At 68.9% G+C, this 56842-nt stretch carries 48 protein-coding genes and 2 pseudogenes (2 of these 50 running past the window's edge); 22 read left to right on the top strand and 28 right to left on the bottom strand.

The window, feature by feature from the left end; all coding sequences use genetic code 11:
• Positions 1 to 532: the 5' portion of an SDR family oxidoreductase gene (locus A9310_RS15360; protein ID WP_065631345.1), read on the bottom strand. It extends 266 nt beyond the left edge of the window; 532 of the gene's 798 nt are visible here — the first part of the coding sequence; it begins with the start codon at positions 530 to 532; its stop codon lies off the left edge, out of view.
• 199 nt (positions 533 to 731) lie between these two features.
• Between A9310_RS15360 and A9310_RS15355 the strand changes: the two genes are divergently transcribed.
• Positions 732 to 1274 (top strand): dihydrofolate reductase family protein, encoded by a 543-nt coding sequence (locus tag A9310_RS15355; protein WP_065631344.1) that lies wholly within the window; start codon positions 732 to 734, stop codon positions 1272 to 1274.
• A gap of 166 nt (positions 1275 to 1440) precedes the next feature.
• Here A9310_RS15355 and A9310_RS15350 read toward each other — a convergent pair whose 3' ends face one another.
• From A9310_RS15350 to A9310_RS15325, 6 genes are all read right to left on the bottom strand, one after another.
• Positions 1441 to 2745, bottom strand: coding sequence for a hypothetical protein (locus A9310_RS15350; RefSeq protein WP_065631343.1), 1305 nt, complete (start codon positions 2743 to 2745; stop codon positions 1441 to 1443).
• A gap of 87 nt (positions 2746 to 2832) precedes the next feature.
• Positions 2833 to 3630 carry a hypothetical protein gene (locus A9310_RS15345; RefSeq protein WP_065631342.1) on the bottom strand — a complete coding sequence of 266 codons (798 nt, stop codon included), beginning with the start codon at positions 3628 to 3630 and terminating at the stop codon, positions 2833 to 2835.
• 143 nt (positions 3631 to 3773) lie between these two features.
• A complete protein-coding gene (locus tag A9310_RS15340; RefSeq protein ID WP_065631395.1) occupies positions 3774 to 4943 on the bottom strand; it encodes a hypothetical protein in 1170 nt (389 codons plus the stop codon).
• A gap of 285 nt (positions 4944 to 5228) precedes the next feature.
• The gene (locus tag A9310_RS15335) at positions 5229 to 5690 is read right to left on the bottom strand and encodes an ATP-binding protein (RefSeq protein WP_065631341.1); all 462 of its coding nucleotides are present in this window, start codon (positions 5688 to 5690) and stop codon (positions 5229 to 5231) included.
• Between the two features lie 6 nt (positions 5691 to 5696).
• Positions 5697 to 6128, bottom strand: a complete 432-nt coding sequence (locus A9310_RS15330; RefSeq protein ID WP_065631340.1) for an STAS domain-containing protein — start codon at positions 6126 to 6128, stop codon at positions 5697 to 5699.
• 147 nt (positions 6129 to 6275) lie between these two features.
• Entirely contained in the window at positions 6276 to 7475 is a 1200-nt protein-coding gene (locus tag A9310_RS15325; protein WP_065631339.1) for a lipase family protein, read from the bottom strand.
• 137 nt (positions 7476 to 7612) lie between these two features.
• On the opposite strand from A9310_RS15325, the gene A9310_RS15320 reads away from it, so the two are divergent.
• Entirely contained in the window at positions 7613 to 8263 is a 651-nt protein-coding gene (locus A9310_RS15320) for a hypothetical protein (protein WP_065631338.1), read from the top strand.
• Between the two features lie 30 nt (positions 8264 to 8293).
• Here the strand turns inward: A9310_RS15320 and A9310_RS15315 are convergent, their stop codons facing one another.
• From A9310_RS15315 to A9310_RS15300, 4 genes are all read right to left on the bottom strand, one after another.
• Entirely contained in the window at positions 8294 to 9814 is a 1521-nt protein-coding gene (locus A9310_RS15315) for an acyl-CoA synthetase (RefSeq protein ID WP_065631337.1), read from the bottom strand.
• Positions 9815 to 9883: 69 nt separating this feature from the next.
• Positions 9884 to 10516, bottom strand: a complete 633-nt coding sequence (locus tag A9310_RS15310) for an LGFP repeat-containing protein (protein WP_065631336.1) — start codon at positions 10514 to 10516, stop codon at positions 9884 to 9886.
• A gap of 71 nt (positions 10517 to 10587) precedes the next feature.
• The gene (locus tag A9310_RS15305) at positions 10588 to 12363 is read right to left on the bottom strand and encodes a DUF6777 domain-containing protein (protein ID WP_065631335.1); all 1776 of its coding nucleotides are present in this window, start codon (positions 12361 to 12363) and stop codon (positions 10588 to 10590) included.
• A gap of 203 nt (positions 12364 to 12566) precedes the next feature.
• Positions 12567 to 14045 carry an NAD(P)/FAD-dependent oxidoreductase gene (locus A9310_RS15300; protein WP_065631334.1) on the bottom strand — a complete coding sequence of 493 codons (1479 nt, stop codon included), beginning with the start codon at positions 14043 to 14045 and terminating at the stop codon, positions 12567 to 12569.
• A 131-nt stretch (positions 14046 to 14176) separates the two neighbouring features.
• Between A9310_RS15300 and A9310_RS15295 the strand changes: the two genes are divergently transcribed.
• Entirely contained in the window at positions 14177 to 16417 is a 2241-nt protein-coding gene (locus A9310_RS15295; RefSeq protein ID WP_065631333.1) for a molybdopterin-dependent oxidoreductase, read from the top strand.
• 231 nt (positions 16418 to 16648) lie between these two features.
• Here A9310_RS15295 and A9310_RS15290 read toward each other — a convergent pair whose 3' ends face one another.
• Positions 16649 to 17314: a fasciclin domain-containing protein gene (locus A9310_RS15290; RefSeq protein WP_171011559.1), complete on the bottom strand. Its 666-nt coding sequence runs from the start codon at positions 17312 to 17314 to the stop codon at positions 16649 to 16651.
• Between the two features lie 136 nt (positions 17315 to 17450).
• The gene (locus A9310_RS15285; protein ID WP_065631332.1) at positions 17451 to 18032 is read right to left on the bottom strand and encodes a DinB family protein; all 582 of its coding nucleotides are present in this window, start codon (positions 18030 to 18032) and stop codon (positions 17451 to 17453) included.
• Positions 18033 to 18279: 247 nt separating this feature from the next.
• On the opposite strand from A9310_RS15285, the gene A9310_RS15280 reads away from it, so the two are divergent.
• A complete protein-coding gene (locus A9310_RS15280; RefSeq protein ID WP_065631331.1) occupies positions 18280 to 18915 on the top strand; it encodes a pyridoxamine 5'-phosphate oxidase family protein in 636 nt (211 codons plus the stop codon).
• A 211-nt stretch (positions 18916 to 19126) separates the two neighbouring features.
• Here A9310_RS15280 and A9310_RS15275 read toward each other — a convergent pair whose 3' ends face one another.
• On the bottom strand, positions 19127 to 20704 hold the full coding sequence (locus tag A9310_RS15275) for an AMP-binding protein (RefSeq protein WP_065631330.1): 1578 nt from the start codon (positions 20702 to 20704) through the stop codon (positions 19127 to 19129).
• A gap of 95 nt (positions 20705 to 20799) precedes the next feature.
• On the opposite strand from A9310_RS15275, the gene A9310_RS15270 reads away from it, so the two are divergent.
• Together A9310_RS15270 and A9310_RS15265 are read left to right on the top strand one after the other, a co-directional pair.
• Positions 20800 to 21603, top strand: coding sequence for a LuxR C-terminal-related transcriptional regulator (locus tag A9310_RS15270; protein ID WP_065631329.1), 804 nt, complete (start codon positions 20800 to 20802; stop codon positions 21601 to 21603).
• Between the two features lie 65 nt (positions 21604 to 21668).
• Positions 21669 to 22556 carry a DUF5995 family protein gene (locus tag A9310_RS15265; protein ID WP_065631328.1) on the top strand — a complete coding sequence of 296 codons (888 nt, stop codon included), beginning with the start codon at positions 21669 to 21671 and terminating at the stop codon, positions 22554 to 22556.
• A 240-nt stretch (positions 22557 to 22796) separates the two neighbouring features.
• Here A9310_RS15265 and A9310_RS15260 read toward each other — a convergent pair whose 3' ends face one another.
• A complete protein-coding gene (locus tag A9310_RS15260) occupies positions 22797 to 23072 on the bottom strand; it encodes a Rho termination factor N-terminal domain-containing protein (protein WP_065631327.1) in 276 nt (91 codons plus the stop codon).
• A 330-nt stretch (positions 23073 to 23402) separates the two neighbouring features.
• Here A9310_RS15260 and A9310_RS15255 point away from each other — a divergent pair, with 330 nt between their 5' ends.
• Positions 23403 to 24491, top strand: coding sequence for an S-(hydroxymethyl)mycothiol dehydrogenase (locus tag A9310_RS15255; protein ID WP_065631326.1), 1089 nt, complete (start codon positions 23403 to 23405; stop codon positions 24489 to 24491).
• Positions 24488 to 25120, top strand: a complete 633-nt coding sequence (locus tag A9310_RS15250; protein WP_058253400.1) for an MBL fold metallo-hydrolase — start codon at positions 24488 to 24490, stop codon at positions 25118 to 25120. The genes A9310_RS15255 and A9310_RS15250 overlap by 4 nt, the downstream gene beginning before the upstream one ends.
• 60 nt (positions 25121 to 25180) lie before the next feature.
• Here A9310_RS15250 and A9310_RS15245 read toward each other — a convergent pair whose 3' ends face one another.
• On the bottom strand, positions 25181 to 25621 hold the full coding sequence (locus tag A9310_RS15245) for a MarR family winged helix-turn-helix transcriptional regulator (RefSeq protein WP_065631393.1): 441 nt from the start codon (positions 25619 to 25621) through the stop codon (positions 25181 to 25183).
• A 219-nt stretch (positions 25622 to 25840) separates the two neighbouring features.
• On the opposite strand from A9310_RS15245, the gene A9310_RS15240 reads away from it, so the two are divergent.
• The 3 genes from A9310_RS15240 to A9310_RS15230 all read left to right on the top strand — a co-directional run bounded on the left by A9310_RS15240 (position 25841) and on the right by A9310_RS15230 (position 29386).
• Positions 25841 to 26320, top strand: a complete 480-nt coding sequence (locus A9310_RS15240; RefSeq protein WP_139104632.1) for a hypothetical protein — start codon at positions 25841 to 25843, stop codon at positions 26318 to 26320.
• A gap of 108 nt (positions 26321 to 26428) precedes the next feature.
• A complete protein-coding gene (locus A9310_RS15235; protein WP_065631324.1) occupies positions 26429 to 27796 on the top strand; it encodes an MFS transporter in 1368 nt (455 codons plus the stop codon).
• A 72-nt stretch (positions 27797 to 27868) separates the two neighbouring features.
• Complete coding sequence (locus tag A9310_RS15230; RefSeq protein ID WP_065631323.1) at positions 27869 to 29386, top strand: ATP-dependent DNA ligase; 1518 nt, start codon at positions 27869 to 27871, stop codon at positions 29384 to 29386.
• A gap of 81 nt (positions 29387 to 29467) precedes the next feature.
• Here the strand turns inward: A9310_RS15230 and A9310_RS15225 are convergent, their stop codons facing one another.
• The gene (locus A9310_RS15225) at positions 29468 to 30334 is read right to left on the bottom strand and encodes an anti-sigma factor (RefSeq protein WP_065631322.1); all 867 of its coding nucleotides are present in this window, start codon (positions 30332 to 30334) and stop codon (positions 29468 to 29470) included.
• Positions 30335 to 30700: 366 nt separating this feature from the next.
• Positions 30701 to 31108: a YccF domain-containing protein gene (locus tag A9310_RS15220; protein WP_065631321.1), complete on the bottom strand. Its 408-nt coding sequence runs from the start codon at positions 31106 to 31108 to the stop codon at positions 30701 to 30703.
• 92 nt (positions 31109 to 31200) lie between these two features.
• Between A9310_RS15220 and A9310_RS15215 the strand changes: the two genes are divergently transcribed.
• Complete coding sequence (locus A9310_RS15215; RefSeq protein WP_231742593.1) at positions 31201 to 31455, top strand: hypothetical protein; 255 nt, start codon at positions 31201 to 31203, stop codon at positions 31453 to 31455.
• Between the two features lie 314 nt (positions 31456 to 31769).
• On the opposite strand, the gene A9310_RS15210 is transcribed toward A9310_RS15215, so the two are convergent.
• A complete protein-coding gene (locus tag A9310_RS15210; RefSeq protein WP_065631392.1) occupies positions 31770 to 32333 on the bottom strand; it encodes a maleylpyruvate isomerase family mycothiol-dependent enzyme in 564 nt (187 codons plus the stop codon).
• A gap of 37 nt (positions 32334 to 32370) precedes the next feature.
• Between A9310_RS15210 and A9310_RS15205 the strand changes: the two genes are divergently transcribed.
• The 4 genes from A9310_RS15205 to A9310_RS15190 all read left to right on the top strand — a co-directional run bounded on the left by A9310_RS15205 (position 32371) and on the right by A9310_RS15190 (position 36740).
• Positions 32371 to 33198 carry an AraC family transcriptional regulator gene (locus tag A9310_RS15205; RefSeq protein ID WP_065631319.1) on the top strand — a complete coding sequence of 276 codons (828 nt, stop codon included), beginning with the start codon at positions 32371 to 32373 and terminating at the stop codon, positions 33196 to 33198.
• A 123-nt stretch (positions 33199 to 33321) separates the two neighbouring features.
• Entirely contained in the window at positions 33322 to 34614 is a 1293-nt protein-coding gene (locus tag A9310_RS15200; protein ID WP_065631318.1) for a GAF domain-containing protein, read from the top strand.
• A 157-nt stretch (positions 34615 to 34771) separates the two neighbouring features.
• Positions 34772 to 36295 carry an aldehyde dehydrogenase family protein gene (locus A9310_RS15195; RefSeq protein ID WP_004021499.1) on the top strand — a complete coding sequence of 508 codons (1524 nt, stop codon included), beginning with the start codon at positions 34772 to 34774 and terminating at the stop codon, positions 36293 to 36295.
• 19 nt (positions 36296 to 36314) lie between these two features.
• A complete protein-coding gene (locus A9310_RS15190; protein WP_065631317.1) occupies positions 36315 to 36740 on the top strand; it encodes a DUF779 domain-containing protein in 426 nt (141 codons plus the stop codon).
• 77 nt (positions 36741 to 36817) lie between these two features.
• On the opposite strand, the gene A9310_RS15185 is transcribed toward A9310_RS15190, so the two are convergent.
• A complete protein-coding gene (locus tag A9310_RS15185) occupies positions 36818 to 37282 on the bottom strand; it encodes a hypothetical protein (RefSeq protein ID WP_065631316.1) in 465 nt (154 codons plus the stop codon).
• Between the two features lie 220 nt (positions 37283 to 37502).
• On the opposite strand from A9310_RS15185, the gene A9310_RS15180 reads away from it, so the two are divergent.
• Positions 37503 to 38045: a hypothetical protein gene (locus A9310_RS15180; RefSeq protein ID WP_065631315.1), complete on the top strand. Its 543-nt coding sequence runs from the start codon at positions 37503 to 37505 to the stop codon at positions 38043 to 38045.
• Here A9310_RS15180 and A9310_RS15175 read toward each other — a convergent pair.
• The 3 genes from A9310_RS15175 to A9310_RS15165 all read right to left on the bottom strand — a co-directional run bounded on the left by A9310_RS15175 (position 38026) and on the right by A9310_RS15165 (position 45058).
• Positions 38026 to 39531, bottom strand: coding sequence for a dynamin family protein (locus tag A9310_RS15175; RefSeq protein ID WP_065631314.1), 1506 nt, complete (start codon positions 39529 to 39531; stop codon positions 38026 to 38028). The genes A9310_RS15180 and A9310_RS15175 overlap by 20 nt on opposite strands.
• On the bottom strand, positions 39528 to 41540 hold the full coding sequence (locus A9310_RS15170) for a dynamin family protein (protein WP_139104631.1): 2013 nt from the start codon (positions 41538 to 41540) through the stop codon (positions 39528 to 39530). The genes A9310_RS15175 and A9310_RS15170 overlap by 4 nt, the downstream gene beginning before the upstream one ends.
• 188 nt (positions 41541 to 41728) lie before the next feature.
• Positions 41729 to 45058, bottom strand: a complete 3330-nt coding sequence (locus A9310_RS15165; protein ID WP_065631391.1) for an IniB N-terminal domain-containing protein — start codon at positions 45056 to 45058, stop codon at positions 41729 to 41731.
• A 351-nt stretch (positions 45059 to 45409) separates the two neighbouring features.
• Between A9310_RS15165 and A9310_RS15160 the strand changes: the two genes are divergently transcribed.
• From A9310_RS15160 to A9310_RS15140, 5 genes and pseudogenes are all read left to right on the top strand, one after another.
• A complete protein-coding gene (locus A9310_RS15160; RefSeq protein ID WP_065631390.1) occupies positions 45410 to 47161 on the top strand; it encodes an Hsp70 family protein in 1752 nt (583 codons plus the stop codon).
• A 35-nt stretch (positions 47162 to 47196) separates the two neighbouring features.
• Entirely contained in the window at positions 47197 to 49689 is a 2493-nt protein-coding gene (locus A9310_RS15155; protein WP_065631312.1) for a helix-turn-helix transcriptional regulator, read from the top strand.
• A gap of 321 nt (positions 49690 to 50010) precedes the next feature.
• A pseudogene (locus A9310_RS26605) lies at positions 50011 to 50667 on the top strand (enoyl-CoA hydratase/isomerase family protein).
• Positions 50664 to 51422, top strand: a complete 759-nt coding sequence (locus tag A9310_RS15145) for an SDR family oxidoreductase (protein ID WP_065631311.1) — start codon at positions 50664 to 50666, stop codon at positions 51420 to 51422. The pseudogene A9310_RS26605 and the gene A9310_RS15145 overlap by 4 nt, the downstream one beginning before the upstream one ends.
• A 312-nt stretch (positions 51423 to 51734) precedes the next feature.
• Positions 51735 to 52412, top strand: a complete 678-nt coding sequence (locus A9310_RS15140; protein WP_065631310.1) for a hypothetical protein — start codon at positions 51735 to 51737, stop codon at positions 52410 to 52412.
• Between the two features lie 89 nt (positions 52413 to 52501).
• Here A9310_RS15140 and arr read toward each other — a convergent pair whose 3' ends face one another.
• From arr to A9310_RS15115, 5 genes and pseudogenes are all read right to left on the bottom strand, one after another.
• Positions 52502 to 52957 carry an NAD(+)--rifampin ADP-ribosyltransferase gene (gene arr / locus A9310_RS15135; protein WP_254661271.1) on the bottom strand — a complete coding sequence of 152 codons (456 nt, stop codon included), beginning with the start codon at positions 52955 to 52957 and terminating at the stop codon, positions 52502 to 52504.
• A 255-nt stretch (positions 52958 to 53212) separates the two neighbouring features.
• Positions 53213 to 54529 (bottom strand): IS256 family transposase, encoded by a 1317-nt coding sequence (locus A9310_RS15130; RefSeq protein ID WP_014928678.1) that lies wholly within the window; start codon positions 54527 to 54529, stop codon positions 53213 to 53215.
• Positions 54495 to 55022, bottom strand: a complete 528-nt coding sequence (locus A9310_RS15125) for a hypothetical protein (RefSeq protein WP_083207391.1) — start codon at positions 55020 to 55022, stop codon at positions 54495 to 54497. The genes A9310_RS15130 and A9310_RS15125 overlap by 35 nt, the downstream gene beginning before the upstream one ends.
• A gap of 152 nt (positions 55023 to 55174) precedes the next feature.
• A pseudogene (locus A9310_RS15120) lies at positions 55175 to 56506 on the bottom strand (sensor histidine kinase).
• Positions 56490 to 56842: the 3' portion of a response regulator transcription factor gene (locus A9310_RS15115; RefSeq protein WP_065631308.1), read on the bottom strand. The gene runs 286 nt beyond the window's last position; the window shows 353 of its 639 coding nt (coding positions 287-639); the start codon falls outside the window, past its right edge — the gene reads right to left on this strand; the stop codon is at positions 56490 to 56492. Before A9310_RS15115 ends, A9310_RS15120 begins: the two are co-directional and overlap by 17 nt.

The following is a 56842-nucleotide window of genomic DNA, read 5'->3' as shown; positions in this document are numbered from 1 at the left end:
GGCAACTGACGCGGACCCCGTCGTCGCCGTGGGTGATGTTGAGCCATTCCGCGAAGCCGACCGCGGCATGTTTGGTGACCGAGTACGGCGCGTTGCCGATCTGGGTGAGCAGACCCGCGGCCGACGCCGTGCTGACGAAGTAACCGCTGCCTCGTTCCACCCAGCCCGGGATCAGGCGTCGAGCCGCCCGGATGTGGGCGCGGAGGTTGACGTCGAAGGCGAGATCCCACACGTCCTCCTCGGTGTCGACACCGCGGCCCAGTCCGACCCCGGCGTTGGCGAAGTAGAGGTCGACCGGACCGAAGGTGTTCTCCGCCAAGCGGACCGCGGCATCAATGTGGCCGTCGGACGAGGCATCGCCGGCGAGCGCGGCCGCCGAATCGCCCAGCTCCTCGGCGACGGCCCGGGCACCGGACTCGTCAAGATCCGTGACGACGACCCGCGCGCCCGCATCGACCAGGGCATGCGCGATGGCCGCGCCGATACCTCCACCGCCACCCGTGACGATGGCAACCTTGCCTGCGACGTCCATGGATCTCCTTCGATCGCCGATGTGTGGGTCCAGAGTTACCAGACGGAGGGCGAAATCCCGCTCCCTGAGGTGCGAGGAGCGTAAGCGACGAGCCTCGAAGGGTCCCGACAGAAGTCACGAGACTCTCGACGCCGATGACTTTCCCGCCGCCCCACGGTCTGACATCGTGACGTTCACCGAAGTGACGAGAGGCAGCGCAATGGGAAAGATCCACGTCCACGAGTTCATCACCCTCGACGGCAGCTACGAGGATCCGAGTTTCACGATGCCGTACGGTTTCCCCGACGCGCTCGGCGAGACGCTCAGTTCGTTCATGAACGACTGCACCGGAATCCTGCTCGGACGCAACACCTTCGAGATGTTCGGCCCGGCATGGTCGGACCGGTCCGTCGACGACGATCCCGGCGCCCCGTTCTTCAACGACACCACCAAGTACGTGGTGTCCTCGACCCTCGACGAAGCGACCGGGTGGCAGAACTCCCAGGTCATCGGGGCCTACGACGCCGACCGGATCCGCGACCTCAAGAAGGACCGTGACCTCTACATCAGCGGCAGCGGCACCCTCGTGCGAGCGCTGCTGCGCGACAAGCTGATCGACGAGTTGCACCTGCTGGTCTATCCGGTGGTCCTCGGCAACGGTGCCCGGCTGTTCGACGGTCTGGCCGACCTGCCGCTCACGCTCGTCGGCACCGACGTGTTCGACAACGGCGTCGTGCACCTGTCGTACGGTCCCACTGATTGAGAACCCCGCCTGGGCCGAGACCAGTTACTCCGCTGCCGAGTGACGTCGCATGCGATATCGATCCGTCGGCGCGACTTCGATCGAAGTCGCGCGGCCTGATTGACGTCGCATGCGACTTCAGTTGGGGGGTGGCGCGGCAGTCGGAAATCCTCCGCCCGCCCCGGGATCACGCCCCCGGCGAGGGACCGGGTGACGACCCGCCGGCGAGGTCCATCGCGGTGAGGAGCAACCGGGCGACGCGGGCGTAGGCCTGGTGTTCGGCCTCGCACAGGGCGATCTCCTCGTCGCCGAGTTCAGCCTTTCGGGCAGTCGTGAGGTTGTCCATCCACTCACGCATCTCGGCGGCGCAGATGTCGAAGAACTCGTGGACCCGCTCACGGTCCTGACGGCACATCGCCAGCACGGTCGTCGGGGAGAGCTTGTTGTCGAGCTTCTGGTTGACCCGGAGGAGCCCCTGCAGCGCCACGGGAAGGCGGTCGCCGCGACGGCGGTGCTCCAGTTTGGGGCCGCTCTCGAGGCGTCGGATCATCTCCCCACGTGCCGACCGGGCGAAGTCGTCCCAGCGTCGAAGTGCGGCATCGAGATTGGCGGGACTGAAGACCGCGACGTCGATGCTGCGCTGGGCGAAGACGAGCCCGTTGCGTACGACCAGCGCGACTTCGGGCCACCGCGGCGAGAACTCGGCGACGACCATCCCGAGCAGTGAGGGTGCGGGCACCGACGAGCTGAGGATGGTCACGATCTCGAGGGAGCGGGCGTCTCGGGTCGGCCGTAGCAGTGAGGTACCCGTCGACCGCAGGAAGATGGCCTTGCGTGGGCTCACCACGGCGGGACGTCCGGCCGCGCTCATCGCGGCGCGGGCCAGTTCCACGAGATGGTCTTTCGACTGCGGCACCACCCCGCCCTCGACGGGGGCGTCGAGGAAACGGGCCGGGGCGGTGAAGCGCAGGGTGTCGGCGTCCGTGCTGCCGGCTCGATCCGAGTCGGTCGGCCGGCCGGCGTCGGTCTCGTCGGCGTCGTCGGTGTCGAGACCGTCAGCCGGGGAGTGGTGTCGGGCGAAGGACGGGTCGCCGATGCTCACGAACGACGGGTGGATGACACCCCACACCTCGCGCAACGCCCGCACGGCGGCGCCGGCGAGGTCGCCGGACCGACCGGCATCGGCTTCGAAGCAGAAGGCGCTGCGACCCTCGAGCCGGCACCAGCCACGATCGACGATGTAGGTGGCCTGGCGCATCCACCGGTCCTTGTCGGTCCAGGTGAGGTCCCCCGCCGAGATGGTGCAGCGCAGGCGGTCCGCCGACTCGGGACTCCCGGCCACCGCGAAGGTCATCCGTCGTCGCCATCCTCCGGCGGCCGCCTCGACGATCGACAGCGTCTGACCCGGCAGGAGACGTGGCACCCGAACCGCGAGAGTGTCGGCGAAGTCCCGCCAGGCCGCCTCGAGGTCGGCGTCGAAATCGGGGGACATGCAGGCTCCTCGTGGGCGGGACGTACGCGGACCGGATCCGAATAGTACGACGCCGCGCAGACACCCGTGGCGACACCCGCAACAGAACTACAGGGGGGCGGAGTGCTCGACCGTCTCGTCGTAGACCGGGTCCCACGGGAGATCGTGGTCGGCGTAGTCGGTGCTCGTCAGCGCCACGTGGGGTACCGGTTCCCCGGTGAGCGATTTCCACGTGATCGAGTTGACGATGCGGACCGCGGCGGCGTCGAACATCGTCGGATGCCAGGTGTCCGCGGACTCCAGCGGACCCATCACGCGCGGCGCGGGGAGCCGGGGATGCGCACCGGACTGCCCGGCTCGCGACATGTCGCAGAGCACACAGGTCCCCGACGCCGACGGCAGATGACGGCGGCGTCTGGCCCACGCTTCGGCGCGCATCGGGATGACCGTCAATTGCACGAGCGTCCCGGCGGCGCTTCCGACGGCGTGCGTCGACGGTGCGACGAACTGACGGTTGTCGCCGGCAAGGCTCCGATACGAGGCGAGGGACGGTTGCGTGGGCACCTCGAGGTAGTCGCCGGCGTCGAAGTCCGGCACGCCCGTGAACGCACTACCGCTGACGACGTTGACACCGTCGACGCCGATCATCACCAGGAACGGGTGCAGGTGCGGCGAGGAGAAGTCGAGCCAGGTGGCCTCCGACTGCCACATCGGGATGGTCGCGTGCGCGTCGCCGTCGGGTGAACCCTGAGCGAGGCGGAGGGCGCCATGGCCGCCGACCGCGCCGGGCCGTCCGACCGGGTCCGGGGTGCGCAGAGCCCGCTGAAACGTGACGTGCAACCGCGCGTCGCGACCCAGTTCGGGAAAGGTGATCGTGAGTGCGCCGCGATCCGTGGTGATGGCCATGTGAGGGCTCCGATCGATGACTGGAACCGCTGAGGGTTGCCTAACCGATTGAACGCCTCATCTGGCCGCGGTGCGATGCTCCGCGTCGAAAATCGTCCGCGCAGACTACGTGCAGAGGTGTTGCCGGTACCGATTTGCCTGAGTCACTTGGCCGGTGAGCTGCGATCCGCGGCGTCGTCGTCGGACAGCACGACGACGCGCAGCGCCGCCCGCAGGTTGTGCGTGGTCGCCTTCCAGGCTTCGGCTTCATGGCGGCACGCGTCGGCCTCGGCCGGGTCCGACGCGGCGGCCGCGTCGACCGCCGACCGCCGCCAGGTGAGGTGCTGCTCCTCGCTGGTGTTGATGTACGAGAGGATGTCGGCCTGGCTGTACCGGCAGATCTTGGCGACCTCGCGGGCGGACAGCGAGCGGCCGTCGGGGTCGAGTTCGAGCAGTGTCTGCAGAGCGTCGGGGAAACGGCCGTCGTTCCTCGCGGTCAGTGGTGCGTCCTCACCGACCTTGGCGATGACCGACGGGGCGCAGTCGGCCAGGAACGTGAACCACTCGGCCAGCGCCGAGCTCAGGTTGTGCGGATGGAATACGGCGCACTCGACGGTCAGCGTCGCGAAGACCTCGTCCTCGAGGAGATGCACACGTACCGCCGACCCCATGGTCGGCTGGGCGGCGACGATGTCGGCGGCGCGCCGGCGGTCGGTGATGTCACCGGCGAGGCGCGCGAAGAACTCGAAGCGGGGTGCGTCGCTGCGCGGACTCAGCCACGACGAGACGGGCTTGGTGGGCAGGGCGATGTCGCCGTCGGCGTCGGTCTGGATACGGCAGCCGGTGAGGTCCTCGAGCGAGCCGACGAGCAAGGCCCGCAGATGGTCGGCGTCGAACGGCTGGACCGCGACCTCGATCTGGGGTTCGGGGCGCGCGGCAGGCGAATGGTCCAGGAACGCGGGGTGCACGACCTCCCAGACCTGCCGGAGCGTCAGCACCGTCGTGTGCGCGAGCTGATCGACGCGGCGCCGCCCGACTTCGAAGATGTGGGTTCCGTTGCGCAGACGTCGCCACCCGAGGGCGGCGAGGAGGTCGAGATGCTCGGCGAAGTACTCCGGCGTGGGATGCAGGTCGGTGTCCTCGATGGTGCAGCGCAGCCGGCGCGAACCGGTGACCGAGAATCGCATCGCCCCGTGCGGACCCTCCGGGATGGCGGGGTCCTGCTGGATCGTGAGGGTCTCGCCCGGCTCGAGATGCGACAGACGATCTCCGACGTGCAACGCGAACGTGCGCCACGCGTCGTCGATGTTCGAGTCCACGGTGAAGTCGGTCATCTCGACTCCCTTCCTCGTGCGCTGACGTGCATGCGCATTGTGCAGCGATGCCAGGATCGGGAGCACGCTCCACCGAGCTGTTCGACGGCCGGCCCCGAACCCGCCTTCGGACTTCAGGTTATGTGACTCGGCCGACAGACTTGGTCACTTGAACAGACCCGTCGACGAAGCCTTGCCCGAACCGTACCCCTAGGTCGGCGGCCCGGCTGACTCAGGCATCGGTTGTTAACCGACAAGAAGTACTTGTGTCCCCAGCCCGGGGGACACCCGTCTCACGGGCGGTTCTCAGACGCTCTGTCGTTGACGCCAGCTCAGGGTCACCGAGGTCCCGTGCGGTCCGCTGGTGACGTCGGATGCGTCGCAGAGTGCCGAGATCAGGGCGAGTCCGCGACCGCGGTACGGCGACGACGACGCATCTGTCTTCCACTGCCCCGTGTCGGTGACGATGACCTCCAGGGAATCGTCGCGCGTCTTCCGCGCCCGGACATCGATGGCACCGGGCCGGGTGCCGGGCGATGGGGTGGCGTAGGCGTGCTCGGCCGCGTTGGCGACCGCCTCGTAGACCGCGAGGACGATGTCGCTGCGTCGCTCGGCGTCCACGCTGATCGTCGCGTCCAGCCACTGCGCGAACTGTTGCCGGAAGCGGTAGGCGGACTCGGGAGAGGCCGTGACCGAAAATGCGAGACCGGTCGCGTCCGTCCCGTCCGAGTCGCCGGGGTCTCGGTGAGCCGATGAGATCCGAACCATCTGTGACTAACCAGCCGGACGGTCGGCCAGCCCCTCTGTGGTGGTCATGGCCGTGATCGCATGGTTCAGCGTCGGGTAGAGCACCATCGTCTGGTCGAGGCCCATGATGGTGAGGGGGCGGGCGGTCGCCGGTCCGGCGGCCACGACTCCGAACATGCCGGTGGGTGCGATGGCCTCGTGTGCCGCGACGAGCGCCGCCATCCCGGCGGAGGCCAGGAACTCGGTGGTTGTCAGGTCGATGATCAGACCGTCGGGTTGTCCGCTCAGCGCCTGCGACACGGCGTCGGACAATTGCGGGGCGGTGAGCACGTCGATGCTGCCCTCCACGGTCAGGATCACCAGTTGCTCATGTGCTGCGGACACCACCGACATCAGCGCGCGTCCGGCACTCAGGCCACTGTCGTCGACGATCACAGCATCAGGATTCTCTGCCTGCATCGGGTGGCCCTCTCTACGGGGGACGGCGGCAGCCCGACTTGCGGCCCCGTCCCGGGAGATGTACGACGGCAGCTGCTCAACCGGTGATCCCATCGTGCCACGGCATGACGCCACGCCGGTACCGGGGTGCGCGAACGCCCTCGGCGGTTACTTTCCGAAGAGCCGGCCGAGGAAGGGGATGGTGTCGGCTTGCGACCGGACCAGCGTGCCGCTGTGGTCGCTCGGATAGGTCCGGAAGGTCACCGGCTGGCGGTTGGCGGTCAGCGTCGCCGCATAGGCCGCGGTGGTGGGATACGGCACGTCGGTGTCGAACAGGCCGTGGCCCATGAAAAATGGCTTGTCGAAACCCTTTTCGGGCATGCCCAGGTAATTCGCCAGGGTCGCGGAGAATCTCGGCAGACTGGTCAGCGGGGCGGTGAAGTAGTCGCCGAGCGAGACGCCCCGGAGCTGCTCCTCGAACTCGCCGACGCAGCGGGTCTCGGCGAGGGCCACATACTTCCGGCCGGTCGGCGTGGGGATGCGATCGATGCCGAGCTCGGGGTGTGCGTATCGGAGTCCGGCGAGGATGTAGCTGAGGTAAGCGGTCAGCGCCGGGGTGATCGCCACCGGCGGGACACCCGGACCCGCGATCTGGACCAGTCGTTCGATGTAGGCCGGCGTGCCGGTGCCGACGGCACCCCGGTAGTCGAGCTCTTCACCGCCGAACTCGGTCGCGTAGCGCGCGGTGTAGATGGCCGCGCCGCCGCCCTGTGACTGCCCGACCGCCGCCCAGGAGCGCGACAACCGTTGTGCGACAGGTCGAGTCGAAGAGAACTCCCGGCCCGCTCGCACCATGTCGACGACGTTGTGAGCCGTCGTGCGGCCGTCGAGGTAGGCGTGCAGACCCGGGGTGCCCAGGCCGGCGTAGTCGCTGGCCACGATGGCGTAGCCCTGCTGCATCCACTTGGCGAGGTACGGCAGGTCGCGCTCGGGCAGGCCCGGACCCCGGACCGAGGGGGCGCAGTCGTCGCCGATCCCCGACGTCCCGTGGGCCCACGAGATCACCGGCCAACCGCCCGGCGGTGCCGTCCCCCGTGGGGTGAACACGGTCCCGGTGCTGAGCGCCTTCTTGCCGAAAGCGTCGGTCGTGACATAGGTCAGGACGGTGGCGTCGGCGGAGCCGGGCACCCAGAACTGCGGGGCGAGCGGCCTGGCGGAGACGACCGTGCCGACGTCGCCGAGGTTCGACGGCGAGGAGATCGCCGGGCCGGCGGCGAGGGTCCCGGCCGCTCCGGAACCGCCGATCGCGACCGCCGCACACACGGCCAGTGTCAGAACCTTGCGGTGCCATCGCGTCACGATCCACACCGTACTGCGAACGGGTGCCGGTCGTCGATTCCTCGCCTGTTCCGTTATCGCTCAGTTCCTTTCGGTGCGCCGGGAGCGGGACCGTCGGCCACGGCCATACCCTGGTTCGGACAAACCCGGCAGAGAGGTGTCACGGCATGGCGTTGCGAACGGTCGGGTTGCCGACCCCGGCGGAGATGAAACCGAGGTGGGCTGCGTATGCGGCACTGCTGGCCGTGCGGGGTGAGCGCTGGGCGCAGGAGGCGCATGCGACCGCTCACGGGTGGCACTACGACGACGGCGGAGGCAACTGGGCCGACGTCGTGTCGGCCGGATCCGGCCGCGCGGTGCTCGTCGGGCACGACCATGAGTACTCCGAGACGTATTTCCGCGAGGGGGCGACGTACTTCGGCGAGGAGGAGACCGACCTGCTCGCCGATGCGCCCGGCTGGTGGGAAGCGGCGATCGTGCCGTACCTCGACCGGCAGCGCACCGAGGGGATGTGGATCGGGTTCATCTACGGCTTCGACGGCCGGTGGATGCGGTCCGACTACGACGCCGATGACGGCTTCACCAGCGTCGGTCTGCCGTTCACCGACGACGAGACAACCGGCGACGCACTCGTCGATCTACTCGGCAACTGGTTCGGCGAGCTGGGACTCACGTCGCAGGCCGACCTCGGCACCCGGCTCCGGGCGATGGTCGCCGCCGGTGATGCGCCGACGGCGGCAGACCTGCGGCGGATACTCGGACCGGCGGCCGCGCACGCCGACATCGACGCGGCAGTGGCTGCGGCGCAACGGTTCTGACGATGTCAGGTCCGTCGCGCCGCGCGTCCGTCACCGCGAGCGCAGTTCCCGCTTGAGCAGTTTGCCGCTCTGGTTGCGGGGGAGTTCGTCGACGAACCGCACCTTCTTCGGGACCTTGAACGGCGCGATCCGGGAGCGGACGTGCTCGATCAGTTCCTGCTCGGTCACCGACCGGCCGTCCCGCACCACGACGACCGCGGTGATGGCCTCGATCCACTTCTCGTCCGGCTCGCCGATGACGGCCACCTCCGAGACCGCCTCGTGGGTGTAGATCGCGTCCTCCACCTCGCGGGAGGCGACCAGGATGCCGCCGGTGTTGATCACGTCCTTGATGCGGTCGACCACCGTGATGAAGCCCTCGGCGTCGCGGGTGACGAGGTCGCCGGAGTGGAACCAGCCGTCACGGAACGCGTCCTCGGTGGCGGCCGGGTTCTCCCAGTAGCCGCGGCACAGTTGCGGCGAACGATAGAGGATCTCGCCGGCAACCCCGGGTTCGACGTCGTTGCCGTCGGAGTCGACGACCCGGGTCTCGACGAAGAACACCGGCCGGCCGCACGACGACGGCCGGTCCTCGTGCTCCTCCGGTCGCAGAACCGTTGCCAACGGCCCGATCTCGGACTGCCCGAAGCAGTTGTAGAACTGCATGCCGGGGAACTGCTCGCGGAGCCGGTTCAGCACGGTCACCGGCATGATCGACGCGCCGTACTGGGCCTTGCGCAGCGAGGACAGATCTCTGGTCGCCAGGTCCGGGTGACCGGCGAGCGGAACCCAGACGGTAGGCGCGAGGAACAGCGACCCGATGCGGTCCGCCTCGACGCGACGCAGGATCTCCGGGATGTCCGGGGTCGCCATCAGCCGGACGGTCGCGCCCACGGAGAGGTACGGAAGCATGAAGACGTGCATCCCCGCCGAGTGGTAGAGCGGCATGGCGATCAGCGGGTTGTCGTCCGCGGTGAAGTCGAGGGCGATCACCGACGACACGTATTCGCTGATGAGTGCCGCGTGGGACATCATGGCGCCCTTGGGCTTCGAGGTGGTTCCGGAGGTGTAGAGGAGCTGGGCGAGATCGTCGCCGTCGGCCACCGAGGTGAACTGGTCGGACGGCCTGGTCGCCGTCTCGAGCAGTGAATCGTCGGCGTCGCGCAGTGGGACGATCTCCTCGACCTCGGCGAGATCGCCGCGGATCTCGTCGATCCGTTCGGACAGGGCGGGGTCGACGAGGACGGCACGTGCGCCGGACTGCACGACGAGATAGCGGAGTTCCTCACCCCGCAGCGCGTAGTTGATCGGGACGTGGACGAGTCCCGCGCGGCAGCACGCCAGGAAACCGATGACATACGCGTCCGAGTTCGTGCCGTATGCCGCCACCCGGTCGCCCTGCTGCAGTGCGCGGGCCACCAGCCCGGCGGCGGCAGCGGACACCGCGTCGTCGAGTTGTCGATAGGTGAAGGAACGGTCGTCGAAGACCAACGCGGTGCGGTCGGGATGCCGCGCCGCGGACCTGCGGAGGATGCCGTCGATGGTGTTGGCGGAAGAAGGTCGCGAAGCCATGCCGTCGACGATACTTGGACGTCCTAGTGAACCGTGGCGGATCCGCCCATCAGTTCCCGGGTCTGCCCGTCAGGGCCAGAAGATGGTGCCGTTCAGGAAGTCCTGGGCGAATCGGTTGCCGGTTCGGTACTCGCCGCCGAGCGGGACCCCGAAGTACCCGCCCGCTCCGCCGGTCTCCTCCCACTTGCGCCGGATCTGGCCCCAGACGATCTGCGCGCCACCGGTTTTCGACCATGTGACCACACCGCCCTGGAAGTCGTTGCTCCGTCCGCTGCCCGACCGGTACTCGTTGCTGACCGGATAACCCAGCGCACCGCGCTCGGCCCCGGCCTTCTGCCACCGGCTCCGGATCGCGCCGCCGACCTGGTGTGCCGTACCGCCGTCGGCGGCGGGGTGCCAGTAGAACGACGTGTCGCGTGAGAACACCTGGAATCTGCCACGCTTGGCTCCCGCGCGTTCGGGGCCGGTCGGGACGCCCCACTTGAAGAAGCCGCCCGTCGACGAGTAGGCCTCGCCGATCTTGCCGCCGACGAGGTGACCGTTGATGATCCGATCGGCCTGCGCACTCGGCGCGAGCATCACCAGCGACACCATCGTCGCCACGACCGCGACGCTCGCCACCCGCCGTCGGACGCGTCTGCGAACGGACTCCGGACGGAGGTCACGGGCGGGGCTCGGCGTCGACGTCGTGAGGGCAGACATGCGCGCGATGGTACGGACGTCCCACGGCGCCTGCTGTTGGACAGCTCACATCAGGGGTGAAACCGCAGGTGTCAGGGGCCCGCGGGAGCCTCGGGTGGGGGTGAGTTCTCCGTGGTGGTCGTGGTGGTCGTCTCGTCCGGGGCCTCTCTGGCGGGCGGCGCGGCATGTGTGGAGGGGTCCGGCGCCGGCGGGTCCGTCGTCAGGGGGCCCGGCGCAGACGGTTCGGGAGCCGGGGCGGCGGGCGGTACGACGATCCAGTTCGCCGACCGGACGGTCACCGTCTTCGACGCGCCGACCGCCGTCAGCGTCAGCGTCCACACCCCGGTGCTGGTGGTGGAGCCGGACACCGAGGTGCGCTGTAGGGCCGAACCGGCGACCGACCGCGTCACGCCGTCGGTGCACGAGAGGGCGACCGTACCCGCCGAAGCGCTGCCGGGGGCCGTGCAGCCCACCGACAGCCCGGCGTCGTCGAAGCTGAAACTGCCGATGAACTCCCCCGAACCGCTGAACGAGGTCGGCGTCGCGGGGGCCTCGGCCGGGGCTCCCGGTGCCGGCGCGCCGGGGACGCCCGGCTCCGACCCGGGTTCGGGCGCCTCCGGACCCGGCGCCTCGTACCCGGGCGCCTCGGGGACCGGGGCGTCGGAGGCGGGCACCGATGCATCCGGTGGTGGCGCGTCCGAGGCCGGTCCCGGGTTGCCCGGCGCGGCGGGCGTGACCGCGGAGTCCGATTCGGACGAGTCCGGTCCAGCGGAGTCCGGAGCCGCCGAGTCCGAGTCCGGTGCTCCTTCCGGCAGACCGCCGTGCTCCTCGGCCCGCTCCTCGAGGGCCGGGGCGGCCGCGGGATCGCCCGGCGCGATCAGTCCGTTGTGCTCGGCGTCCTCCTCGGTGTCCGCCTCGAACGGCGTGTTCAGCGCGGCCGGGGTGGGCAGCGGACCTGACGGTGGCGGGAAGCGGCTCAGATCGAGCAGTCCGCCGAGCGGTTGCGAGAAGATCTGTCCGGTCAGGAAATTCAGCAACTGGAGGGCATCGCCGACCGGGGTGCCGGGGGCAGCCGGGACCGACGGCGCGGGCACGATGGTCGTCGACTTGCCGACCGCGGTGACGTTCTGGTTGTTGTACGCGATGCGGGTGACCGATCGACTCTTGTACCCCTCCCACGTCCGGCCCTCCAGCCGGTACCCGCCGAGCGGGGCGGCGGCCGGCGGGGCGAGCGGATTGCCGCACGAGCACATGGCGCGCGGGACGCCGGCGGAGTCGACGTAGACCGCCGTCCCACGCTGCAGGACGGACTGGAACGGGACCGCTCGGCCGGAGGTGTACGAGTGGTTGGTCACCCAGGTGTCGGTGGTCAACACCACGGGGGAGAGGGTGTTCAGATAGTGCGGGATGTCGGCGGTGCCGATGCCGTAGACGCCGGCCCAGGCGCGAGCCGCCGGGGGATCGGCGAGCAACCGGTTGCTGAGTGCCGCGGTGTCGCAGGCGGCGGTGTCTCCCGCGGCATACAACCCGGCGTCGGTGCCGTTGACCGCGCGGCCACCGAGGTCGGCTGCGCCCGCGGTACCGGTGAGTGCCACGTTCGCCGGGAGGTCGCCGGCCCCGGACACGAGGACCGGATCGGTGAACGGATCGATCCCGGGGTCGTTCGCCGCGGTCAGGGTGAGGCCGGGGACGTAGATGTCCCCGTCGCGGGCCTTGACGACGAAGACGATGCCCGCGGCGAGGACGAGCGCGAGGACGACCACGACGGCGCTCAGTACGAGGGTCAGTGCGCGACGACCGTCGGGCCGCGGCGGGATCGCGCCGTACGGGGTCGACGGGTGGGTCGGGGGACCGGGTGGATAGGTCATCGCGCAGCTCCTACTGGTCCACTCCTGCCCGGGCGGGCAATCGTTCGACCCGAGCCCAGTATCGGCGCGTCACAGAACGGGGAGCAAGGCTTGACCAGCATTTTCACGTCGTCGACGGCAAATCTCGACCGTTTGGACCACACCGCCGTAACGCCGCGCGGCGGGGCACCGACACCAGTCCGGGCCCCGCGCGCGGAGCCGGGTCAGGCCCGGCCGAACACCATCGATTCCTCGACCTTGTTGATGCGGTGGTCGATGGCGTCGCGGTAGTAGTTGTGCCGCACCTGCCAGTGACCGCGGGTGCCCGACTTCGGCAGTGCATCCGGGGACCGTTCGACGTACCCCGCCTTGAGATCCCACAGCGGCCGCGAACCCATGACCTCCGAACCCAGATGCGGATAGGCATGGGTGTAGCCGTTCGTGCGCATGTACCTGATCAGGTCGGCGACGGCGCGAGCGGTCATGTCCGCGCGAAGGGTCCACGAGGCGTTCGTGTAACCGACCGACCAGGCGAGGTTCGGGACGTCCTCGATGAGGTAGCTCTTGAAGACGAAGCGGTCGTGCGGTTTCACCTCGGCGCCGTCGACGCGGAGCCGGGTACCGCCGAAGCCGAGCAGTTGCAGTCCGGTCGCGGTGACGATGATGTCGGCGTCGAGGTGCTTGCCTGAGGTGAGGGTGACCCCCGAGGCGTCGAACCGGTCGATATGGTCGGTGACCATCTCGACCTTGCCCTCGGTGATGTCGGCGAAGAGGTCGGCGTCGGGGACCATGCACATCCGCTGGTCCCACGGGTTGTACGTCGGATTGAAGTGCAGGTCGACCGGATAGTCCTCGGGCAGGTTCGCGACGACGTTGCTCCGGATCATCTTGCGTCCGAGCTTCGGGAACCGGTGGGTCAGGTGCACGATCGCGGCCGTCTGGGCCGCGTACCTGGTGCGGATGACCTTGTGCGCCGCCTGCGGTGGCAACAACTTCTGCACGAGCGGTGCCAGGTACTGCTTCTGCTTGGACGAGAAGATGTACGACGGCGAACGCTGCAGCATCGTGACGTGCTCGGCCTGCTCGGCGAGGCTCGGGATGAGACTCACTGCCGTCGCACCGCTGCCGATCACCACGACGCGCTTGCCCCGGTAGTCGAGGTCTTCGGGCCAGTGCTGCGGGTGCACGATCTGGCCGGTGAAGTCATCGGCACCGGCGAACCGCGGTGTGTAGGGGTTGTCGTAGTCGTAGTAACCGGTCGCGAAGATGACGAATCTCGCGCGGTGGGTCTCGCGGCGCCGGTCCTCACCGACCTCGACTCCCAGTGTCCAGGTGTCGGTCGCCGAGTCCCAGTCGGCGGTCAGGACGTGCTCGCCGAACCGGATGTGTTCGGCGATGGCGAACTTGTGGGCGGTGTCCTCGATGTACTCCCGGATGTCGTTTCCGTGCGCCAGCGCCCGCGGCTTGCGCCACGGCTCGAACGGGTAACTCAGCGAGTAGATGTCGCTGTCCGACCGCACGCCGGGGTACCGGAACAGGTCCCACGTCCCGCCCATGCGTTCGCGGCGTTCGAGGATCAGATAGTCGGCGTCGGGATTCTGCTCCTTCAGCCGATAGGCGCAGTCGATGCCGGACAAGCCGGCGCCGATGATGATCACGTCGCGCTCGGTTGGCTGTGTGGCGTTCGGTTCGCTGTCGGTCACGGGGACCTCCTCGGTGGGGATGCCTCAGGTGCTGTCATCATGCAACACTTGTCTTCAGATGTGACGGAATCACACCAACCGTAGGCCTGCCCGCCTGCGGCCAGTCATCGCGCGAGGTCAGGGGACGCAAGATGCCGATGGAAAAACACACTTACGGCCGAATCTGTGAGCCGCTGTGCGGCATGATCGCGACCGTCGAGGACGATCGGCTGGTCTCATTGCGGCCGGACAAGGAGCACCCGCTGTCGCGGGGCTTCGCGTGTCCGAAGGGGATCGCGTTCACCGAGATCGTCAACGATCCCGATCGTCTACGGCACCCCCTCCGACGACGCCCCGACGGCGAGTTCGAGCAGATCTCATGGGACACGGCGCTCGAGGAGATCGGCCGCCGGCTCGTCGAGGTGCACCAGAAATCCGGCAGCGACTCGATCGGCTGGTACTTCGGCAACCCGGCGACGTTCTCGACCGGACACACGCTGTGGACCGCGATCTTCATGAACCTCCTCGGCACGCCGCACGTGTACTCGGCGGGATCCCAGGACGTGAACAACCGCTTCGTCGCCAGCCACTTCCTGTACGGCAACCCGCTGACCGCGCCGATTCCCGACATCAACCGCGTCGACTACCTCGTGATCATCGGGGCGAATCCGGTCGTGTCGCATGGCAGCGTGATGAGTTCGCCGCGTATCCGTGAGGGACTGAACGCGATCACCGCACGCGGCGGGTCCGTCGTCGTGGTCGATCCCCGCCACACCGAGACCGCCCGTGAGTTCGACTGGCTGCCGATCACGCCCGACACCGATGCGTTGTTCCTGCTGTCGCTGTTGCACGTGCTGTTCGACGAGAACCTCGCCGACCGTGAGCGGCTTCGGCGGCAGGCGCGCGGCGTGGCGGAGCTCGAGACGCTCGTCGCGGCCTACGCGCCGGAGGTGACCGCGGGCCGGACGGGCATCGATCCGGAGCGTGTGCGCGCTGTCGCCCGCTCGCTCGCCCGTACGGAGAGGGCCGCGGTGTACGGACGGGTGGGTACCTCACTGGGGCGCACCGGCACGCTGACGACCGCCCTGCTGGACATGGTGAACCTCGTCGCGGGCAACCTGGACGTGCCGGGCGGGTCGATGTTCGGTGATCTGGGGATTCCGGGTCAGCGCCTGGGCGTCGCCGCGCTGCAACGGCTTTCGAGCTTTCGCTGGGCGGGGCGCCGGAGCCGCGTCGGCAGCCTGCCGCAGGTCCTCGGGACCGCGCCGGCGTCGTTGATGGCCAAGGAGATCACCACCCCGGGCCGCGGGCAGCTGCGCGCGCTGTTCGTCAGCGCGGGCAATCCGGTGCTGTCGGTTCCGAACGGCGACGAATTACGTTCGGCGCTCGACGAACTCGACCTCATGGTGTCCCTGGACATCTACCGCAACGAAACCAACGCCCGGGCCGACTACATCCTGCCGGCCACCACGATGTACGAACGCGAGGACTTCCTGCTCCCGTTCCAGGCCCTGTTCACCACTCCGTTCAAGCAGGCCACCGAGGCGGTGATCCCACCGCAGGGCGAGGCGCGAGAAGAGTGGACGGTGATCAACGAACTGATCGGCTTCCTGTCGTCGGGGAGCCTGCTGATCCGTTCGCTGCACGTCGGCAACCAGCTGGCGCGACGCGTGGGCCGGCCGGTCACCCCGCGCCGGGTCTCGGACCTGGTGATCCGAATGGGATTGGGAGGAGACCGATTCGGCCTTCGACGCGGTGGACTCACCTACCGCCGTCTCGTCGAGGACCACCCGCACGGTGTCGTGGTCGCCGACGACCTCGCGCCCGGGCAGCTGGCCAAGAACGTCACGTACCTCGACGGCCGGATCCGGTTGGCCGCACCGGAGTTGATGGCCGAGATCGAGCGACTCGGTGTCGCTGACGACGCAGGGTATCCGTTGCGGCTCATCGGGATGCGCGAGATCCGGTCGGAGAACAGCTGGCAGCACAACGCGCCGATGTTGTTGCGCGGCGGACGGTCCCACGCGGCCCGGATGCACCCCGACGATGCCACGGCACGCGGGCTGGCCGAAGGCGACCTCGCGACGGTGGAGTCCCGGCACGGTCGGATCTCGTTGCCCGTGACCGTCACCGAGGACATCAAGCCCGGCGTCGTCGCGATCCCGCATGGATGGGGACACAACGGCTCCGGCGGTTGGACGCAGGCGAACGCGGCTGCGCAGAACGATCTGGGTGCCGGTGGCGTGAACGTCAACGCACTCACCTCGTCCGACCCGGCCGACCTGGAGCGACTTGCCGGGATGGCGAACATGACCGGGGTGCCGATACAGGTGTCGGCGTTGACCGAGAGCCGGGTGCGGTCCGAGACGGATGCGCAACCCGCTCGAACCTGAACGCACGCACCGGTTCCCGAGGAAAAAGATACTGCTCACTCAGGGAACCGGTGCGTGTTCAGGGTTTGGCGCGGTGTCCCGTGCGTCCGTACGTCATCCCGCCCACGGAGTCCGGACTCTTCCGTGTTCGAAGCGAACGGATCGCACCCGGGTCACGCAGCACGATTCTCACCGACGGATCGCGTCGGTGAGAATCGTGGAAAGCGCTCTCGCGCAGTGTTTACGGAGAGATCACATGCCGGCCGGGGGCATGAGCACGCTGTCGATGAGGTACACCTGCGCGTTCGAGGTGGTGACGCCACCGCAGACCACGCCGGCCTCATTGACCTTCAGGTTGTCGCCCGATCCGGTCACGTTGACCTGCTGACCTTCGAGAGTGGTGTGCTCCCCGACGATCTGGTCGGGGGTCGCCTGGCCCTCGACCACGTGGTAGGTCAGGATCTTGTTGAGCAGGTCAGCGTCGGTCTTGAGCTGCTCGACGGTCTCCGGGGGCAGCTTCGCGAATGCGTCGTCGGTCGGCGCGAACACGGTGTACTCACCCTCGTTGAGGGTCTTCACGAGGTTGACCTCGGGGTTCAGCTGACCCGAAAGTGCTTGCGTCAGAGTCGTGAGCTCGGGGTTGGTGGCCGCCGCGGTGGCAACGGGCACGGTCGACATCCCGTTCACCGATGCCGGTCCCGACGGATTGGCCTCGGCGTAGGCGGCGCAACCCGGCCCGACGAGGTTGGCGGCCGGATCGGCCATCGCGCTCTCGCTCATCATGGCGCTGGATTCGGTTGCCGCGCCGGTCGTTTCACTCGAGGTGTCCGAATCGTCACTGGAACAACCGGCCATCACGCCGACGGCGAGGACCAGTCCGGTCAACGCTCCTGCTACACGGGGAATTCGCTTGATCATCGTCGATCCAATCTGTGTTGGGGTGTCGACTGCGCCTGGCCGGCAGCCTCACAACGTCTTCGGCGCCCGGGGGCCCGCGGATTGGTCGGAGATGAGACTGATCGTCGAATGCCCGGTGTAGCTCACCGCGCGGGCGTCACTTCGCCCAGTCGGCGTCGGCCCACTGCTCGGCCCATTCCTGCCCTTCGGAGATGGCGCCCATCGTGGTCTGACCGTCGAGCGCCTCTCGGATGATGTCGGCGTGACCGCAGTGGTGGGCGGTCTCCCGGATGAGGTGGATGATCATGGTCCGAATCGACAGCCACTCGCGTTCCGGCTGCCACGGCGCCGTGGGCTGAGGGATCAGCTCGTCGAGGCTCTCGGCGTCGGCGATCACGCGGTCGAACTCGGCTGCCCCACGGTCGTATGCGGTCAGCCAGCCGGCGAGAGTCTCGTCGCCGGTCATCTCGTACTCGGTCATGGCCTGGCTCATGTCGAACTCGGCGTTCTCGTCCCGCTCGGTGACGACGCGGGCCGCATTCTCCTCGCCGTGCGCGAGATGCTTGATCAGCGCGCCGATCGTGAGGGTGCTGACCGTCGACTGCTTGCGGGCATCGTCGTCGGAGAGGTTGCGTGCGGTGATCTTGAGCATGTTGCGCTGATCCTGCAGCAGGATGAGCAGGTCGCGCTTCTCGCCGGTGACGTCGACGCTGAGTTCGGTGGAGGTGTAGGTGCTCATGATGTGTCCTCTCGGTTGGTGTGAGGACCACGCTATGAGTGATGGAGGACAGCTATGGTCCTCGTTGAATCGGGAGCTCCCCCGGGTCCCGGTGGCCCGGCGTGGAATGCGCCCAGCAGAGCGAGCCGGAAGTCGATATGTGGCTAGGCCCGCCCTGGTGGGTGGATATCAGCAAGGGGAGTCTTCGGCGGAGGCGCCGGCGAGCAAATCTGTTGAGCCGGGCGCGTTCGGGGGCGACCATGTCCGCATGACTTCGACCGGCAGTACCCCGTCCGACGCGACTTCGCGGCTGGCGTCGTTGACGCGCAAGCCCGATCGGGCAGCCGATCGCGAGCAGCTCGACGCCCTGCTCGACGAGACCAAGGCGGGGACCCTCAGCACCGTCGTCGACGGTCTGCCATGGTCGGTGCCGATGCTCTTCGCCCGGGACGGCGACTCGATCCTGCTGCACGGATCGACCGGGGCGGGTGCGCTCCGGCACGTCGCCGCGGGTGCGCCGGTGACGTTCACGGTGTTCGCGCTGGACGGGCTCGTCGTCGCCGACACCCTCTTCGACCATTCGGCGAACTATCGGTCGGCGGTCGTACGCGGAGTCCTCGAAGTCGCCGACGACGCCCAGGTAGCTTTGGAAGTGTTGTCCGACAAGCTGATTCCGGGGAGGGTGGCCGAGGTCCGGCCGACGACGCGCAAAGAGTTGGCAGCGACGGTGGCCCTGCGACTGCCGATCGTCGACGGCCAGTGGATCGCCAAGGCGCGGACGGGCGGGCCGGGTGGGGAGTCGGCGGACTGGACCGGCGTGGTTCCCGTGCGGACCGTGTACGACGCCCCGGTCACCTACAGCGGCGACGTGCCGCCCGACTCGGTACGAGCGCTCCTGGACTGATCTCGCCAGAACCGGAGATGCGCAACCAGCGGATAGGGGTGTGACCCGCTGGTTGCGCGTCCGGTGATCGCGTCGTGGGGCAGGCGAGGTCCTCGGAGTCTGCCCGACGCGATCGGCTGTTGGCGCGGCCCGGCTGCGGGTCGCGCAGTCGGTTCATCGTTCGCGCACGGTGGCGCCGTTACGCGCCAGGTTGGCGCACCACGGCAGCCATTCACCGCTGGCGCAGCAGGAACCGCTGGATCTTGCCGCTCGGCGTCTTGGGCAGGGCGTCGACGAAATGCACGGTGCGCGGGTAGGCGTGCGCGGCGAACTGCGTCTTGACCAGCTGCTGGAGCTCGGCTTCGAGCGCATCGGTGCCCTCGACCCCGTCCGCGAGGACGACGAACGCCTCGAGGACCTCGCCGCGGAGCTCGTCGGGGCGCCCGACGACGGCGACATCGACGACCGATGGATGAGTGATCAGCACGCTCTCGACGTCGAACGGGCCGATCCGGTAGCCGGCCATGATGATCACGTCGTCGTCGCGTGCGGAGAAGAAATAGCGGCCCTCGTCGTCCACTCGCCCGGTGTCACCGGTCAGGTACCACCGCCCGTCCGGCGAGAAGCGCTGCTTGGTCTTCTCCGGAGCGTCGAGGTAACCCTCGAACCACATCAGCGGGCTGGCCGGGACGTCGATGGCGATCTGACCGTCGACGATCCCCGCGGCGAAGCCGGGCATCGGCTGTCCCATCGAGCCCGGGACGAGGGTCTCGTGGACCGACTCGTGCCAGTGGTTGTTGATGAACATGCCGTGTTCGGTCTGGCCGTAGTGGTCGCGGACCTCGGTGTTGATGGCCCGCAGCGCCCAGTCGATGACGTCGGGGGTCAGCGGTTCGCCCGCCGACGACGCGCGGCGCAGCGAGAAGCCCGAGATGCGCGGGTCCTTGCTGAGCGCCCGGTAGACGGTCGGTGCCGCGGCGAAGTTGGTGACGCCGAGGTCGCCGAGGATCTTCGCGGTCAGTTCGGGGGTGAAGCCGGCGTGTAGCAGGAGGTTGCGCCGGCCGGCGGCCAGCGGCCCGAGCACGCCGTAGTAGAGGCCATAGGCCCAGCCGGGGTCGGCGGCGTTCCAGAACACGTCGTCGGCGCGGACATCCAGGCCGAAGTGCATGTAGGCGACGAACGAGGCGAGCGCCTTGACCGGGACCGGCACACCCTTCGGCGCGCCGGTGGTGCCGCTGGTGAAGAGCAGGATCAGGGTGCCGTCGCCGCCGACCGCGACCGACTGGGTGACCGGCTCGTGCGAAGCGATGAGTTCTTCGAACTGGTCGCCGGTTATCACCGTGGTGATCCCGTCGATGCCCGCGAGCTTGTCCGCCTGACTCGGCTCGGTGATCACGACCTTCGCGGCGCCGGCCTGCAACCGCATCTCGATCGCGGGTGTCGCGAACGCGGTGAACAGCGGGATGTAGATCGCGCCGAGACGGGCGATGGCCAGGAGCGAGACGACGAGCTCCTCGCGCTTGCCCATGAGGACGCCCACCGTGTCGCCACGACCGATGCCCATCTCCGCAAGGGCCGCCGCGAGTCTCTTGGACCGCTCGGCCAGTTCGCCGTAGGTGATGTCGGTGGTGACCGGACGTACGCCGCCGGGCTGCTGATCGTCGGTCTGCTCGACCTCGATCACGGTGAAGGCGATTGCCTCGGGATCGTGCCCGTCGACGAGGAGTGCCGCCGCATCGGCGTCGGACGCCCCGTAGATTGCCAACCATCGTTCGACCATGTCGGTGGGGGTCGTGGTGGCCTGTGTCATCGTGAACCTCGCTCCGTACTGAGTAAGCTGAGTCACAGTGTCCTCCGCGACCGGCCCCAGGAACACCCTCGAAAGAGGGGGAGAAGTGAGGTGAGATGCCCGAGCCGCTGAGCGGGATCGTCACCGAGGCGTTGCGTCGGGTGCGCAAGTCCAGTGGGGTGCCACTGGCCTTCGCGGGTGTCCTGAACGGACCGTCGAACCTGCGTCTGCAGCATTTCGCCGGTACGACCGTGGGCGCGTTGAACGGGGTGTCGGTCGACGTCGGGCACGGGCTGGGCGGCAAGGTCGTCTCGCTGAACCGGCCGATGGTCGTCGACGACTACCTCCGCACGCCGCGGATCACCCATCGCTACAACACGATCATCGAGCGGGAAGGGTTGCGCGCCATGATGGCCGCTCCGGTCATCGTCGATCGGACGCCCGTGGCGGTGCTCTACGGCGCGCTGCACACCCCGGACCCGATCGGCGGGCGGATGCTCGACGTCCTCGCGATGGAGGCCCGCACCGTCGAACACGAGATCGTCGCGTCCCGCGCCCGGCTCGAGCACGCCGCCCAGGACGAGGTGGAGATGCGCGATCGGATGACCGCGGCCTACGCGCGGCTTCGGTCGCTGGCCGAGACGGTCGACGACGCCCGGCTCGCCGACGAACTCGCGTCGATCACCGAGGCCCTGATCGCCGCGAGCCCGGCGTCGACGGCGCAGGTGGAACTGACCGGCCGGGAGCAGGACGTGATCTCCCTTGCCGCACTGGGTTATTCGAACGCCCGCATCGCGGAGACCCTCGGTGTCACCGTGTACACGGTGAAGGGCTACATGAAGGATGCGATGCGCAAGCTCGGGGCGTCGTCACGGCTGGAAGCCGTGGTGACCGCTCGCAGCGCCGGTCTGCTGCCCTGACGAACGCCGCTGGCAACCCCGGTCGGAGGGGTTGATCCGCGCGCAGATGGGTATCACCGGGTCCCATGCGAGCATTCTCAGCGGCACTGCTGGCCCTCGGCCTCATCGGAACACTCGTCGTGGCTACGCCGGCAACGTCGACGGCGGCACCCGCCGAGACATGTGGCACCGATCTCCGGCCTGCCGACCGCGAGCGGATCGTCGAACTCAGTACCTACGATCGGGATTCGAAGGACCTCCCTCTCATGCAGCTGCGACGAAACGTCGACAAGCTGTACGGGATCGTCGACATCCTCACCGACCGTCGCGACCGGCGCGGATTGTTCGCCCTCGGGTTGGCTGCGGTGGAACGCGACGCGGTGATGCCGCTGCAGAACAACCCGCCCGTCTTCCAGACCCCGCGGTGGGCCCCGGTCATCAGCCTCGAACTCCTCAACCGGTTCCTCGACGCCGTGCGAGGCAAATTCGGCGGCGGACCCGTCGCACCCCAGTGGCGGCACTATTTCGACATGGCCGATGATTGCGCCGTCCCCGGCCAACGGGTCGCGATGGCCGGTTACAACGCGCACATCACCGTCGACCTCGCCTATGCGACCGCCGACGCCCGGGCCACGACGGCGAATGCGCGGGATTTCTTCTTCATCGTCGACTCCATTGCCGCACATGGAAATTCGATCGTCACCGCGACACTCCGCGAATACGGCGTCGACCTCGGACCGATCTTCCGGTTCTACGTGGTCGGTGAGGGCCTCGACCGCGTCGTGGGAGCCGGCCGGGCGACCGGGCCGATGCTGCGGGCCGCCGACGTCGGATACAACGTGCTGACGTTCCGCAACGGGCTCGCGCTCCAGGATCCGGCGACCGCTGCTCGGGCACGCGGTGACGTGACCGGGCTGTGGAACACCGGCGAGACGGCGTTGACCGCGTTCCAGCGGGTCGGGCTGGTCCGATGACCGGCCGGTCGGCCTCATCGGTGGGTGTCGGGCAGGTCACGTCGGACGGGCCGGAATATCCCGAGCGGGGTCGTAGTTGTACCCCGCGACGGTGACGGACTCAATGCCCCGGGTCCCACCCTTTTGCCGCTTCGAGCGGCCTGTTTGCCGAGAGGCGCACTGACCGGCACCGTCCCTTTACGCAACGAAGCCGCCGACCCCTTGGGTCGGCGGCTTCGCTGTTCTCCGGGCAGACGGGTCTCAGTGGTCCCGCAGTTTCTCGATGAGCTCGTCCTTCTTCAGGTCGGAGTAACCCGAGAGGTCGAGTTCCTTGGCGCGGTCCTTGAGCTCCTCGACCGTCCAGTCCTCGTAGGACCCGGACTTGCCGCCGCTCTTGCCGACGTCCGACCGTGAGCTGTTGGCCGCGGCGTTGGCGATCCGGGCGGACTTCTCCTTCGAGTTGCCCTCGTCGCGCAGCTTCTCGTAGAGCTCGTCGTCCTTGACCGAAGGTCCAGGGTCCTTCTTGTTCTCTGCCATGGTCTACCTCCTCGTGGTGGAGATGAGCGGTGTCCGCACCAGGGTTGCCAGATGCGTCGGTGGTCAAACAACGGGATCGGGGTGGACGGATCGGACGCCGTGTTCACGATGACCGAACCCGAAGCGGGTGCGCGGTTCGTCGAACTACGGTTACATCCGAACGGGCGCGTGGATAATCACAGTAGACGACGACCACTCTGAGTAGTCGACTTTGGTCGATACCGATAAGGTTGTGGCGATGTGTTCCGGCGACGTCACCCATGCGTCGCCGCACTCGCAGCACACGTCGCACCCGTACCCCGAACAACGCAGTTGCGGAAGGAACAACGTATGTCGCAGACAGTCAAGGGAGTCATCTCGCGCAGCAAGAAGGCGCCGACAGAGGTCGTGGACGTGGTGATCCCGGACCCGGGTGCGCGTGATGTGGTGGTGGCGATCAAGGCGTGCGGTGTCTGCCACACCGACCACGCCTACCGCGAGGGCGGCATCAACGACGAGTATCCGTTCCTGCTCGGCCACGAGGCCGCGGGTGTGGTCGAGTCGGTCGGTTCCGATGTCACCCACGTCGAGGTCGGCGACTTCGTCGTCCTGAACTGGCGGGCGGTGTGCGGGCAGTGTCGAGCGTGTAAGCGGGGGCGTCCGTGGTACTGCTTCGACACCTTCAACGCCAGCGTCCCGATGACCCTGACCGACGGCACCGAACTGACCCCGGCGCTGGGCATCGGCGCGTTCGCCGAGAAGACCCTGATCCACGAATTGCAGTGCACCAAGGTCAATCCCGACACCGACCCTGCCGTGGCCGGGCTGCTCGGCTGCGGCGTGATGGCCGGTATCGGGGCGGCGATGAACACCGGCAACGTCGGCCGCGGCGACTCGGTCGCGGTCGTCGGGTGTGGCGGTGTCGGTGACGCCGCGATCGCCGGTGCCCGGTTGGCCGGTGCGACGACGATCATCGCGATCGACCGCGATGCGTCGAAGCTGGAATGGGCGAAAGACCTCGGTGCCACCCACACCATCGACGGCTCGAAGGTCGATGATGTGATCGCCGCGGTGCAGGAACTGACCGACGGCAACGGCGCCGACGTCGTGATCGATGCGGTCGGCCGCCCGGAGACGTACAAGCAGGCCTTCTACGCGCGCGATCTCGCCGGGGTCGTCGTGCTGGTCGGTGTACCGACCCCGGAGATGACCCTGGAGATGCCGCTGGTCGACTTCTTCTCCCGCGGAGGCGCGCTCAAGTCGTCGTGGTACGGCGACTGCCTGCCCGAACGCGACTTCCCGATGCTGATCGACCTCTACGAGCAGGGTCGTCTGCCGCTGGACAAGTTCGTCACCGAACGCATCGGCATCAACGACGTCGAGGCCGCGTTCTCGGCGATGGAGGCCGGCAAGGTGCTGCGATCGGTGGTCGAGCTGTGAGCGGCGAACTGCGTATCGACAACGTCGTCACCTCGGGCACCTTCAGCCTCGACGGCGGCACCTGGGACGTCGACAACAATGTGTGGCTGGTCGGCGACGACGACGAGGTCATCATCATCGACGCCGCACACTCGGCGCAGCCGATCCTCGCCGGCGTCGGCAACCGCACGGTCAAGGCGATCGTGCTTACCCACGGGCACAACGACCACGTCACCGTTGCCCCCGAACTGTCGCAGGCCACCGGAGCGCCGATCCTGCTGCACCCCGGCGACGACATGCTGTGGAACGACACCCATCCCGATGTCGCGCACCAGGATCTCGAGGACGGGCAGAAGATCGGGGTCGCCGGTACCGAGCTGACGATCATCAACACCCCGGGCCACTCGCCGGGCTCGTCGGTCATCCACCTGCCCGAGGCCAAGGTGCTGTTCTCCGGCGACACCCTGTTCCAGGGCGGGCCCGGCGCAACAGGCCGCTCGTACTCGAGCTTCCCGACGATCATCGCCTCGATCACCGAGAAGATCTTCACCCTCGACCCCGAGACCAAGGTCTACACCGGACACGGCGACGGCACGACTGTCGGCGACGAAGCACCTCACCTCGAAGAGTGGATCAAACGGGGTAGCTGACGGCCTTGTGGCTCGGCTGACTACCGGCAGTTGCCGGTAGTCGGCCGGCCTCGAAGACCTTCAGGAGATCTCTGCGACAAGGCTTTTCAGCAATCGCCGGAAGGTCGCCGCCTGACTGTCCGACATGGCGCCGCTGAGTAGCTCGTCTTCCACGGCCCGGATCTCGGCCCGGACGCCGTCGAGTAGTGAACGCCCCTCCGCCGTGATCGAGACGGTCCACTGGCGACGACTGCCCGACCTGTCCCTGGACACGAGGCCCCGCTGCTGGAGTTCGTCCAGGTGCTTGCCGAGCCGTGTCGGATCTCGCCCGGTGCGTTCGGACAACTCACGCTGCGACACTGCCGGCGTCGCGGCGATCTCGCTCACGATGGCGTACTCCCACATCGACAGTCCGGCGGCCCGGAGGATCGGCTCCTCGAGGGTGATCAGATGCGGTATCAGTCGCCCGAGAAGTGCGCCGAGATCGGGCTCTGCGCCCGAGGCACTCTCGTCGTTCACCATCGACATCCTCTCTCGAATCGTCTACCGTGGTAGACGATCGCTGCGAACGGCCTCTCCCGTGCGGTGCGGGAGCATCCTCTCATCATCGCGGTCCACCGGGACTGATCGACAGATTGATCGGGCATTGTCTGGAAGAAGGGACGTCGAATGGATACATCGGCTTTGCGGGCGGTCACTGACGATGTGGGTGCGCAAGTCTCGGAGATGACAGTCGGTGACATGGCCATCGGGACCACTTCGGGGTGGGGCGACCTCGGTGATCTGTACCTGGCCGCCGTCGAACGAAACACGCGTCTCACAGCGCTCCTCACCGGCGAGGAGCTGAACTCTCGGCGAGCTGCACCGATGGACAGGGCATCGTTCCCGCTGGTGGCGGACCAGTACGGAGGCGGATTCGAACACCGATACCGGCGAAGTGCCGACCTGCTGGTCGCCGCCTTCGCCGAAGTCCTCGACACGCAACGGGTCGTCGACCTCGACGGCACCCACACAACTGTGCGAGCGCTCTACGACCACGCGGTCCGCGATGCCTTCCTGCTCACGTGGAACATCGCGACCGCAATCGACATCCGGTACCAGCCGCGACCCGACATCGTCCGAGGGGTCGTACAGACGATGCTCTCGGACCTCGAGGATGCCGATCTGGCAACGGCAGTCGACGTCCTCGTCCAACTGACGGGTCCACACCGGGACAAGTGAGCAGTCGGGTTGGACTGCGATGCCGCGTCCGCTGGGTGTCGCGGTCCGCTCAGCTTTTTCTCAGGGGTCGGAATCGATCGCTCGAGCCGCAGGCGTAACGTCGCGCGAATGAGCGATTCCGCGGTCCGCAACATCGACCATCCCGATCAGGCGCCGGTACCCCGCAGCCGCATCGTGGTCGCGTCGATGATCGGGACGAGCATCGAGTTCTTCGACTTCTACATCTATGCCACGGCCGCGGTCCTCGTGTTCCCGGTGCTGTTCTTCCCCAAGGGGGACGACACCGCGGCGCTGCTGTCGTCGTTCGCGACCTTCGGCCTCGCGTTCGTGGCGCGGCCCATCGGCTCGATCCTGTTCGGGCACTTCGGCGATCGCATCGGACGTAAGGCGACGCTAGTCGGTTCACTGCTCACCATGGGCATCGCGACCTTCGTCATCGGCCTGCTGCCCACCTACGATTCCGTCGGCTATCTCGCGCCCGCGCTGCTTGCGCTGATGCGGTTCTGCCAGGGCCTCGGGCTCGGCGGGGAGTGGTCGGGCGCAGCGCTTCTCGCCACCGAGACGGCCGAGAAGGGCAAACGGGCGTGGGCCGCGATGTGGCCGCAGCTGGGTGCGCCGATCGGGTTCTTCTTCGCCAACGGCACCTTTCTGCTGCTGATGCTCGCCCTCGATTTCGATGCCGCGACCGCCGACCCCGACCACGCCTTCATGACCTGGGGCTGGCGAATCCCGTTCCTGGCCAGTGCGATCATGGTGGCCGTCGGGCTGTACGTGCGTCTGAAGCTCACCGAGACACCGGTGTTCGCGAAGGCCGTCGCGGACGGCAAGAAGGTCAAGGCGCCGCTGGCAGAGGTCGTCAAGACCAGCTGGCGTCCGCTCATCGCGGGCACGTTCATCATGGTCGCGACGTACACGCTTTTCTACATCGTGACCACCTGGGTGATTTCCTACGGCACCGGCAAGGTGACCGACGAATCGGGTGTGAAGCTCTCCATCAGCTACGTCGACTTCCTGCAGCTGCAGCTCGTCGCGGTCCTCTTCTTCGCCGCGTGCGTGCCGATCTCGGGCCGCCTCGCCGACCGGTACGGCCGCCGCGCCTTCCTCATCGTGATCACCGCGGCGATCATCGTCTTCGGTCTGTGCTTCCAGTGGCTGCTCGACCCGGCGTCGATGACCGACGGCATGATGCTGTTCTTCCTGATCCTGGGAATGACGCTGATGGGTCTCACCTTCGGGCCGATGAGCGCGATCCTGCCCGAGCTGTTCCCGACCAACGTGCGCTACACGGGTTCGGGCGTGGCCTACAACGTGGCGTCCATCCTCGGCGCCGCCGTGGCCCCGTTCATCGCGACGTGGATCGTCGCCGACTACGGCGTCGGCTGGGTGGGCGTGTATCTCGCGGTCGCCGCCTGCGCCACGATGATCGCCCTGCTCAGCGTCCGCGAGACCAAGTCCGTCGACCTCACCGAGGTCTGAGCAGGACGGGTTGTCGGGGGCTCGGCGTACCGTCGGACAGGTGAATGCGCGTCCGGCAGCAGGTGAGACGACATGAGGCTGATCGACGTCGTCGAGACCTCCGCAGATGTGGCGCGAGACCGGTCGCGGATCCGGAAGACGACGGTGCTCGCCGACGCGCTCTCCCAGGCGACCGACGAGGAACTGCCGGTCGTCGTCGCCTGGCTGTCGGGTGAGATCCCGCAGGGCCGGCTCGGCGTCGGGTGGCGGTCCCTGTCCAAACTGATGGCACCACCGGCCGATTCGCCGACCCTCGAGGTTGCTGCCGTCGACGCCGCGCTCGGCGAGCTCGCGTCCGCGTCGGGTCCGGGTTCGACGAAGCGGCGCGGCGAGATCATCGCGTCGTTGTTCGCCGCGTCGACCGAGTCCGAGCAGAAGTTCCTCGTGGCACTGCTCACTGGTGAATTGCGGCAGGGGGCGCTGGCCGGTGTCATGACCGACGCCATCGCGAAGGTCACCGGCCAGGATCTGGCTCTGGTGCGCCGCGCGGACATGCTGACCGGTTCGCTGCCGGTCACCGCCGCGCTGGCCCGGTTCGGCGCGGAGTCGCTGGCGGGGGTCGGCCTGGAGGTCGGACGCGCCGTCGAACCGATGCTCGCGACACCCGCCGACGATCTCGACTCCGCTCTGGCCCTCCTCGGACCCGACCTCATCGTCGACTACAAACTCGACGGCGCACGTATCCAGGTGCACCGCAAGGGAACCGAGATCTCCGTCTTCACCCGCACGCTGCGCGACGTCACGACCAACGTGCCCGACCTGGTGTCGGTGATCGCCGGGTTGCCCTGTGACTCGGTCATTCTTGACGGTGAGACGCTGATGCTCTCCGACGACGGCCGTCCCCGGTCCTTCCAGGACACGATGAGCCGCTTCGGTTCCGGGCCCACCGCCGCCGGCGAACCCGAACGCCTGCTCAAGCCGTTCTTCTTCGACTGCCTGCACCTCGACGGCACCGACCTCATCGACCGCCCCCTGTCCGAGCGGCTCGCCGCGATCGACTCGATCGCCCCGCAGTTGCGTATCCCCGCGGTGACGCGCCCCAGTGTCGAGGAGGCGCGCCGCCACTTCGACGCCGCGCTGGCCGACGGCCACGAGGGCGTGATGGTGAAATCGCTCGCCGGCCTGTACGTGGCCGGACGCCGCGGAAAGGCCTGGCAGAAGGTCAAACCGACGCACACGTTCGATCTGGTGGTGCTCGGCGCCGAATGGGGCTCGGGCCGGCGGTCGGGGTGGCTGTCGAATCTGCATCTCGGCGCCCGCGATCCCGAGACGGGCGAGCTCGTGATGGTCGGCAAGACGTTCAAGGGCCTGACGGACGAGCTGTTGCGCTGGCAGACCGAGGAGTTCCCGAAGCACGAGACGCACCGGGACTCGTACACGGTGTACCTGCGTCCGGAGATCGTCGTCGAGATCGAACTCGATGGTGCGCAACGGAGTTCGAGATATCCGGGCGGAGTCGCGCTGCGCTTCGCGCGCGTGGTGCGTTACCGCCCGGACAAGACTCCCGCGCAAGCCGACAGCATCGAGGCGATCCGCGCGCTGTTGAAGTGAGTCCGAAAACCACCCGTAGGAAACGGACAGCCGACGATGCGTCGCGTGTCCGGTTCCACAGGGTGGTTTTCGGCGAGATGCTCAGAGCAACGACAGTTGTGCGACCGGGGTGGTGGTGGGACGATCCGAGCCGCCGGGCGGTTCGACGGTGAACGCGAGCGTCGACGCATTGTTGATCCCGGACAGCACCGCGGTGGTGACCGGTTCGACGTCCTTGTCGGTCATCGTGCCGGCCGAGCGAGCGCCGCCCGGCCCGATGAGCCACATCTGATAGACGGTCCCCGGTTGGGGCGGCGGGACCGAATCCATCACCAGTACACCGGTATCCGCCGACTTGGCGAGATAGACGGTGACATTTCCGGTCGCGACGGGGCCCCCCGTCGACCGCAGGTCCTCCGCGGAGAAGACCTGTTCGGCCGGTGAGGCGAGGGGGCGCACCTCCGGTTCCGGCGAGCTCGACTCTCCCATGACCCACCCGGCGGCGCCGATGGCGACGGCCGCCACCGCCGCGGCGGCGAGATACGTCCAGCGGCGAGGCAGGCGCCGTCGGTCGTCCGATTCGATCGTCGGCGTCACGGGGGCGGGAACGCTCGGGTCGGTCGCCGCGGGAGCGGATTGCTGCTGCGGCGGGGGCGATCCCGGCCCGGTCGGCGCCTCGGCGCCCGGGCCGGCGACCTCCGGCGCGTCGAGACCTGCGTCGGCACGCGCAGCGGAGAGGATGCGGTCACGGAGCGTCGGCGGGGGCGGCGTGGCCGTCGTCTTGCTCATCGCGGCCAGCGCTTCGCGGGTCGCGCGGACCTGCTTGTCGAACAAGGTCTGAAGATCCTGCGGCGCGGCCGCGACCCGAGCCTGGACGTCGCGCAGTTCGTCGGCGGACAGTGCGTCGAGCGCGACCAGGGGTGCCATCTCCAGCAATTCGGCAGCGTCGGGATCGAGATGATCAGCCATCACGTGCCTCCTGCCGTCGTCGAACGATCTGTTGCTGTCCCTCCGAACGCCGCTCTCGGCGGGCGGGCGTCACGTTTCCGCGTGGGCCCGGAGGCAACGAGGCTGCGGCAAGAAGTATGACGTGCGCGGATGGTGTCCGGGGTATCCGGGATGTCGGCTGAACGACTCCTGGTGGAGTCGGGCGCCGGTCGCGTACAGCGAGAGACAGGCGGTCGCCACCGGCGGCAGCGTCGCGTCCGTGCCGGGCCACGCGCTCGCGACGTCAGTCTGGGACCCGAGTGTCATGCCACCTGTTCGGATCCATCGGCGTCCCGGATGGGTTGGGTGGCGGATGGGTCGGGGGAGGTCAGCGCGACGTTCGGTGGATCACATCCGCACCGGCGTACCGCCGGGCATCTGCTGATCGGTCGGGACGATCTCGGCGCCGAGGGGCAGAAGCGACACCGGCACCATCTTGAAACTCGCGATGCCGAGGGGGATGCCGATGATCGTGAGGCACATCGCGATGCCGGTGGTGATGTGCCCGATCGCGAGCCACAACCCGGCCACGATGATCCAGATGACGTTGCCGATGGTCGACGCGACGCCCGCGGTCGGCTTGCGGATGACAGTTCGTCCGAAGGGCCAGAGCGCGTAGCTCGCCATCCGGAACGAGGCGATGCCGAACGGGATCGTGATGATCAGGATGCAGCAGATGATGCCGGCGACGACGTAGCCGATCGCCATCCACAGTCCGCACAGGACGAGCCAGATGACGTTGAGGATGGTCTTCATCCCACCATTGTCCATGCGGCGCCGACCGGTGGGGACAAATGCGAGACGCGCGAGGCCTGCCCGCGGCCCGGCCCGACATTACGATGACCGTCGTGGCGGGAAGTCCGGGGCGGGCGCGTGAGGCGGTGTGGGCGGTGCTCGCCACGGTCGTCCTCGTGATCCGCATTCTGGCGACCATCGCGCTCGTGCTGTTCGTGATCGGCTGGGCCGTCGCGGCGGTCCGCGATTCGCTCGACAACGCGTTCCTCTGGCCGTCGATCGGTGCCGGCATCGCACTGCTCGCGAGCACCTACGTCTACGGCCACCTCCGCGCGCGCTACCCGCGGCACAACGGCTGGATTCCGTGAGTTCTGCGCACCGCTCCCTCGGTGCGTGCGGGCCCGCCCCCGCTCCCTGAGGAGCGGCCGGAGCTTGCGGAGGCCGCGTCACGAAGGGTCCTGGTGAGGCACGCTCACCAGGCCCTTCGAGGCTCGTCGCTATCGCTCCTCGCACCTCAGGGAGCAAGAGGAGACTCGCACCGCAGGGAGCAAGGGGAGGCTCGCACCTCAGGGAGCAAGAGGAGACTCGCACCGCAGGGAGCATGGGGAGGCTCGCACCTCAGGGAGCAAGGGGAGGCTCGCACCTCAGGGGCAGAAGGGGCCGTCTGGTCCCCGCAGGGACCTCAGGACGCGACGCGACCCAAACGGGCGAGCAGCGTCGTCTGACGATCGGCGCCGGCCGGGATCTCGACCTTGCGGCACACGCCTTCGGAGTAGATCGCATCGCCGAAACCGTCGATGGCGGCTTCCATCTCGGACAGGTCGTCGTCGGAGAACCGATGGTCGGTACCGGCTGCGCGGGCGATGTCCCAGCGGTGGGCGACCATGTCGAAACCGTAGAAGCGGATGAGGGTCTCGCCGATCGTGGTCGGTCCGAAGTGTCCGTCGAAGGTGCGTTCGCCGACGGTCGGGTCGGCGAGCAGTCCGGCGACGGTGTCGCGGTGGGTGTGCCAGGCGGCGGCCGGGTCGTCGAGCGAGGGTGCCGGTCCGGCATCGATGTCGTGGCGGGAGAAGAACTCGCGCTGGGTGTCGATGACGTGGCCGACGACGTCGCGTCCGGTCCATCCCTCGCACGGCGAGTCCGCGGTCCACGTGCCGGCGGGCGCGGCGTCGAGGACGGTGGCGAAGCCGTCGGCGAGGCGGACGTAGTGGTCGAGCAATGGTGAGGTGTCGTTGATTGCGGTCATGATGAGAGTCAACCGCGAGACCACGGGACGGTGATTGATGAAACCCGACAATCCGGCGCGACTCGACGACGTCGAGCGCGCTCACCTCATCGACCCGTCGGACGCGAGCTTTCGCATCGGACGGTGGGCGCCGAGCCCCGATCTGGACGAACTGGTGCGCCGCTTCTGGGTCCCGGTGTGGTGGGTCCCGCCCGGGGCGGAGGCGCCGCAGCGCGTCCTGCAGTATCCCGTCTGCCTCATCGTCGTCAGCAACACCTACGCCCGCTTCTACGGCGTGGTGACCGGGTTGTCGGAGACGGTGCTGACCGGCGACGGCTGGGCAGTCGGGGTGATGCTCACGCCGGCAGCCGGGGGAGTGCTGACCGGCGACGTCGGGAAATGGACCGATCGGCATGCCGAACTGTCCGAGGTCTTCGGCGACCGGGGCACCGACCTCGAGCGGTCGGTGCGGTCGGTGATGGCCGTCGAACCCGGAGTCGAGGCGACCCAGCGGACCGCGACCGACCGCGTCGAGGACTGGCTTCGGTCGTATCTCCCGCTCGACGACGACGGCCGGCTGATCAACGCGATCGTGGAGTACGTGGAAACCGATTCGTCGGTCGTCGCGGTCGCGCAGATCTGCGAGCGATTCCACCTCACCGAACGCAGCCTGCAGCGGCTGACCCGGCGTCGTCTCGGTCTCACCCCGAAGTGGCTCATCCAACGTCGACGGCTCCACGAGGCGGCCGAGCGGCTGCGCGACCGGTCGGGGACGCTCGCCTCGCTGGCGGCGGAGCTGTCCTACGCCGACGAGGCGCACTTCGTGCGTGACTTCAAGACCGTCACCGGTATGACCCCGCGGACGTTCTCCGCGCGGTTCGGTTAGACCGGGTGCGGTCGAGCGGGGCGCAACGACGACGACCTCGGTGGTTGTTGCCGAGATCACATCGCGGCAGGCAGAATCGTCGACATATCGGGCAATCGACTCGGCTGATCGTACGGAGGGTGCATGACGGACGCGGCTTCGGTGGCCACGCGCATCCGCCGGGCGTACGAGGACTTCCTCTCCGGCGGCAATCCGCCGGCCGATGCGGTTCGGTCGATCGTCCGCGACTCGTGGGCGAGGTCCCTGACCGGCGGAGTGGACCCCAGCGACGCGACCCCGAACGGCGATCGTGCCTCCACGATGTCGCCTGCGGAGTTCGCCGCCTACCGCGCCGCGCATCCCATCACCGCCGTCCGGCCGTTGGTGCAGTCCCTGATGGTCGACGCCATCGCCGACACGGGGGTCGTCGTCGCCCTGACCGACCAGTCCGGGCGCCTGCTGTGGATCGAGGGCGACTCGGCCGCTCGTGATCGCGCGGGCCACATCGACTTCGTCGAGGGCTCGGTGTGGAGCGAGGAGGTCGTCGGCACCAACGCCCCCGGACTGGCACTGGCCGTGGATCGGAGTGTGCAGGTCGTCGGCCCCGAACACTTCGCCGGACCCGTCCAGGAGTGGAGTTGTGCGGCGGCGCCCGTGCACGACCCGCTGACCGGGCACGTGATCGGTGTCATCGACGTGACCGGCGGGCGCGAGGTCGCGGCGCCGTTCGCGCTGGCGGCGGTCCGGTCGGTCGTCGCCGCTGTCGAGCGCGAATTGCGGGCGGGCGCCGTCGATCTCGCCGACCCGGCCACCTTCGACCCGGCACCGGGCCCGCGGGCCGCGGCCCACCTCGCCGTGCTCGGTGACGGTCCGGGACGCTGGCATCGCGCCGCCGACGGGCCCGGCGCCCGCACCCTGTCGCGCAGGCACGCCGAGATCCTCGTTCTGCTGCAAGCGTTTCCGGAAGGTCTGAACACCGAACAGCTCGCGTTGAAGCTGGCCGAGGACGGGCTCGACCCGGTCACCGTGCGGGCCGAGATCTCCCGACTCCGCCGCGACCTCGGTGCCGACGTCGTCGCGAGCCGGCCGTACCGGCTCACACTCGACATCACCTCCGACGTCGACGATCTCCGGTCGCGCATCTCGTCGGGTTCGGACCTCGCGTCGGTCGTCGATGACCTCGGCCGCGGCGGGTTGCTCGCCGAATCGACCGCACCGGGGATCGTCGAGATCTTCGAGGAACTCCGCGAGGACCTGCGGTCGCGTCTCTTCGCGTCCGGCGACGTCGCGGCCCTCCGCCGGTGGACGTCGTCGACCCACGGACGCGACGACCTCGCCGCCTGGCGCCGCCTCGAACACCGCCTGCCGGTCGGCGATCCCGACCGGGCCGTCGTCGGCGGACGCATCCGACTCCTGGACAAGAGGTACGGGGCGTAACCGGCTGAGCTGCGTCAACAGCAGGTGGCCAACGTTGCAACGCTCGTGCAACCACCCCGCTCCTAGAGTGTGGAGCAGATCACAACGGACGCCTCCGGTGTCCCGTGTGACATCCGCAGAGCGTCCTCAGCTTGAGGCCCACACGCAAGGAGCAACCATGACCGTCTTCGCAAAGCCGGGTGCCGATGGCTCGGTGATGAGCTACGAGTCGCGCTACGACAACTGGATCGGCGGACAGTGGACCCCGCCGGTGAAGGGTCAGTACTTCGAGAACCCGTCGCCCGTCGACGGCAAGATCTTCTGCGAGGTCGCACGTTCGACCGCCGAGGACATCGACCTCGCGCTCGACGCCGCACACAAGGCCGCACCCGGATGGGGCAAGACCCCCGTCGCCGAGCGCTCGCTGGCCCTGCTGCGCATCGCCGATCGCATGGAGGAGAACCTCGAGAAGCTGGCCGTCGCCGAGACCTGGGACAACGGCAAGGCCGTCCGCGAGACCATGGCCGCCGACATCCCGCTGGCCATCGACCACTTCCGCTACTTCGCCGGCGCCCTCCGCGCCCAGGAGGGTTCGATCTCCGAGGTCGACGAGGACACCGTCGCCTACCACTTCCACGAGCCGCTCGGCGTCGTCGGCCAGATCATCCCCTGGAACTTCCCGATCCTGATGGCGGTGTGGAAGCTGGCGCCCGCGCTCGCCGCCGGCAACGCGGTCGTGCTCAAGCCCGCCGAGCAGACACCCGCGTCGATCCTGTACCTGGTCAGCCTCATCAGCGACCTGCTTCCCGCCGGAGTCCTCAACGTGGTCAACGGGTTCGGCGTCGAGGCGGGCAAGCCGCTCGCGTCGAGCAACCGTATCCGCAAGATCGCGTTCACCGGTGAGACCACCACCGGCCGGCTCATCATGCAGTACGCCTCGGAGAACCTGATCCCGGTCACCCTCGAGCTGGGCGGCAAGAGCCCGAACATCTTCTTCAACGACGTGATGTCCGCCGACGACGGGTTCCTCGACCGTGCGCTGGAAGGCTTCTCGATGTTCGCGCTCAACCAGGGCGAGGTGTGCACCTGCCCCAGCCGCGCACTCATCCAGCAGGACATCTACGACGAGTTCATCGCCAAGGCCGTCGACCGCGTCGGAAAGATCAAGCAGGGCAACCCCCTCGACACCGACACGATGATGGGCGCGCAGGCCTCCAACGATCAGTTCGAGAAGATCTCCTCCTACCTCGCCATCGGCAAGGACGAGGGCGCCGAGGTGCTGATCGGCGGCGAGGCAGCCGAACTCGACGGCGACCTGGCCGGCGGCTTCTACATCAAACCGACTGTCTTCCAGGGCAACAACAAGATGCGCATCTTCCAGGAAGAGATCTTCGGCCCGGTCCTCGCGGTCACCACCTTCAAGGACTTCGCCGACGCCATGCACATCGCCAACGACACGCTCTACGGGCTCGGTGCCGGTGTGTGGAGCCGCGACGGTGCGACCGCCTACCGGGCGGGCCGCGAGATCCAGGCCGGCCGGGTGTGGACGAACACCTACCACGACTACCCGGCGCACGCCGCCTTCGGCGGCTACAAGCAGTCCGGTATCGGTCGCGAGAACCACCTCATGATGCTCGAGCACTACCAGCAGACCAAGAACCTCCTGGTCGGTTACGCTCAGAGCGCCAAGGGTTTCTTCTGACCTGGGAAGGTGATTGACGATGACCGCCGAGCAGAGTGTCCCTGATCGCGTGGTCGCCACAGACTCCGCCGTGCAGCTCCTGACCAAGTTGTCGGAGCTGCACGGCGGCCTCATGATCCACCAGTCCGGTGGGTGCTGTGACGGCTCGGCCCCGATGTGTTATCCGGTCGGGGAGTATCGCGTGGGCCAGCGGGATGTGCTGGTCGGCGAGATCGAATTACCCGAACCCATTCCGGCCGTTCGGGTCTGGATCAACGGCGACCAGTTCGAGCTGTGGAAACACACCCAGTTGATCCTCGACGTCGTGAAGGGTCGCGGTGCCGGATTCAGTCTCGAGGCACCGGAAGGGGTTCGTTTCCTTTCGCGGGCACGGACTTTCACCGACGAGGAGAACGACCTGCTGGCGACGTCGCCACCACTGACGGGGGCCACCGCCGGCCCCTGAGGTCCGACCCACACAGAATGCGTCGTAGGTACCGGAAACCGGTACCTACGACGCATTCTGCGTTTGTCCGCGGTAGTTCACCACTGGTCGAAGCCGACGTTGACCTGGGGGTATCCGGTGTCGATGTGGTTGTTCATCCAGTAGTTCTGGGCGTGGGGTCCCCAGATGCTGCTCATGGCGGTGTTGACGTTGTGGGGGTGGTTGGTGAGTTGGTAGTTGGCGGTGGGGCCGAACAGTCCGATGCGGTAGATGGCGTTGACGTCGAGGTGGTTGGTGAAGGGTGCGGTGGCGGTGATGGTTTCGGTGGCGCCGGGGTAGAGGATGTGTTGGGGTGCGTTGATCCATTGGCCGCCGTCGGCGTTGGCGCCTTGGAGGTATTCGGGCTTGTCGGTGTGGTTGGTGATGGTCATGGCGACGGTGGGTTCGCCGGGTCGGGTGATGGGTAGGGTGCCGGCGTGGGCTGCGCCGGCGGCGCCGAGGGCGATGCCGGTGGCGGCGGCGAGTCCGAGGGTGGCGGTGGCGATGCGGGTGGTGGTTTTCATGGTGGGCTCCGGTGTGGTGTGGGGGTGGTGTTGGTGACACCACTGACTCTGCCGGGGATGGGTGGTCGGGGGATTCCGCTGACCGGGTGATGGGTGGGGTGAATGGTGCCTCCACCGATCGGGGGACATGCGGTGGTGGTCGCGGGGCGGCTTCGAGAACGATGATCCGAGGTTGCGCCGGTTCGGGGTAGCGGAACGCGCAGGCAACTACCATCGAGGGATGTCGAACGCCGACGGCTCTCCGCCTCCCCGCCCGCGCGTCGCCGTCACGCCGCTGCGCCCGCAGCGGCCGGTCGAACGCTCCCCGGTCACTCGCTATGTGATCCTCGGCTGGTTGGTGTCGGTGGCCCTGGTCGTGGTGACCGTCGGCCTGACGCTGGTGTCGCTGAACGACATTCGGTCCGTCCTGGCCGCCGATCTCGTCCGGACCAATCCGGGCAGCGGGACCGATGCCGCACGCGCCGTGGACATCTCGTTGATGGTGGGCGGGGCGATCGCACTGGTCGTCGTGCTCCTCGGGCTGTACGGGTCCGCGCGACTCTGGGACAGTCGACGGTCCGGCCGGAGCACCCTGACGGTCGGCGCCGTCGTCGCGGTGGCGGGCGCTGTGGCCTTCCATCTCACGGTCAACCCGTCCGCGACAGCACTCTCCGACGCCGGTTTGCCGGTTGTCGCCCAGTGGGTTCCGGCGGCGGCCGCGCTTGTCGCGGTCGTCGCCACCGGAGCGTCCTACACCCGGTCGGTCACGGCATCCCTGCGCTGAAACCCTGGCCGCCGCTCCGGACCGCCTCACCGAGTTGGGCGACGATACCCTCGGCACTACGCACCGCGACCTGACATGCCGACGCCGAGGCCGGCGCGAGGAGCGGGTGGCCGGCACGTGCCCGCCAGGTCCGCGCGGCGTCGATCGCGGCGTCCCGCAGTGTGTACACGTCGGCGGTCGCGGGCAGTCCGAGGCGGGCCGCGGGATCGATGCCCGACCCGCCGATGAGCCGGGTGATCTCGGCCGTCTGGTCAGCGGGGAGGTCGACGCCCCCGGCCCGGATGGTGCCGAGCAGACGCAGCTCTCGGAAACCGTGGACGTCCGCGAGTTCCCGGCGAACCGCGGCCCGGACGTCACGCGCCCCCGCCGACGATGACGCGGCCAGGAGGTGATCCATCGTCACCAGCGCCGAATGGGACTTGAGCTGGTCCGCGCGCTGCCCGAACTGGGTGTCGATGATGGCGCTCAACTCCGAGAGTCCGCTGCGCTCGACGAGTTCGGCGGCCAGCGCCGACGAGGAGCTCGCGCCGAACCGGATGAGCGTGACCGCCATTCGGATGCCGAAGGCGCCGAAGCGTTCGGCCAGCGAACGCCGCAGCTCGGCGGGTATGTCGGGCAGGATGTCCGGCCGGGAGAACCGGTCCATCGTCAGCAGGGCCGCCTCGAGGTCGGGTGCCGGGGTCGCGGCCAGCTGTGCCAGCGCGCGGAACTCGACCTCCCGCATGGTGCGGGCGGCCAGTGCCAGCAGTCCCGCCACCGGCACGACCGCCTGGCACAGGCCCGTGCGTTCGAGCTCGCCGGCGAACCGTCCGGCGATCTGGTGCGCGGAGATCATCGCATCCATCCGGCCGGCACCGAGCTCGTCCGCGCGGGAGACGACGCCGATGACACCCAGCGGGCCCGACGATCCGCCGATGGCCGACCCGATGCGGCGCAGCATCGTCGTGTCGGTGGCGGTCAGTGAACGCAACAGGTAGACGACGGCGTCGACGCCGGACTGACCGTCGTCGGGGGTGAGGAGCCGGATTGTCGACGCGGACAACTCCGTCGACAACGACGCCGTGCCCGGGGTGTCGACGATGGTCGTCGACTGCAGCGCACGCGCGGGCCACTCGACGTCCAGACGGTCGACGCGATCGGCGGTGAGCCGCCCGAAATCGAAGCCCAGTCGACCGCCGATGCGGGTGACCGGGATGCCCACCGCGCGACCGTCGTCGACGTGTGCGGTGACCGACGGCGACCGGCCGTTGCGGTACCAGGTGACGACCCGCGTGCACTCGGTGGCATCGGTGGGGGCGATGTCCTGTCCCACAAGGGCATTCAGCAGCGTCGACTTGCCAGCTTTGAGCGAACCGGCCAGGGCGACCCGCACCGGTTGGTACAACCGGTGGGCGCACACGTCGAGCTCGGCCTGTGCGTGCGGGTCGTCGGCGAGGGCGGTGCGGGTGGCGTCGAGAAACCCTCGGACGCGGGCGATGTCGGTCATCGGCGCGGAAGCTCCGCAGCGGGCTCGTCCGGGTCGAGATGATCGGCCGCCTTGCGCAGCGCGGCGACCGCGGTGAGCCGGGACTCGAGTTCGGCGACGCGCCCGGATCGCTCCGAATCGGCGAGGGTCGCGGCAGACTGTGCGGCACTGAGGGATTCCGAGATCGAGCGTGCGGTCTGTTCGGCGACCGAGGTGAAGTGATCGCGGAGGACTCGCTGGATGACGCGCAACCGATCGCGGGACTCCTTGCCGACCTGGAAGCTGACGTCGTCGGTGAACGCGCGCACCGCGACCTTCGCCTTGGCGCGGCGTTCGAGGACCTTCGCCTCCTTGTCATCCCGGTACGCCTTGGTGCCCAGGAGCAGTCCGGCGCCCACGGACACCGGGTTGATGAGCGCCATGCCGACCATCGTCGAGATGAGTCCGAACATCAGCACACCGCCGTACGACCCGCGCATGCCGATCAACAGCTTCTGGGCGAGACCGACTCTGCCGCTGTCGAGTTCGGCGAGCTCGGCCACGGAATCGAGCACACCGGTCAGATCGGCGACGTCGATGTCGGGCAGCGAGTTCTGGCCGGCCGCCGCGAAGTGGTCGGCCACCCGCTCGGCGAGCCACACCGATCGTTCATGCGCCCAGACGAAGTTGTCACCGATGACGGCGGCGGTCTGATCGGCCAGCCACTCGCTCAACTGTTCCCAGTCGACCCCCGGATCGCCCTCGTCGATGGCCCGTTCGGCTTCCCGGGTCACCGCGCGGAGACGGTCCCGCAGGTCGTGGTCGATGTCGGCCGCGAGGTCGGCGATGCCGTCGGCCAGCGTCTGCTGCCACTGAGCGGACTGACGCCGCATGGCCTCCGCGTCGGACTTGGCCTCCCGGAGTGCGCCGACAGCGCGGCCGGCGGTCTCCGGATCGCGCAGGGCGGCGAGTTCGCTGCCCAGGGTGAGCGCGAGGTGTTCGCTGACGACCCGCAGATCGGTGGCGACGGTCGTGCGGGTCGCCTGCCGTGCGGTGGACACCACGCGCTCGCGCAGGTACCGGTACAGATCGAGGAACCCGGCCTCCGCGTTGAGTTTCTCGTCGCCGAGCCGCAGCGCGTGGGTGCGCAGCACCGATGACACGGGCAACAACGGGATGTCGAGGCCGGCGGTGTGCAGATGGCTCCGGTCGGCGTCGACGACGGCGCGCCAGTGCGGGTACAGGTCGGTCTTCGTGATGAGGCACGCGATGGTCGGGCACAGTCCGGCGACCTGCTGGAGGAAGGACATCTCCGGCGCGGTGAACTCCTGGCTGGCATCCGACACGACGAGCACCGCGTCGGCTGCCGCGACCATACCCAGAGTCGCTGCGGCATAAGGGTGTCCGTGACCGCCGACGCCGGGGGTGTCGACGAGGACGAGGCCGTCGGCGAGCAACGGGCCGGGTGCCTCGATCTCGAGCCGGAGCACCTCGCGGCCACCGGCGAGCGGGGAGTCGGGGGTGATACCGGCGATGGCGTCCATCGGCACCGGGATGCGGTTGTCGGCGGCCGGGCCGTCGACGATCAGATGGGCCGACGGTTGCGCGGCGTGCGAGATGACCGTCGGCACCGCGGTCGTCTCGTCGTCGCCGACCGAGCACACGTCCAGGTTGAGCAGTGCGTTGACGAACGAGCTCTTGCCCTGTTTCAGCTGACCCACCACGACGATCCGCAGGCGGGGGTCGGTGATCCGGGTGCGCGCGCCGTCGAGGCGACTGACGAGATCGTTACGGCCCGCCTCCCGGGCCACCTCGGACATCGTGGTCAGCAGGTCGCCGATGGTGTTCGGCGCCTGTGTCCGTGCCGGGGTCGCCACTGCCGGGGTCGCCGGGGCTGGGGCTGGGGCCGTGGCCGCGGGTGGCCGGGGCGGGGCAGCGGCGTGTGCCGGTGCGGTCGGGGCTGCTGCCTTCCACGTGGGGGCGGGACCAGGTGCGTCCCGATCGGCGGCGTGCCGGCCGACGCGAGGTGGTTCGGCGGGTGGAGTGGTCATGGTGTCCTCACGGTAGCGGTGAGTCGGCCCGTCCGGTCGGCATCGGCGGGGCTCCGCACCCGTTCGGGCGGTGCGTGCGAGCGCGCCGGGCGAAGGCGGGGCCGGACGAGGACCGCCCCGGGGCCGACCCACGTCCAGGGTTGCTGGAGCGTGAGACGGTCCCGGGGCGGGTTGCCGACGTGACCGGGTCAGTCGGCGTCGGGTCCGGCGTCCGGGGTGTTGACGCCGATCCCGGTGTCTGTGTCGCCACCGAGGCCACCGGTGAGGCCTCCGGTGAGGCCGCCGGTCAATCCGCCGGTGAGGTCGGCGGTCGTGTCGGCCACGCCTCCGACGGTCGAGTCGACCGCGCCGCCGACGGTGGTGTCGACCGCGCCGCCGAGTTCAGCACCGGTGTCGGTCACGCCGCCCAGGTCCAGGCCGCCTTCCGCGCCGGCACCGCCGCCGGCGTCCACGCCACCACCGACCACTGCGCCGCCGGTCAGACCACCGGTCACCCCACCGACGATGTCGGTGGTCGTGTCGAGGGTGCCGCCGACCCCGGTCTCGAGTGAGCCCGCGGCGTCGCCGACCACGTCCACCGCGCCGCCGGCCGTGCCGGAGATCGCGGTGGTCAGTTCAGAGGTGACCTCTGCGGGCAGCTCGGTGTCGAGCGCACCGCCCAGGCCGAGGTCGCCACCGAGGCCGAGGTCTCCGCCGAGGCCTCCGCCCACGCCTGCGCCGGCGCCGGCGCCGAGAGCACCGTCGAGAACCGGACCGGCGGTGGCGCCCAGATCGGCCTCGCCGAGCCCGGCGCCCAGGCCGGCGAGTCCGGTCTCGAGGGTCCCCTCCAGGCCGCCCTGCAGAGTGCTGTCCAGCCCGGTGACCAGGTCCGCGCCGGTCTCGGCGACGGTGCCCAGGCCGGCCAGTGTGCCCGCGCCCAGGTTGCCGGTGAGGCTGTCGACCACTGTGCCGCCGAGGGTTTCGGTGACCAGGAGCGGTCCGCCGACGGTGATGGTGCCCTCGGGGGAGAGGATGAGGCTCGGGTTGACGATCGCCTCGAGTTCGCCGGTCAGCGCCCCGCCCAGGCCACCCGTCGCCTCCAGGGTCGAGTCCAGGGTGGCGACGAGGCCGTCGGTGGCCGACAGATCCACGTCGAGTGCGGAGCTGAGAACGGTGCTGAGGGCTGCCGGGAGTTCGGCCCCGCCGGCCAGCTGGCCGGCCAGCGAACCACCCAGGTCACCGCTCAGTGCGGTCCCGAGGACGGCGCCGAGGGACGCGCCGAGGTCGGCACCCACATCCCCGCCCGCAGCCAGCACGGCCTCGAGGGTTCCGCCGAGGTCGGCGGCGGTCTCGGTCACCAGGCCCAGTCCCGCGCCGGCGTCGAGTGCGGCGTCCAGCGCCCCGCCCAGCTGTGTGATGAGGGCGCCGTCGACGCCGAGTGCACCGCCGAGGTCCGCGGCCAGCAGTTCGCCGACGTTCAGGCCGGCACCGGCGGCGGCGTCGAGGATGCCCTCGATGCCTGCGGCCGCGCCCAGCACGCCGCCCAGGGTGGCGCCGAGTTCGCCCGCGAGCTCACCGCCGCCACCGACGATCGCGCCCAGTTGCGCGGCCAGGTCGGTGGCCAGGCCGCCCTCGAGCAGACCCGTGAGGTCGGCGCCGAGGACGCCGCCCAGTTCGAGTGCGCCACCCAGGGTGGCCCCCAGGTCGGCGCCTGCAGCCGCGCCGAGGACACCGGTGAGCACGGTGCTCAGCGCGGTGTCGAGGCCGGCGCCGGCCGACAACAGTCCGTTGAGCGCGGCTCCGAGTTCGGTGCCGAGGCCGCCCACGACCCCGAGGCCGCCGCCGAGAGCGCCCTCGACCGCGCCACCGAGACCCGCGCCCAGTCCGGTACCGAGTCCCAGTCCCGCTTCGAGAGCGCCTCCGACGCCGGTTTCGAGCGCCCCGCCGAGACCGAGACCGGTTTCCAGGGCGCCGCCGAGTCCGGCAGTGAGATCGGCGGCCAGGCCACCTTCGAGGGCTGCGGCCAGCGTGCCGCCCAGGGCCGCACCGAGACCGGCGGCGGCTTCGCCACCGACTTCGAGGCCGGCAGCCAGAGCGCCGGCGAGAGTCGTGCTGAGATCGCCGCCGGCTTCGATCAGGGCCTCGACGTCGACGATCCCGCCGGCTTCGAGGACGGATTCGAGCGCCGCGGCGAGCCCGGCCTGAGCGCCGCCGCCGACACCGAGGACGGCGGTCAGGGCGCCACCGAGGACGGCGTTCGCGCCGGCCGCGCCGGTCAGGACCAGTCCGCCGGTCGCCGCGGCCGTCGACGTCAGGGCCACACCGAGTGCGGTGCCGACGGAGGCGGCAGCGGTGCCGCCCGCGGCCAGGGTCGAGCTGAGAGCGCCGCTGAGGGTGGCGCCGAGTTCGCCGGACAGGTCGGCGATGGCCTGCGCGTCGAGCAGACCCGACAGCGTCGCCGAGAGGTCACCCGCGACATCGAGAGTGGAGGTCAGCGCGGCGGCCAGGTCGCCGGACAGTTCGGCGCCGAGACCGAGCGCGCCGGTGAGTACCGCCGAGAGTGCGCCGCCCGCACCGAGACCGGCGCCGAGCGCGGCCGCGAGGTCGGCGCCGAGCGCGCCGCCCGCGCCGATCGTGGCGCCGAGCAGACCGCCCAGCGTCGCGCCGAACGAGCCGGCGAGTTCGCCACCCAGTCCGAGCGCCGCCGACAGCTGCGCGGCGAGACCGCCCCCGAGACCGAGCCCGAGGTCGGCGCCTGCGGCGAGGAGTGCGTCGAGCGAAGCCCCTAGCTGGGCGACCAGGGCGCCCTCGGCGCCGATCGCGCCGGCCAGCGTCCCGGCGATGACCGGTCCGATGCCCGCGGCGAGCTCGAGGCCCCCGTCGACGACCGTCTCGAGCGCGGCTCCCAGCGCGGCACCGAACTGCGCGGCGATCGCGCCGCCGGCGCCCAGGCCCGCGGACAGCGCCGCGCCCAGGGCGACGGCCAGCTGGCCCGCGAGGTCGAGGTCACCGAATGCGATACCGCCGAGGTCGAGATCGGCCAGGGACAGACCCGAGAGGTCGATGTCGCCCAATCCGATGCCGCCGAGGAGACCGCCGAAGTCGATGTCGCCCAGATCGATTCCACCCAGATCGAGTCCACCGAGGTCGAGGTCGCCCAGTTCGAGCCCACCGATGCCGCCGAGGTTCACGTCACCGAGGTTGACGTCTCCGCCGCCGACGTTGATGTCGCCGAACTCCAGGCCGCCCAGGCCGACTCCGACGCCACCGCCGCCGATCACGCCGCCACCGACCGCGCCGCCGCCGATCACGCCGCCGCCGACCGCCCCACCGCCGGCACCGATGATCGCACCGAGGCCGCCGCCCGCGGCCAGACCGCCTCCGGCGACCAGCGGGGCGGCTGCGGAGATGTCGGCGGGGGTGACGCCGGTGAGTCCGGCGCGATCGATCGCGGCCTGGGGATTGCCGCAGTAGGCGTTGAAGGATTCCTCGTCGCGAAGCAGACCGAGGATGAAGTCGAGTACCGCGTTGGTCGCCATGGCGTCGTTCCTTGCGTCGGGGAGATCGCAGTTCGATCCCGTGTCGAGTTCGACCGTATGGACTTCGGGGCCCGACGACATCGGGGTAAATCCCCAGTCCTGCCGACGACCGGGGGGTGGGTCATCCCCCCAGGGGGATTTCGACCGGGGGACGGGGTTCCGGGCGCCGCCGGCATAGGGGGGTCGGGACTTTCCCCTAATCCCCGGTCAGGGCTAACACCAGGGGGCCGGTCCGCGACACACTGGGTGAAGTGCGCCGCCGGGGCCGGGGCACGTGACATCGACGGATTGCCCGCACGACGCGGCACCGTCACCGCCCACCGTCTGCAGGTGCGAACAGGAGTGAGCGTCATGGCCATCGGGATCGGTGTGAAGATCGGGTCCGCGAACAGCGTGGCGGTAGCCGCCTCGGAAAAGTCCTGGGAGGGCGCGGTCTCGGTCGAGACGTCCGCTCTGGTGGATGCCGACGACTTCCTCGGACGGGTCGGCGACCCGGTCCCGATGCTCGACGACCACGGCCGCACGATCGCGGCCGCCGACCTCTACGCCGACGCGGTCGCGGCGCTGGTCGCCCGGCTCGACCTCGGCACGGACAGCGTCGACTCGACACCGTCCGACGACGTGCACCTGACCGTCGTGCACCCCGACAACTGGTCCGATCAGGCCGTCGACGACGCCCGGGCGGCACTTGGCGCCCACCCCGACTCGGTGCCGGCGGACGCGATCACCTGGGTGCCCGAGTCACGGGCGACCCTGGCCGCAGCCGAACACGCCGAGGGCGCCTTCGGCGACGGCGCGGTCGTCGTCTGCGACCTCGGCGCCGCGGGGCTCACCGTCTCCGTCCTGACCACCGGCTCCGATCCGGCCCCGGTCGGCCGTCCGTTGCATCTGGACACCGTGAGCGGCAACGAGTTCGACCGCCTGCTGCTGGCGCACACCCTGCGGGTGACCGGTGCCGACGCCGAGGTCGACGCGGGTCTGGCCGACCCAGCCCGGAGCGGCGCCATCCTCGACGACGTGAACCGGCTGCGGGAAGAGTGCCGCCGAGCCAAGGAGTCTCTGTCGGTGGACACCGACACCGTCGTCGACGTGCGGATCGGGCAGGTGAGCACCGAGGCGCGGCTGGTCCGCGACGACATCGAGGACCTGCTGCGCGCACCGGTCATGGAGGCGGTTGCGCTGGTTCGTGAAGCGGTCTCCGCGTCCGCCGTCGGCCACGACTCATCGGGCGCGTACGCGGCCCCCGGGATGAAGCCGGCCGGGGTGTCCGCGGTCCTGCTCGGTGGCGGCGGTGCGGCGATCCCGCTCGTCACCGAGATGCTGTCCTCGACCCTGCGTCTGCCGGTAGTCCTCGACCCCGATCCCGCGTCCGCCTCGGCAGCCGGCGGTGCGCTGATGGCCGGCACGACGCTCGCCGCCCGCCGGTCGGCGATCGCGCCGGCCGCCGCCACGACCGCGGCCCTCGTCTCGGCCGCGCCCGAGGAGCGGCCGCTCCGCGAGATCGTCCCGGCTCCGAGCACCCCGGTCGCCGAGCCCGCTCCCCGGTTCTCGCGTCGTAAGCGGGGCACCCTCATCACGGTCGGCGCCGCCGCACTGGCGCTCGTCACGGCAACCGGACTCTCCGTCGGCACCGGACTCGTCGGCTCGGTCGGCGAGGCGACGCCCCCGCCCGCGGGAGCGGCGACCACCACGGCCACCTCGACGCAGAACCCCGGTGGCGCTCCGGGCACCACCGCGACCGGTGCGCGTCCCGGCACCACCGCGGCACCGGTGACCGGTACGGGAACCCGGGCTCCGGGTACCGCAACCGATTCGCCGCGGCGGACCGCGGCCGGCGCCCCGTCTGCGGGCGCCCCGTCTGCCGGCGCCCCGGCGCCCGGAAGCACCCCCGGCCGCCCGGCTCCGGCCCCGGCGCCCGCGCCGTCCGCGCCCTGGACACCCCCGACGCAGAGTCCGAACCCGCAGCCCGAGGTACCCGAACAACCGAGTACCGGTGGTGGCGGGGTCACCCCGGGCGGCGTCCTGGAGGCCCCCGGTCGAGTCCTCGACGGCACCGGTCAGATCGTGTGCGGCGTCACCGGCGTCGTCGGCATCGACTGCTGAGTCCGTTGACTCACCGGTCACCCCTGGACCGTTCGATGACCCCGACGACACCGGTCTCCACGATCGGTGACCGTCCGGACCCGTCCTCGGCCGCGTCGCGCACCTCGTCGTGGGTGGCGGGCATCGTCGATCGCGCGCACTCGGGCCATCCGGTGTGTGCCGTGGCCGTCGGCACCCCCGGCAGCGGACGCTCGGCACTGCTGAACGCCGTGCACGAACAACTCCGACGACGGGACCTCCCGGTGAGTGTGGGGCTGCCCGCCGCGGACGGCGCGGGTCCCGTGTTCGTGCTGGCCGACGACATGCATCTGTGGCCGGTGGCCATGTTCGAGACCGCGCTGGGCATGCTCGACGCGGGGACGATCGGGCTGATCGCCACGATCGAACCGCGGGAACTGGACCCGAACGTCCGCCGGTTGCGCGACCGCGCCCGACCGTTCGGGGCGGTCCTCGAACTCGAGGCGCTGGGTACCGCCGATGTCCTGACCCGCGCGTCCCGCGCCGGGCTGACCCTCGCGCCGACCACGGCATCGCTGATCCGTCGACGCTGTGGCGGTGCGCGAGCTCCCATCGACACTGTGCTGCGGGCGCTCCGGAGCACTTCGAGCAGCGCCTCGCGCGTCATAGACGAGCCGGGGGCCGACGAAATCGCCGTCATCGATCGGGTGTCCCGCGAGTGGCACCATCGGCTGCTGCGCGGACTCGATCCGCTCACGCTCGCGGTGCTGGCCCTCGCCTCTGTCCGGGCGCCCCTCGACCCCGACAGCGTCGCCGAAGCGGCGGGCACCGACCGAGCCGCCGCGCTCGAGGCGGTCGACCGGGCTCGCGGGTGCGGCCTGTTACGCGGCGCGGACGTCTTCGTCTCGGCTGCGGCCGGTCCACTGCGTGATGTGCTGGGAGACAAGCAGATCGACGAGCTACGACGCAACTCGGTCGTCGTCGGACTGCGTGCGACCGAGCTCACCCCCGACACCGCGCTGCTCGCGGCCGAGGCCGGTGTCGACGACCCGCGGRTCGTCGACGCGCTGCTGGCCGGCGCGGTCGACGCGACCGCGGCGCGGGCGGTGGTCCTCCTGCAGGCCGCCGATCGGGTGGAGCCGGGGCGTGATGACGTCCGGCTGCTGATGGCCCAGCGCGCCCTGGCGTCGGGTGATCTCGACGGTGCGGGTACCGCGGCTGACCGACGGCTGGAGTCGGCCGCAACCACAGACGAATGGGTCGCGGAGTGGGTGGAGCTCGCCGCCGCCGCCGCGGCGCTGCGCGGACTCGCCTCGCACGCCGCCGACCTCTACCGCTGGACGGGATCCGATCTTTCTGCATCGCAGTCGTTGTCGGCTGCAGTCGCCCTGCTCGCGGTCGGAGACCGCGCGGCAGCCACGGCCATCGGCGCGGCCGATCGTGGCCGCGCGCCGGTGGCGAGTCGGGCCACACGGTCGCTGGTGGTCCGCGGGCTGCTGGCCACCCTCGACGACACGGCCGAGATGAGTACCGGCGACGCGGTCGACGTCGTGGTGCGTGGGATCTCAGCGGGAGCGACGTCGTCCCGAGGCCCGTCTGCGGCCCGAATTCTGCACGCGGCCGCCGCGGTGGCGTTGAACCTCGGCGACACCGTTGCCGCGCAATCGATCCGGACGGTGGCGGCGGAGCCGGCCCGAACCATTCTCGACGCCGAGGCCGCGCTCACCGTCGGCGATCTCGAAGCGGCGGCGCGTCTGCTCCCGACGGCGGAACCGCAGGGGATGTCCGAACGCTTTCGGGTGCAGGCCATTCGGCTCGGGTTGGCCCGGCGCCACGGTGACCTGTCCGCGCTGTCGGCCGCGTGGCAGGACGGCCTGTCACTCCTCGCCGCCATCGAGGTGGACCTCTACCTGTTGCGTCCGCTCGGCGAGTTCTGGATCGCCGCAGCGCGACTGGGTCAGATTCCCGCGATTGCGCGGTATGTGCACGCAGCCGACCGGTTGCTCGCGGATCTGGGCGACCCTCCGGCGTGGTCGGCGTCGTGGGACTTCGCGGGCGTCCACGCCGGCGCCATCACGCGCGACCAGTCCGCTGTGGCACACCGGTTGACTCGTCTCGACCTCGCGGCGGCGCGGGACCGCACCGCCGGGTCGCTGACGATCGGTGCGCGCGCCTGGGTCGCGCTGAACGACGCCGGCGAATCAACGGAACCCGTCACCGCCGCCGTCGAAGCGCTACGGAGCATCGGATTGCACTGGGAGGCAGCGTGCCTCGCGGGTATGGCCGCGTCGCGCGCCGACGATCCCGCGACCGCGGCCGGCCTCCTGGACACCGCTCGCGCGGCCGGCGAGGATCGGCGGTTGACTCCGCTGATCGGCGGGCCGCTCACCGATCGCGAAGCCGAGGTCGCCCACGAGCTGCTCCAGGGTTTCACCTACCGGGAAATCGGTGAGCGGCTGTACATCTCGGCGAAGACTGTCGAGCATCACGTCGCCCGGATTCGACGCCGGCTCGACGCCGGATCGCGGTCGGAACTGATGGCTGCCCTCCGTGCGGCCGGGTATCGGTGAAGGGTCCTGCCAGCGAATCCCCGGGAACGGGCTGACGCGCAGTGTGCCCTTGTTTGGGTGGGCGTGGGACGGCTATCTGTGACGTGACCGGACGAGATGCCACGAACCGGACACCGTGAGTGGTACCAACAGGACATGCAACACATCCGGTGCCGCGATATGTGGGGTCAGATCTGATGCCGGCGGTCCTTGTCGAGCGCGATGGTGAGATCACGACGCTCACCCTCCATCGCCCGGACGCGCTGAACACGCTGAACGCCGACCTCGTGCGGGGACCTGACGGTTGCACTCGACGAGGTCGATGAGGACCCCGGTTGCCGGGTGGTGATTTTGACCGGAGCGGGCCGCGCATTCTGCGCCGGACTGGACCTGAACGGTTACGGCGACGACGACCTCGTCACCGAACAGGGCGGGGTGATCCCGATGTTCGAGCGCCAACAGGACATCGCCGGGCTCGCGCTCCGCTTGCACGGGCTGCGCCAGCCCGTGATCGCCGCGGTCAACGGGCCGGCGGCCGGCGGCGGTCTCGCCCTCGTGTGCGCGAGTGACATCCGCATCGGGTCCACGTCGAGCGTGTACGCGGTCGGATTCATCCGGGCCGGGTTCTCCGCCTGCGACATCGGCGTGTCCTGGTTGCTCCCGCGCCTCGTCGGGACGGGCCGCGCACACGAACTCATGCTGACCGGCCGCAAGTTCACGGCCGTGGAGGCGGAGTGATATGGGCTGCTCGTCGAACTCGCCGAGCCCGACGATCTCCTGGAGCGGGCACGCTCCACGGCGCGTTCGATCCTGGCCAACCCGCCGCTGTCGGTGGAGCTCACCAAGGTCGGGATGTGGGCCGCGGTGGAGTCCGATTCCTTTAGTGCCACGGTCGAATTCGAGAACCGGCAGCAGATGATCACGGCTATGACCGAAGATCGGGGCGAGGCGACCGCCGCCTTCCTGGAGAAACGAGCACCGAGGTACCGACGACGATGACTTCTGACCTGTTCGATGTGAGTGGCAAGACGGTGCTGGTCACCGGCGGCACGTCGGGTATCGGGGCGATGATCGCCCACGGACTGCACGACCGCGGGGCACGGGTCCTCATCACCGGTCGCAATGACGACGCGCTGGCCGAGGCGCGCGCCGCGGGACTGACTGCGTTACAGGCGAATCTGTCGACGCCCGAGGGTGCACGAACCCTCGCGCAGCAGGTGGCGTCGGAGACCGACACCCTCGACGTCCTGGTGAACAACGCCGGCGCGACCTGGGGTGCGCCCCTCGAGGAGTTCCCGGACTCCGCCTGGGACCGGGTGCTGAAGCTCAACGTCCAGACGCCGTTCGTGCTCACGCAGACACTGTTGCCGTTGCTGACCGGCACCGCCACGGCCGAGAACCCGTCGCGGGTCATCATGATCGGCAGTGTCGACGGGATCCGGGTGCCCCGCACCGCGTCATACTCCTACTCGTCGAGCAAGGCGGCCGTCCATCAGCTGACCCGGCATCTCGCGCGTGACCTCGGTCCGCGTCATGTCACCGTGAACGCCATCGCGCCAGGACCTTTCGAGTCCAAGATGATGGCGCCGATCCTGGCCGAGCTGGGCGAAGAAGTCGCGGCAGCATCGCCGTTGGGCCGTATCGGTCGAGCCGACGACATGATCGGCACGGTCGTGTACCTCGCCAGCCGCGCCGGCTGTTACCTCACCGGGACGGTCATTCCGGTCGACGGTGGGATTGCGACGACGCTCTGAGTCCACGAGTCCAATTGACGAAATACGGCACACAGTCAACGAAATTCGATGCACAGTCAATGGGATTCGGCGCACAGTCACCGGGTGGTGCGGAATAGGCAGATAGCCGGGATTTCCGGATTTAAAAGCGAACATGCGACATGGTCCACTGATGCACTGTGCGTGCAGGTCAGGTCCGCTGTGTGAAGGTGTTCCTCATTCAGATGCCTTTAATCGCGCTGGTATCTGATTAATCCCTTTGTTAGCTTGCGGGAGTTCGATGGACCCGAACGACAAAGGAGGAAAGAACCAGTGCGAAGAAATCTCATTCGTGTGACGACGGCTGGCGCGACCCTCGGGGTCGCGGCTCTGATCGCTCCCGCGGTGGCAACAGCAGCCCCCGTATCGGAGGCGAACTGTGCCACGGTCTCCACTCCGGCCAATCCGGCGGGGTGGGGCAACACGTTCGGTGACGAGCGCGGCCAGGCCGGCAAGGTGACGGCGACCAATGTTGTTGATCAGGACGGGTCTCTCGAGTTCGTGACGACAGAGCAGACACCCCGCCAGGCGTCGTACAAGAGTGCCGGGCAGCTCAAGCTGACGGAGGCCATCACGAAGCCGCTCACGTTCAACAAGTCCGACGGGCAGGCGAACTGGCAACTCCGCGTGACCGGGGCCAACTCCGGTGAGAGCAATGGATTTGCGACGCTCGTCTGGACCGCGCCGGCTGGTGCGGGCAAGGCGGATGCCGGCGGATCTGACCAGTGGTGGTCCACCCGAGATCTCGGCACGATCAAGAGAGGCACCAACGCCACCCTGGATGATCTGGTGAAGGCCGCCAATTCAGAGGGCCACACCACCGTGGTCGACCACTACGGGGTCTCCAGTCAGCCCAACGAAAAGACCGGCAAGGTCAATGTCGACAACGTCTCGTTCAACGGCTGCACCACCAACTTCGCCGCATCGGGTGCCGGCGGAGCCTTCGGATCGCTGGAGAACATCTTTCCCTGATCCGTGAGTTCGACTCTGCAGCAGGCGCTCCGCGGCCGATGACCGGTCGCGGAGCGCCGCCGTCGCGGCGAGAATGTCGTGACGGCCGGCTAGTCGTACAGACCCGCTTCGCCCCGCTGCCGGAGTGCCTCCAATCCTGCGCGGAACTGTCGGAGGTATTCCGGCGAATGTCCCACCCAGTCGATCATCTCGCCGACGACCCGGACCGGCTGGGCGCTCCGGTAGGAATGGGTGGGGTTGCCGGGAAACTTCTTGTCGGTGACGTTCGGATCGTCGTGTACGTCGTCCTGGGGTTCCACGACGTAGACCCGGGGGCGCCCGTCACCCACCGCCATCTCGGCCGCGAGCACCGCGCCGTCGAGCACCTTCGTCATGTAGACGTAGTTCGAGATGTGCTCGCGCCGGTAGTTCGATCGGTGACCGGGGGTCAGGAAGTCGCCCACCCGGAGGTCGGCGCGGGTGCCGTGGAAGTAGGCCCCGGACTCGTGCACCCGGAATCGTTCCGGGGTACCCGCCATGTCGGGGTGGTCTGCACTCTCGGGCATCGATGGCCTCCTGCGTCTCGTCGTCGTCGAGCGATTGTGCACGGCCACCAGGGCCTTGCGGCAAGCCCCCGTCGTCGACATATGGTGGAAGTGGCGGGGTTCGGGGGCGGGCGACCCGCCCCCGAACCCATCTGGGTCCTCCCTCCTCCTCACCACGTGTTCTCTTTCCTCACCACTGGTCGAAGCCGACGTTGACCTGGGGGTATCGGGTGTCGATGGGGAGTATCAGATTAACGGTGTAAGTGGCGTTTTCGGTTAGTTGTCTTCGCTGGCCGGCATGCGGTCGGCGAAGGTGATGGCGAATGCGTTGAGTGCTGGTTTCCACCGCATTGTCCATCGTTTCTGTCCGGTACCGGTCGGATCGAGCGACCGGGTCACCAGGTACAGGCACTTTAGCGCCGACTGCTCGTTCGGGAAATGCCCACGAGCCCGCACTGCGCGCCGGTAGCGGGCGTTGAGTGACTCGATCGCATTCGTCGAGCAGATCACCTTACGGACCTCGATGTCGTAGTCGAGGAACGGTATGAATTCTTGCCATGCGTTGCGCCACAACCGGATAGCTGCCGGGTACCGGTGCCCCCACTCGGCGTCGAACGCATCCAACGCCTCGGCCGCGGCTGCAGCGGTGGGGGCGGTGTAGATCGGTTTGATCGCCTTGGCGATAGCATCGCGGTGCTGGCGGCCGGCATAGCGGAATGTGCCCCGGATCAGATGGATGACACACGTCTGCACCACCGTGTCGGGAAAGACCGCCCCGACCGATTGCGGCAGGCCTTTTAGCCCGTCGCAGACGAGGAAGAAGATGTCGGCTACACCCCGGTTCTTCAGCTCGGTAAGCACCGCCAGCCAGTACTTTGCCGACTCACCATCGCCTTCACCTGCCCACATCCCGAGCACGTCACGATGCCCGGCCAGATCCACCCCGATCGCGGCGTAGATCGGCCGGGGCCCTACCTGCCCATCGCGGATTTTGACATGGATGGCGTCGATGAACACCGCGGCGTAGACGCGTTCGAGCGGACGGGCATGCCAGGTGGCCATCTCTTCGAGCACCCGGTCGGTGATCCGGCTGATCGTGTCTTTGGAGACCGCAGCACCGTAGATGTCGGCGAAATGGGCGCTGATTTCACCGGTGGTGAGCCCACGGGCATACAGCGACAACACCACCTCATCCACATCAGTCAAGCGTCGTTGGCGCTTCTTCACGATCTGCGGCTCGAAGGTGCCCGCCCGATCCCGCGGGACATCGATCTCGACCTGCCCACACGCATCAGTCAGCACGGTCTTCGACCGAGACCCGTTGCGCGAGTTGCCACTCCCGCGACCACGCTGGTCGTGCTTGTCGTAACCGAGATGCTCAGACATCTCTTCATCGAGCGCCGTCTCGAGCACCGTTTTGGTCATCGCTTTGAGCAACCCATCCGGACCGGTCAGGCGGACCCCGGCCTCCCGGGCCTGGCGGACCAGCTCGCGGGCTACCTCGAGTTCATCGACGCTGCGGTCCGCAGGCACCTCGACGATCCCGTCATCGTGTTCATCAGATGGCTCCACAGCCACCAGAGTGTCGGTCATGATGCGACCTTCCTGCCCCCGACACACCGAGGGCGGTAAGGCCACTTACACCGTTCTCACGACAGTCCCTGTCGATGTGGTTGTTCATCCAGTAGTTCTGGGCGTGGGGTCCCCAGATGCTGCTCATGGCGGTGTTGACGTTGTGGGGGTGGTTGGTGAGTTGGTAGTTGGCGGTGGGGCCGAAGGCGCCGATGCGGTAGATGGCGTTGACGTCGAGGTGGTTGGTGAAGGGTGCGGTGGCGGTGATGGTTTCGGTGGCTCCGGGGTAGAGGATGCGTTGGGGTGCGTTGATCCATTGGCCGCCGTCGGCGTTGGCGCCTTGGAGGTATTCGGGCTTGTCGGTGTGGTTGGTGATGGTCATGGCGACGGTGGGTTCGCCGGGTCGGGTGATGGGTAGGGTGCCGGCGTGGGCTGCGCCGGCGGCGCTGAGGGCGATGCCGGTGGCGGCGGCGAGTCCGAGGGTGGCGGTGGCGATGCGGGTGGTGGTTTTCATGGTGGGCTCCGGTGTGGTGTGGGGGTTGTGTTGGTGACACCACTGACTCTGCCGGGGATGGGTGGTCGGGGGATTCCGCTGACCGGGTGATGGGTGGGGTGAACGGCACGTCCACCGATCGGGGGACGCGGTGGCCACGGGCGCTGCGCGCCTCACACCTCGCGGGCGGGAACCTCGACGATCGCGACGGTTCCACCGCGGGGATGGTTCGCCAGTGACAACGTGCCGCCGGTGCCTTCGATACGCACGCGCCGCGAGGCGAGTCCGATGTGGCCCTTGGCTTGTCGTCGACGCATCAACTCGTCGACGTCGATGTCGGCAGGTAACCCGATGCCGTCGTCCACGACGACGAGGCGCGCTCGCCCGTCATCGAACTCGGCGGTGACGTCGACCGTCGTCGCGGCCGCGTGCTTGATCACGTTCGTCAGCAATTCGCGGGCGGTGGCGAACAGCAGCGAGTCGGCGGACGTGCGTAGGTCCGGCGGCCAGCCCGCGGTGTCGACGGAGATCGTCGGGGCACCGGCGCGGCTACCGATCGAGGCGGCGAGGTCGGTGAGGGCCACCGACAGACCGGCCTGTTCCAGAACCACCGGGTGCAGCTCACTGAGCGTCGACCGCAGCAACTGCGCCGCGTCGCGCAACGCACCGTCCACGCGATCGAGGGTCACCGGATCTGCGGAGTCACGGAGCGTGGCGAGTTCCTGACGCGCCGCCAGTACGTACTGCAAAGCCCCGTCGTGGAGGTTGTCGGCGAGATCCCGGCGCTCGCGTTCCTCGATCTCCATCGTCGCGTCCAGCAACCGGGCGCGTTCGCCGGCGAGCGCCCCGATGGTCTTCACCCGGGATCGCTGTAGGCGGGACAACAGGATCGCGCCGACGGCCAACGCCGCGACGACGAGGATGCGCAAGACGATCACCGACCACGGCTCGCCGTTTGATGTGCGGGCCAGCATGGAAGAGACGGCGTACACCGCGGTCGTGACGATCACCACGACCGCACAGGTCCTGGGCTACAACGCGATCGCCGCGATCATCGGCACGAGGACGAAGCCGCTGAGGAGAACGTCGGTGGTCCAACTCAATTCGTTGGACCGGCTGGCGGCGACGGCGAGCGCGGTGAGCAGGAGGAGGTCGATCGGCAGAGCGATCCACGAGTACCGGATCATCGCCGATTCGTGGCGGACGACCACGACTGCCCCGCCGATGCACCAGGCTGCGTAGAGAATCGCCGTCACGACGCTGAACGTCTCCGCGCGCGCGGGTGGGTCGAGACTGACGGTCAGCAGCACAAACAGCGACAGGAACAGCCGGAGGACCACCTGAATCCGGATGCCACGGATCGCGTGGTCGATCAGGATGTCGTGGATCCGCGGTTCGTCGGCGAACTCGTCGAGACCCAGATAGCGTGTCGCTCCCGCGATCTCGACGCTGCCACCGTCGTCGACCCCTGGCTTCGAGGGGTCCGCGCTATTCGAGGAGCCCACGGCGCATCGCCTCGGCGACCGCGGCCGCACGGTCGGACACGCCGAGCTTCTCGTAGAGGCGCTGGGTGTGCGTCTTGACCGTCGACGCACCGATGTAGAGCTCGGCGGCGACCTGTGGAATCGACTGTCCGCGTGCAAATCCCGTGAGCACCTGGCGCTCCCGCTCGCTCAGGGCCGGCGCATCACGCTGGGTCTGCGCGCGGATCTCGCCGGCCAGTCCCGCGGCGAGCTCCGGCGGTACCACCGTCTCTCCCTTGGCCACCCGGGTCACCGCGCCGACGATGTCGTCGCGATCGGCGTCCTTCGACAGGTAACCGGCCGCACCTTCCTGCAGCG

It is taken from the genome of Gordonia sp. UCD-TK1, assembly GCF_001691435.1.
Taxonomy (GTDB): Bacteria; Actinomycetota; Actinomycetes; order Mycobacteriales; family Mycobacteriaceae; genus Gordonia; species Gordonia hongkongensis.
This window is presented reverse-complemented; position numbering and strand designations above follow the sequence as displayed.

Excerpts from the sequence above, each read along its gene's own strand:
- A9310_RS15355 (WP_065631344.1), top strand. The coding sequence starts at position 732 with ATGGGAAAGATCCACGTCCACGAGTTCATCACCCTCGACGGCAGCTAC.
- A9310_RS15350 (WP_065631343.1), bottom strand. The coding sequence starts at position 2,745 with ATGTCCCCCGATTTCGACGCCGACCTCGAGGCGGCCTGGCGGGACTTC.
- A9310_RS15345 (WP_065631342.1), bottom strand. The coding sequence starts at position 3,630 with ATGGCCATCACCACGGATCGCGGCGCACTCACGATCACCTTTCCCGAA.
- A9310_RS15340 (WP_065631395.1), bottom strand. The coding sequence starts at position 4,943 with ATGACCGACTTCACCGTGGACTCGAACATCGACGACGCGTGGCGCACG.
- A9310_RS15335 (WP_065631341.1), bottom strand. The coding sequence starts at position 5,690 with ATGGTTCGGATCTCATCGGCTCACCGAGACCCCGGCGACTCGGACGGG.
- A9310_RS15330 (WP_065631340.1), bottom strand. The coding sequence starts at position 6,128 with ATGCAGGCAGAGAATCCTGATGCTGTGATCGTCGACGACAGTGGCCTG.
- A9310_RS15320 (WP_065631338.1), top strand. The coding sequence starts at position 7,613 with ATGGCGTTGCGAACGGTCGGGTTGCCGACCCCGGCGGAGATGAAACCG.
- A9310_RS15315 (WP_065631337.1), bottom strand. The coding sequence starts at position 9,814 with ATGGCTTCGCGACCTTCTTCCGCCAACACCATCGACGGCATCCTCCGC.
- A9310_RS15310 (WP_065631336.1), bottom strand. The coding sequence starts at position 10,516 with ATGTCTGCCCTCACGACGTCGACGCCGAGCCCCGCCCGTGACCTCCGT.
- A9310_RS15305 (WP_065631335.1), bottom strand. The coding sequence starts at position 12,363 with ATGACCTATCCACCCGGTCCCCCGACCCACCCGTCGACCCCGTACGGC.
- A9310_RS15295 (WP_065631333.1), top strand. The coding sequence starts at position 14,177 with ATGCCGATGGAAAAACACACTTACGGCCGAATCTGTGAGCCGCTGTGC.
- A9310_RS15290 (WP_171011559.1), bottom strand. The coding sequence starts at position 17,314 with ATGATCAAGCGAATTCCCCGTGTAGCAGGAGCGTTGACCGGACTGGTC.
- A9310_RS15285 (WP_065631332.1), bottom strand. The coding sequence starts at position 18,032 with ATGAGCACCTACACCTCCACCGAACTCAGCGTCGACGTCACCGGCGAG.
- A9310_RS15280 (WP_065631331.1), top strand. The coding sequence starts at position 18,280 with ATGACTTCGACCGGCAGTACCCCGTCCGACGCGACTTCGCGGCTGGCG.
- A9310_RS15275 (WP_065631330.1), bottom strand. The coding sequence starts at position 20,704 with ATGACACAGGCCACCACGACCCCCACCGACATGGTCGAACGATGGTTG.
- A9310_RS15270 (WP_065631329.1), top strand. The coding sequence starts at position 20,800 with ATGCCCGAGCCGCTGAGCGGGATCGTCACCGAGGCGTTGCGTCGGGTG.
- A9310_RS15265 (WP_065631328.1), top strand. The coding sequence starts at position 21,669 with ATGCGAGCATTCTCAGCGGCACTGCTGGCCCTCGGCCTCATCGGAACA.
- A9310_RS15260 (WP_065631327.1), bottom strand. The coding sequence starts at position 23,072 with ATGGCAGAGAACAAGAAGGACCCTGGACCTTCGGTCAAGGACGACGAG.
- A9310_RS15255 (WP_065631326.1), top strand. The coding sequence starts at position 23,403 with ATGTCGCAGACAGTCAAGGGAGTCATCTCGCGCAGCAAGAAGGCGCCG.
- A9310_RS15245 (WP_065631393.1), bottom strand. The coding sequence starts at position 25,621 with ATGGTGAACGACGAGAGTGCCTCGGGCGCAGAGCCCGATCTCGGCGCA.
- A9310_RS15240 (WP_139104632.1), top strand. The coding sequence starts at position 25,841 with ATGGCCATCGGGACCACTTCGGGGTGGGGCGACCTCGGTGATCTGTAC.
- A9310_RS15235 (WP_065631324.1), top strand. The coding sequence starts at position 26,429 with ATGAGCGATTCCGCGGTCCGCAACATCGACCATCCCGATCAGGCGCCG.
- A9310_RS15230 (WP_065631323.1), top strand. The coding sequence starts at position 27,869 with ATGAGGCTGATCGACGTCGTCGAGACCTCCGCAGATGTGGCGCGAGAC.
- A9310_RS15225 (WP_065631322.1), bottom strand. The coding sequence starts at position 30,334 with ATGGCTGATCATCTCGATCCCGACGCTGCCGAATTGCTGGAGATGGCA.
- A9310_RS15220 (WP_065631321.1), bottom strand. The coding sequence starts at position 31,108 with ATGAAGACCATCCTCAACGTCATCTGGCTCGTCCTGTGCGGACTGTGG.
- A9310_RS15210 (WP_065631392.1), bottom strand. The coding sequence starts at position 32,333 with ATGACCGCAATCAACGACACCTCACCATTGCTCGACCACTACGTCCGC.
- A9310_RS15205 (WP_065631319.1), top strand. The coding sequence starts at position 32,371 with ATGAAACCCGACAATCCGGCGCGACTCGACGACGTCGAGCGCGCTCAC.
- A9310_RS15200 (WP_065631318.1), top strand. The coding sequence starts at position 33,322 with ATGACGGACGCGGCTTCGGTGGCCACGCGCATCCGCCGGGCGTACGAG.
- A9310_RS15195 (WP_004021499.1), top strand. The coding sequence starts at position 34,772 with ATGACCGTCTTCGCAAAGCCGGGTGCCGATGGCTCGGTGATGAGCTAC.
- A9310_RS15190 (WP_065631317.1), top strand. The coding sequence starts at position 36,315 with ATGACCGCCGAGCAGAGTGTCCCTGATCGCGTGGTCGCCACAGACTCC.
- A9310_RS15185 (WP_065631316.1), bottom strand. The coding sequence starts at position 37,282 with ATGAAAACCACCACCCGCATCGCCACCGCCACCCTCGGACTCGCCGCC.
- A9310_RS15180 (WP_065631315.1), top strand. The coding sequence starts at position 37,503 with ATGTCGAACGCCGACGGCTCTCCGCCTCCCCGCCCGCGCGTCGCCGTC.
- A9310_RS15175 (WP_065631314.1), bottom strand. The coding sequence starts at position 39,531 with ATGACCGACATCGCCCGCGTCCGAGGGTTTCTCGACGCCACCCGCACC.
- A9310_RS15170 (WP_139104631.1), bottom strand. The coding sequence starts at position 41,540 with ATGACCACTCCACCCGCCGAACCACCTCGCGTCGGCCGGCACGCCGCC.
- A9310_RS15165 (WP_065631391.1), bottom strand. The coding sequence starts at position 45,058 with ATGGCGACCAACGCGGTACTCGACTTCATCCTCGGTCTGCTTCGCGAC.
- A9310_RS15160 (WP_065631390.1), top strand. The coding sequence starts at position 45,410 with ATGGCCATCGGGATCGGTGTGAAGATCGGGTCCGCGAACAGCGTGGCG.
- A9310_RS15145 (WP_065631311.1), top strand. The coding sequence starts at position 50,664 with ATGACTTCTGACCTGTTCGATGTGAGTGGCAAGACGGTGCTGGTCACC.
- arr (WP_254661271.1), bottom strand. The coding sequence starts at position 52,957 with ATGCCCGAGAGTGCAGACCACCCCGACATGGCGGGTACCCCGGAACGA.
- A9310_RS15130 (WP_014928678.1), bottom strand. The coding sequence starts at position 54,529 with ATGACCGACACTCTGGTGGCTGTGGAGCCATCTGATGAACACGATGAC.
- A9310_RS15125 (WP_083207391.1), bottom strand. The coding sequence starts at position 55,022 with ATGAAAACCACCACCCGCATCGCCACCGCCACCCTCGGACTCGCCGCC.